This window comes from Rhodanobacter sp. MP7CTX1 (assembly GCF_014205795.1).
Taxonomy (GTDB): Bacteria; Pseudomonadota; Gammaproteobacteria; order Xanthomonadales; family Rhodanobacteraceae; genus Rhodanobacter.
Genome location: NZ_JACHCN010000004.1, coordinates 1 through 57,286, shown reverse-complemented (window position 1 = coordinate 57,286; position 57,286 = coordinate 1). Strand labels below are relative to the sequence as shown.

The window sequence follows — 57,286 nt, the reverse complement described above, 5'->3', positions numbered from 1 at the left end:
GGCAATACCGCGCTTGAGTCCGCGTGATTTAAGGGCATGCAACAGGGTCACCACGAGGCGCGCACCGCTGGCACCAATGGGATGACCCAAGGCGCAGGCGCCGCCATTGACGTTGAGCTTCTCGTGCGCAATACCCAGTTCGCGCATCGGTGCCATGGCCACCACGGCGAACGCTTCGTTGACTTCGAACAGGTCGACGTCGGCCACTTTCCAGCCCGCCTTGTCCAGCACTTTCTGGATCGCTCCGATCGGTGCCGTGGTGAACCACTCCGGCGTTTGCGAGTGGGTGGCATGCGCCACGATGCGTGCAAGCGGCTTGAGGCCACGCACCTTTGCATCGTCCGCGGAAAGCAGTACTACGGCTGCCGCACCGTCGGAAATACTCGATGAGCTGGCAGCAGTGATCGTGCCGTTTTCCTTGCGGAACGCCGGACGCAACGTCGGCACCTTGGCGATGTCGGAGCGGCCGGGCTGCTCGTCGGTATCGACCTGCACGTCACCCTTGCGACCCGCCACCGTGACCGGCACGATTTCGCCTGCAAATGCGCCGTTCTGCTGCGCAGCCTGGGCTCGCCTGACTGACTCGATGGCAAACGCATCCTGCTCTTCGCGCGTGAAGTGGTACTTGTCCGCACACAGCTCGCCGAAGACACCCATCGACTGGCCATCGTAGGGATTGGTCAGACCGTCCCACGCCATGTGGTCGACCAGCTTGCCGTCGCCGTAGCGGATGCCCGTGCGGGCATTGACCATGTGCGGCGCGTTGGTCATCGACTCCATGCCGCCGGCCACCACGATGGTTGCCGAGCCGGCCTTGATCAGGTCGTTGCCCAGCATGATCGCCTTCATGCCCGAACCGCAGACCTTGTTGATCGTGGTGCAGCCCGTGCTGGCCGGAAGGTCGGCCTCCAGCGATGCCTGACGCGCCGGCGCCTGGCCGAGGTTGGCCGGCAGCACGCAACCCATGATCACTTCAGTGACATCGGCGGGGGCAACACCGGATTGGTCCAGCGCGGCACGTATCGCCGTGGCGCCGAGCTTCGGCGTGGGGACGCCAGTGAACTGGCCGAGGAAGGAACCGATCGCAGTGCGCTTGGCACCCACGATGACAACGCTGACATCCGACATGAGCATCTCCGCAAGGAACTGAACGGGCAAAATGCCCGACTTGACCCGCTGATTATCGCAGCCGACAGCAAAGCGCGGCAAACGCGTGGCGGGCACATGAGGTCGCAGGCTACACCGCAATTTATTGCGGCGCCGTTGTGCGAGACTGTGCCGTGGCAGTTGCTGGTGGGCCAGGTCTAGTGATTCCGGTGCGTCCGGCGCGGCCTGGGGGGAACCATACAAACACGCTGTGGGGGCGAGTTTATGCACACCCGGATGCTGGGATTCAAACGTCGTGACGTAGCGATGGTGATTTGTCTGGCGCTAGGCCTGAGTGCCTGCGGCGGGGGCGGCGGCAACGTCAAGCCAACGCCGGCCACGCCAACACCCCCGGTCGCACCGACGCCGCCGGTTGCTCCGCCGGTGACTCAGCCGGCGATCGATGCCCAGCTGACCTTGACCAATACCAATGCCGCGCATGCGCAGGGCTATACCGGTGCGGGCGTGATCATCGGTGTCGTCGATACCGGCGTCAATGCGAACCATCCGGCGCTGGCCGGGCGGGTGCTGCAGGAGTTGATCTACGTCGACCCGAGCACCAACAACACCAGCGTCGACGACGTGAACGGGCATGGCACCCAGGTCGCAGAAATTGCCGCCGGCACGCCATTCGACCAGTTTGCGGGCGGTATCGCACCGGGCGCCAACCTGGTCTCGGCACGCATCATCGATGACACCTCCCCTGACGACAACGGTTCGACGGCGCCCAGCACGGTAACCTCATCCGATCCGCTGGGCACGGTCAACGCCGCGCTGATCAGTGCAGGCGTCAAAGTGATGAACAATTCGTGGGGTGGATTGACCTGGGCGGCGAGTGCCACCTCGACAACCCAGAGTTTCGACAGCGCCTACAGTCCCTTCATCAACCAATGGGGCGGACTGGTGGTGTTCGCCGCGGGCAATGATTCACAGGCCAATCCCAGCACGATCGCCGCGCTGCCCAGTCTTGCGCCGGATCTGGAAAAGGGCTGGCTTACCGTGGTCGCACTCAACAGCACCAGCCCAACCCAGCTGGACAGCTACTCCAACAAGTGCGGCATCGCGATGAACTACTGCCTGGCCGCGCCTGGCGACGTGATCGTCAGCGGCGCGAACGACACGCCGACCAGTGCCAGCTACTTCATTTTGGAAGGCACCTCGATATCTGCGCCGCAGGTATCGGGTGCGGCGGCGCTGGTGTGGCAGGCCTACCCGTATTTCAGCAATGACCTGGTGCGGCAGACGCTGCTGGGCACCGCCGATCCGCTCGGCGGCTCGCAGCCGAACGCGACGTTCGGCTACGGCGAACTGGATGTCGGCAAGGCAGTCAACGGACCGGAGCAGTTCAACTGGGGCGATGTCACGGTCGGCTTCACCGGCAGCTCCAGCTGGAACAATCCGATTTCCGGTGCGGGCGGACTGATCCTGCAGGGTCCCGGCACACTCAACCTGACGCAACCGTCGAGCTATACCGGCCTGACCCAGGTGCAGGGCGGCACGCTGATCGCCAAGTCGCTGGCGTCCAGCGTCAGCATCAGCGCGTCCGGTACGGTGAGCGGCACCCAGACCATCGGCGGCAGCGTGACGAATGGCGGCGCGCTCGGTGTCAGCGGCAGCAATGTCACCGTGGGCGGCAATTATGTTCAGCAGGCCACCGGCAAGCTGGCGTTGTCGCTGGGCTCGGCGCTGATGGTCAGCGGAACGGCCAACCTGGCCGGCGGCCTGTTGGTCACCGGCACGAATTCGGGCTATATGGCCAACTCGCATACCGATGTGCTGACTGCTACGGGCGGCCTCACCGGCACGTTTTCCTCATTCAGCACGGCATCCAACGTGATGCTGACTTCCACGCTCAACTACGATGCCAACGATGCGTGGCTCAATGTGCAGCAGGTGAACGTCACCGCGCTGCAGGGTGCCAGTTTCACCGCCGCTTCGATGGGTGCGGCGCAGCGTGTGCAAAGCGCATTTGTGCAACTGAATACCCAGCTCACGCAGGGCACGTTGACGGCGACCTCGACACCGGTAGCCACCGGCTTTTTCGCCGGTGCCGCAAGCCTGCAACAGTCGGCCACGCTGACCGTCGCGCAGAATTCGCTGAGCACTCTATCGGGCCAGCTGCACGCGGCCAGCGCAGCGATGACCTTCGAGGCGATCGACGCCGGTACCCAGGCGTTGTCCAATCGCTTCGACCAATTGCTCGATGCGCCGAAGCTGGGTAGCTGGACGCAGAGTCTGGGCTCCCAGGGCAGCATGTCGCGCAGCGGCTACAGCGACGTCGGCTTCGACCTGAGCGGCACGATGATCGGGCAGGACACCCGCTTCGGCACGAATGGCGTGATGGGCTACGCGGTGAGTCAGACTCAGGGTCTGGGTCGGCTGTCCGAAAGCGCCGATCAGGGCTATAGCCATGCACTCGAAGGCATGCTCTACGGTGGTGTCGTCGAGGGCAACTGGTACACGATGGGTCGTTTCGGCATCGGCAGCTATCGCGAGAACATGCAGCGCCAACTCGAACTCGGCAGCGAATTTGCCGGTGTCGGCAGCCAGACCAACGGCCGCTACGGCCTGGCCTACGGCGAAAGTGGCTACCGCGTCATGCTCGGCGGCACGCAACTGACCCCCTATGTGAATGTGCAATACGCGCAGATCCAGGGCAACGGCTTCAACGAGAACGGCGCGGACGGTTTCGGCCTGATGTCGGGTGATCAGAATATCGAGCGTTGGCAGGCCGGCCTGGGCCTGCGTGCCACGCATCACTGGACGCTCGATGGCGGCACCAGTCTGACCTTCCAGACGCGCTTGCTATGGCAGCAGGCCTTCGCCATGCACGGCGAAATTCCTGATGCAAGCTTCACCGGGCTGGCGCAGTGGTCGCCGGTAGGCGGCATCGGCCTGTCCCGCTACGGTGGGGTGATGGGCAGCTCGCTCAACTGGACTTTCTCACCGACCTCCAGTCTGCAACTGGATGCCGAAAGGGATGTCGACCAGTACCAGCGAGGGGACATGGCCATGGTCAGTTATCGAATGGCGTTCTGAGTGTAGGCGACGTTGTGACTTGGCTACGACGGCAACGGTTGGACCGTGCCGTCATCCTGACTTCCTGAGCGTCACACCAGCACGACCTGCACTCCTGCGGCACGCAGGGTTTCAACGGTCTCGATGGCGGCGTTGCTATCGGTGATGACCATGTGCAGGTTCTGCACCGGCGTAATCACCGACAGACTGCGCTGCCCCAACTTGCTGGCATCGAGCACGGCGATCGTCTGGCGTGAGACACGGATCATCAATGCGTTCAATGCCGCCTCCAGTGGATCCGGAGTAGTCACGCCCACCTCCGGATCGAGTCCGTCGACGCCGAGAAACAGCCGGTCGGCGGAGAGTTTCGCCAGTGCCTGCTCGGCATCCGGGCCGACCAGCGAATACGAGGTCTGTCGCAGCAGGCCGCCCAGCATCATGACGCGGATCTGCGGCAGACCCGATAGCTCCAGTGCGATATTCAGCGCGTTGGTGATCACGGTCAGCGATTCGAACTTCATCTGACGGATCTGTCGGGCGATCTCCACCGTGGTCGAGCCGGAATCCAGGATGATCGTTTCGCCGTCCTGGATCATCTTTGCCGCGGCCTGGCCGATGCGCAGCTTCTGCGCGTGGCAGCGGGTTTCCTTGATATTGAGCGGCGTATCGTGGGTTGCCGGCGTGACTGCCGTAACCGGCAACGCACCACCGTGCGAGCGGGCAATCGCCGAACTGCGTGCGAGTACTTCCAGATCAGTGCGGATCGTGACGGCGGATGTGCCGAACCGGGTCGCCAGTTCCTCGACGGTGGCTCGCCCCTGTTGTTCAACCAGGTCGACAATCAGACGGCGGCGCTCTTCAACCAGTAGTCGGCGCGAGGCGATGGGGGTTTGATTCATGGGTCGATATGCAGAAGTCGGGCGGCGTTGTCATGGTATACCTTGCGTAGCACCTGTTCGGTCAAGCCCAGTCCGTAGATCGACCAACGGCCCTGCGGCGGCGTGGGTGACGGTGCATAGTCGAAGTACTCGTCTTCGGTCTCCAGGAAGCGGTAATAGATTTCGTAGAGTTCGTCGCCGAACAGTTGCTGCGGCACGTCGTCGCCGTACGGCGAGGGCACCGCATCGGTGCCGAACATGATCCGATCCTGGTAGCGGTCGAAGAGACGCTGTGCCGCGCGCGGCTGACGACCCAGTTCGCCAATGCGTGCGCTGATGTCGATCACCGTATTTGGAAAACGCTCCAGACAGGTGGCGATGGCCGCGAGATTCTCGGCGTTGTTGCCCACATGCAGCAGCGCGAACGTAGTCTTGGGATGGCGCGCGATCATGCGGTCGCGTGCTGCGAGTAGCTCCGCGTTGCTGGGAAACTCCGGGCCGTAAAACGACCAGTCCGGATGCTTGCTCAGTTCCTCGTAGCGCTCGTTGCTCGCATCGGTCGGCAGGAAGAACGCCTCCGGGTCGGATACGTGCAGGAACACCGGCATGTCGTAGGCGGCACAGGCCTCCCACATGGGATCAAAGCGGCGATCGTCCACCGCCACCAGCGGGCCTTCGTCGATCCGTTCGCGCAGGTACAAGCCCAAAGTCTTGAGCAGCTTGAGGCCGCGCGCGCCGACACGTTTGGCATGTGCGATCGCATCGCCCTGCAACTGCGCGTAGTTCGGTTCGGGGAAGTATTCGTACGACGGTTCGGTGAGGGTAAGAAAGCGTCCCGGCGCGGCGTGGTCGAAGCTGCGGATGCTCTGCTCCAGACCCGCGCCGATGCCGCCGGTGAGATTCACCAGCGTGCGAACGCCCTTGCGGTCCATCACCGGCAACAGCTCTTCGGGACGGGCGAACAGGGTGACTTCCTCGCCCACCGAGATGCCGTTGCGGACGTTGCTCGACCAGGTCAGGTGGGTATGCACGTCGATCACCGGAAAGCGCGGGCGTTCGACTCGCGTCTTCGGTAGATGCAGCATGCTGCGCGGCTGGAAGTCGGCGAGCCGCAGTCCGTCCTTGCTGTTGTCCGGCTGGGTCTTCAGTGGATTCTTGCCGCCGACACCCTTGACGGTTCCGGCGCCGCTCGGCGGCGCGCAGCACAGGCAGCCCGCCTGCATGATGCTGCAGTGCTGCCTTGCTTCGGGCGTGCGTCGATGCGATTTGCGGTGGGTAGGGATCATCGGACGGCCTGTGTCGGATAGGGCAATCAGCGAGGATATTTGGCCATGATGGTATGCACGGCACGGGTAAGTGCCAGAGCCTGTTCATACGGACGCAGCCACATGTTGCGGCCGAACATCACGCCGCTGGCACCGGATTGCATATAGAACTCGACCTGACGCAGCACAGCGTCGTCGTCGTCATCCTTCACGCCACCTGAAAACAGCACCATGGTGCGACCGGCCGAGCGCACCACGCGTGCGCAGCGGGCAGCGGCATCTTCCTGCAGTTGGTTGTACGGCGCCGGTACGTTGGTCGTGCTGTCATTGGGTTCGTGCAACTTGACGATGTCGGCGCCCAGCTCCAACGCGACTCGCGCGGCATAATCCTGCGCATACAGGGTATTGGTACCGCCCTTGGCGTTGACAGCGCTGCCACGCGGATACGACCAGAGTACCAATGGCATGCCGTAGCGTTCGCAATCCTGGCGTACTCTCTCGAACTGGCGGAACTCATCGTGCTGGCGTGGCGAGCCCACATACATGGTGTAACCCACCGCATCGGCACCGAGGCGCACCGCATCCTCGACCGAGGCGAACAGCGGCGAGGTGGCGTCGGCATCGCTGGGGATGTTGGTCTTGCCGTTGAGCTTGAGGATCAGCGGTATGCGCCCGCAGTATTCACCCATGTATTTTTCAGCGAGGCCGATGCCTAGCGCGATCGCCGAAAAATTGCCTTCGACGGCAAGGCGGAACTGATACTCCGGATCGACTGCCGGCGGATTCGGAAAGAAATCCGTCGGCCCATGCTCCAGCCCCTGATCGAGTGGCAACACCAGCAGGCTGCCGTTGCGCGGACCATGGCCGTAAATCAGCCGCCACAGGCGGGTGCGCTTGCCATGGGACAGGGTTAGCCGCGAAAGTGGGCTGCCGCTGTTCGAAACCTCTTGTAAGTTTTGTTTCATTTCGAATACTCTCGGTTCATGAGTTAAGCGCTTTCACATTCGATTGTATCTGGCAAAATGTCAACAATAAACAAGAAAACGAAAGATTCGATCGGGCTCCGGGAGCTGCTTGCGTTTCCGCCGGCGCAGCAGCAAGAGCGCGGCTATGCCGACACCTTGCGCGAGATTCTGCAACAACCGGTGACCTGGGCCGGCACCGCCGATCTTCTGCGCGACCCGCAGGTGCAGCAGCAGCTGCAGGCCGCGCTGACTCCGCTGCCTGACCATATCGTGCTGACCGGCTCCGGGAGCTCGATGTACATCGGCGAATGCCTTGCGCCCGGTCTGCAGCTCGGGCTGGGTGTGCCGACGCAAGCCATCGCCGCCGGCACCTTGCTCACGCATTGGCGCAGTGTGCTACCAGCGGGTGCAGGTTTGCTGATTTCGCTGGCGCGTTCGGGCGACAGCCCGGAAAGCTGTGGCGTGGTGAGCCGGCTGCTGGCCGACGCCCCCGACTATCGCCATCTCGTCATTACCTGCAATGCCAACGGCAAACTCGCCACCAGCTATCGCGACGATCCGCGCGTGACTGTGCTGGTGCTCGACGAGCGGACCAATGACCGCAGCCTGGTCATGACCAGCAGCTTCACCAATCTGCTGCTGGCTGGTGCGGGGCTGGTCCAGCGCGAGGGTGACGACATCACGTCGGCCGTGAGTCAGCTGGCGCGGAATGTCCAGCGCGTCTTCGACGAACAGGCCGACGCACTCGCGACAATCGCCCGCAGCGACTTTTCCGCCGTGGTCTATCTGGGCAGCGGCGGTGCGCTTGGCGCAGCTCACGAGTCAGCGCTGAAAATGTTGGAGATGACCGGTGGCGCCGTGGTCACGATGGCCGAAACCTATCTCGGTCTGCGCCATGGGCCGATGTCCAGCCTCGATGACAAGACCCTGGTGGTCGGTTTCCTGTCGCCGGATCCGGCGGTGCGCGCCTACGAATACGACCTGTTGCGCGAACTGTCGCGCAAGCAGCTGGGCATGACCCGCGTGCTGGTGGGCGAGGGCATCGCGAGCGAGGTGCTGGGTCCTCACGATGTTCCGGTCGAGCTGCCGGGTCTGGGCGCAATCGACGATGCGCTGCCGCTGCTGGCCGATGTGGCCGTGGGACAACTGCTCGCGTTTTTCCGTTGCCTGGAACTTGGCGGCAAACCGGACACGCCTTCGCAGGGAGTGCTCACGCGCGTGGTCGAGCATTTTCCGATGCATCAGGAGGGGGCGTGAGGCGCATTCTGGTCGTCGGCGAAATCAACGTCGATCTGGTCTTCAAGAATTGCCAGGCACTGCCAACACCCGGCCGCGAGGTGCTCGCCGAGGACTTCATCATGACGGCCGGCAGTTCGTCGATGATCTGTGCGATGGGGCTGGCGCGGCTGGATAACCCAGTCTCTTTCCACGGCAAGCTCGGCGCCGACGAATGGGGCAGCTACTGTCTCGAAGTATTGCGCAATGCCGGGATCGACATGACCTCGGTGCACCCTGATGCCGAGCTGCGCACCGGCGTCACTGTTTCACTTTCGACACCGCAGGACCGTGCGCTGGTGACTTTCGCCGGCGCGATCGCTGCGCTGCGTGCGGACGAGGTGGACGACGCGCTGCTGGCCAGAGCCGATCACCTGCATATTTCCTCCTATTACCTGCAGCGGGCGCTGCGTGCGGACTGCGGCAAGTTGTTCGCGCGTGCGCGTGCCGCCGGCCTGAGTACTTCGCTCGACCCCGGCTTCGATCCTGAGCAGGCGTGGGCTCCCGATCTGCTCGATGTGCTCGGCGAGGTCGATCTGTTTCTTCCCAACCAGCTCGAGCTGGCCGCCATCACCGGGCGCGAAGGATTGCTTGATGGTCTTCGTGCGCTGGAGAACGGCCATACGCAAACGGTAGTGAAACGGGGGCAATCAGGTTGCGCCAGCCTGGACGATGGACGCCTGCTCGAGATGCCTGCCTTTGCGGTCGACCTGAAGGACAGCACGGGTGCCGGCGACTCATTCGATGCCGGTTTTCTGCATGCGTGGTTGCGCCGCTCATCGCTGCGCGATTGCCTGCGCTGGGGAAGTGCCTGCGGCAGCCTGTCCACGCGCGGTATCGGTGGTACCACGGGGCAGCCTCACGCTGCAGAAGTGCAGGCTTTGCTGGCGGGCACTCCGTGATCAGCGTCGTCGGCTTCAACACCGCGATCGATCGTTTCATCCGGCTGGACACGCTGGGTCTTGGCAAAGTCAGTCGCTCACTCGACGAACAGGTATGCCCCGGAGGCAAAGGACTGCACGTCGCGCAAACCATCGCCGCGCTGGGCGAGCGTGTGCAGTTGGTTGGCCTGGTCGATTCGGCCCATCGCAACCTGATTGGTCGGCGACTGAGCGAACGCGGTGTGCTGTTCCATGGCATCGAGATCGCCGACAGCCTGCGCACCTGCATCGCGCTGCGTGATGCGACGGGACAGGTCACTGAAGTCCTGGGACAGGGGCCGCTGCTGAACGAGGAACAGCGCGAAGCTCTGCTGCGGGCCTTTCGCCGCAGTGTCGATGACAGTGAATTGGTGATTCTCTCCGGCAGCCTGCCGCGCGGATTTCCGCCTACTACATATGCCGAGATGGCGACCTATGTGCGTGATGCGGGCAAGCGCTGTCTGGTCGATGCCAGCGGTGAGCTGCTGCGACAAGCGCTGCAGGCCCAGCCCTTTATGGTCAAGCCCAATCGCGACGAGGTCGCCGAGCTGCTCGGGCGTCCGATCGACGACCTCGCAGCGGCCGCCAGTGCCGCGCGCGAATTGGCCGTCCGTGGCGTAGAGATGCCGGTAGTAACGATGGGTGCGATGGGGGCAGTTGCTGCCGATGCGAGAGGTGTCTGGCACGCCGCCATCGAGCTTGCGCCGATCCGCAATGCGGTGGGTTCGGGTGACTGCCTGCTGGCCGGCATGGCGGTAGGCATGGTGCGAGGCATGACATTGGAGGAGACCTTGCGATTGGGCGCGGCATGCGGTGCGGCCAATGCGCAGGGTGAGGAAACCGGTTTCGCCGAACGGCCGGCGGTTGCGGCGTTGCTCTCTCAGGTTCGAGTGCACCGCCTGGCTTGAGGTGCGGATGGGCAACGGGCTGCGGATGGCAAATCACAACATAGGTGTAGAGATGTCTTGCACATACTTCAACAAGCCGGGCGTGGCTCATCGTTCCGGTGATCGCGCCCCGCACAGTGCCGTGCTTGCTGCGCGTCTTGCCGCTGGCGTGCTGTGCGCGCTGTTTGCGTGCGGTGGTGTGGCCCACGCGGACGACGCAGGCATCGCCAGGCCCGGCGCGCCGACATTCGTGGATCGGGCGGGCCAGGCAAGCTTCGGAAATGCTGCGATCGGCGCCCACTGGAAAGTGACGGGCGATCACCTGGATGGCATGACGATCGCCACTCCCGACGGCAGCCAGTCGCTGACGATCAGGACATTATTCATGCTGAGCCTGGCAGACGGCCACACGATCGGTGCGGGCGACATGACTTTGCTCGCATCTCCGCGTCAGCAGGCGCTACCGGTCAATGCGGGGGCGTCACGCCTGGCCGAACGCCTTCCAGGGCAGGACATCGATGCAAGTTTCGTTGATGCGGAGGGTCGTTTCCGTATCGAGTGGCGGCTGGTACAACGCGAGGGCTCAACCTATCTGCGTGAAGTGGTGACGATCACCGCGCTCAAGCAGGACGAGCGCATCACCAGCGTCTCTCTGCTGCCGGCCGAAGCAGCGAGCGCTGCTGTGGATGGCACTGTGAAAGGCTCGCCGGTCGTTGCCGGGCAGATGTACATGGGCTTCGAGGATCCGCTGTCCGACAGCGAAGTGCGTGGCAAGCATGTGGCACTGACCATGGCCCGCAGCCTGCCGCTGCGCAAAGACCAGTCGATCACCTATTCGGCGGTGATTGGCGTCGTGCGCGAAGGTCAGCTGCGTCGCGATTTCGCCAGCTATGTCGAGCGCGAGCGGGCGCATCCGTATCGACCGTTCCTGCACTACAACTCGTGGTACGACATCGGCTACTTCACACCGTACGATGAAGCGCAGGCACTCGATCGCATCAACACCTTCGGTGAGGAGCTCAGCGTCAAGCGTGGCGTGAAGCTGGATTCGTTCCTGTTTGATGACGGCTGGGACGATCGCAGCGGTAGCTGGCATTTCAGCAAGGATTTTCCGCGAGGCTTCGTGCCACTGGACAAGGCGGCGGCGAAGTATGGCGCCGCTCCCGGCATGTGGTTGTCACCGTGGGGCGGCTACAGTTCGCCCAAGCAAGAGCGCGTGACCGGCGGCAAGGCCAGCGGTTACGAGATCATCGATAACGGTCTGGCGCTGTCCGGTCCGAAGTACTACCAACGTTTCCATGACGCAGTGATGGACCTGGTGAACAAGAATGGCGTCAACCAGTTCAAGTTCGATGGCACCGGCAACGCCGATAGCGTGTTTCCAGGCAGCGCTTTCGACAGCGACTTTGCGGCGGCGATCCAACTGATCAACGACATCCGCGAGGCCAAGCCGGACATCTTCATCAACCTGACCACGGGCACCTGGGCGTCGCCGTTCTGGTTGCGCTATGCCGATTCGATCTGGCGCGGCGGCGAAGACGATTGGCATGCCGGGGTGGGTGCCGAGCGCGAGCAGTGGATCACGTATCGTGATCAGCAGACCTACGAGAACATCGTGATCCAGGGGCCGCTGTTCCCGATCAATTCGCTGATGCTCCACGGCATCATCTATGCGCAGAAGAACACGCGCCTGAACACCGACCCGGGGCACGATTTTGCCAACGAAGTGCATTCGTACTTTGCCACCGGAACGCAGTTGCAGGAGATGTACATCACGCCGTCCCTGTTGAGTACGCAGGACTGGGACACATTGGCTGAAGCAGCTCGCTGGTCGCGTGCGAACGCCGATGTCTTGCGCGATACGCACTGGATCGGCGGTGATCCGGGTCGCCTGGATGTCTATGGCTGGAGTGCATGGTCCGCACCGAAGTCCATCATCACGTTGCGCAATCCGGATGCGCGCGCGCAGACCATGGTGTTCGACCTGCAGCGCCAGTTGGAATTGCCGAGAGATGCCGCTCGCCGCTTTCGTGTGCGTGATGTCTGGAAGACCGGTGGGAGCGACGTACCTCAGCAGCTGGACGCGGATCATCCGGGCAGCATCGTGCTGGCGCCATTCGAAGTGTTGACGTTGGAATTGAGTCCGATCAAGGGGTATTGATCCGGCCCTCGAAGAGCTACCCAATCTCCTTCGACTCCGCTGCCCTACGCTCAGAGCCTGCCCCGGACTCGATCCGGGGCGGAACGGCGTTGACGCACCGACACGGGATCAAGCTTTGCCGTGGAACAACTCGCGGCCAATCAGCATGCGGCGGATTTCGTTGGTGCCGGCGCCGATTTCGTAAAGCTTCGCATCGCGCAGCAGGCGGCCGGCCGGAAACTCGTTGATGTAGCCGTTGCCACCGAGTGCCTGGATCGCTTCCAGTGCCACCTTCACTGCGTTCACCGAGGCATTCAGCAGGCACGCGGCCGGGTCGATGCGCGACTTCACGTTGTTGTCGAATTGCTGCGCCACCATGTAGGCGAAGCCGCGCGAGCTCTGCAGTGCGGTGTACATGTCGGCGATCTTCGCCTGCATCACGCCGAACGTGCCGATCGGTGCGTTGAATTGTTTGCGCTCGCGCACGTAGGGCAGGGCGAGATCGAGTGCTGCCTGCATCAGGCCGAGCGGCCCGCCGGACAGCACCAGCCGCTCGGTGTCGAGCCCGCTCATCAGTACGCGCACGCCTTCGTTGACTTCGCCCACGATGTTCTCGGCCGGGATCTCGCAATCCGTGAACACCAGTTCGCAGGTATTCGAGCCGCGCATGCCGAGCTTGTCGAGTTTCTGCGCGGTGGTGAAACCCTTCATGCCTTTCTCGACGATGAAGGCAGTCATGCAGCGGCTGCCGGCCACGCGCGGCGCGGTGCGCATATAGACCAGCAGCACGTCGGCATCGGGACCGTTGGTGATCCACATCTTGCTGCCGTTGGCGACCCAGACGTCGCCCTTCTTTTCGGCCTTGCAGCTCATCGATCCGACCACGTCGGAGCCGGCGCCCGGCTCGCTCATCGCCAGCGCGCCGACGTATTCGCCCGAGCACATCTTCGGGATGTATTTGCGTCGCTGCGCCTCGTTGCCGTTGTGGAAGATATTTTGCAGTGCGAGGTTGGAATGTGCGCCGTAGGACAGGCCGACCGAGCCGGAGGCGCGCGAGATTTCCTCCATCGCCACCATGTGCGCGAGGAAGCCCATGCCGGTGCCGCCGTACTCCGTGGGGACCGTCATGCCGAGCAATCCCATCTCACCAAACTTGAGCCACAGATCGGCCGGAAACAGGTTCTCCCGGTCGATCAGGTCGGCGCGCGGCGCGATCTCCTTCTCCGCAAACGCGTGCACGGTCTCGCGCAACAGGTCGATATCTTCTCCAAGCGGAAACGGGCGCATCACGAACTCCTGTAGTGGGACTCTGCCCCGCTGAAAGGGGTCTAGCCCCCGGGGAAAGGGGTCTCACCCCAGTGAACGGGGTTTGGGGCATCAATCGTAGCGCAGATGCGAAGTTCGCTTCGACGTGGTGCATTGGCACGGCTGTGGGACGAGCCGTGCCAGCCCCTGTGAACTCAAGGCTGCAGCTTGGCCAGCTTGGCTTTCAGCACCACACCGGACATCAGGAAGCCGACATGACATTCGTACTTCTCGTTGTCCCGGTACTCGTTGTCATAGTCGCTGACGATGTCGACGACGGCATCGGCGCCCGCCTCCTTCGCGTCATCCTGCAGGCTGATCAACGCAGATTGCAGCGCCCAGTCGCAGGAAACCTGATCCTGCTTGCCGAACGCGTTGGTCTTCTTCTCGATGGTGATGGTTTTGAGCACAGTGGCCTGGCCGGCCGGCTTGATATCGGCCAGATAGAACTTGACGCTGCCATCCAGCTTGCCGCTCTGGGTGGCGGCGACCACGGCATTGTTGAAGGCGAAGTGCACTATCTTGTCGGTGGCGAGGCTGATACCCGGCATGCTGGCGAGTAGCAGGATGGCCAGACCGGAAAGTTTCTTTTTCATGCAGTCGATCTCCGTGGGTTGTATGGGACCAGCACAGACATCCTCCGTTCGCCCTGAGAGTAGCGGCGTGGAAGGGCACCTCTCCTCTCCTCTCCTCTCCTCTCCTCTCCCTATCCGTTCGCTCCCTCTTCCTCTACCTTACCGTTCGCCCTGAGCGTAGCGCAGCGAAGTCGAAGGGGCACTCGAGGCGCACCCTTCGACTTCGGCCCTGCGGGCCTACGCTCAGGGCAAACGGTGAGGGTGAACATCATGGCGCTCTCAACTCCCTCTCGCTTACTCCGCTCCACTCCCTCTCAGTTATTCCTCCTGCTCCCTCTCCGCTTGGCCCTCTCCCTATCCCTCTCCCACTCCGTTCGCCCTGAGCGTAGCGCAGCGAAGTCGAAGGGCACTCGAGGCGCACCCTTCGACTTCGGCCCTGCGGGCCTACGCTCAGGGCGAACGGTGGGGGTGAACATCATGGCGCTCTCAACTCCCTCTCGCTTACTCCGCTCCACTCCCTCTCAATTATTCCTCCTGCTCCCTCTCCGTTTGGCCCTCTCCCTCTCCCTCTCCCTCTCCCTTACCGTTCGCCCTGAGCGTAGCGCAGCGAAGTCGAAGGGGCACTCGAGGCGCACCCTTCGACTTCGGCCCTGCGGGCCTACGCTCAGGGCGAACGGAGAGGGGGTGGGGCGGGGGCTGAGAGGGGGGGCGGAGCGACCGGGAGAGCGAGTGGAGAGCGCAGAGGGCAACGCATTCAGCATAGCCCGCCATTCACCGCCAGCACCTGTCGCGTGATGTAGCTGGCATCCGCGCCAAGCAGAAACTCAACGGCGGCGGCAACCTCGTCGGGCGTGCCCGCGCGCTCCGCAGGTATCATCTTCAGAATTTCCGCGACCGGCACATCGGCATCGAGCATGTCGGTATCGATCAGCCCCGGTGCCACGCAATTGACCGTAATCCTGCGTTTGGCCAGCTCGGTCGCCAGTGCCTTGGCGGCACCAATCACGCCGGCCTTCGACGCGCTGTAGTTGACCTGGCCGCGATTGCCGATCATCCCCGAGACCGAGGTGATGCAGACGATGCGGCCCGGCGCGCGACGACGGATCATCGGCATGATCAAAGGATGCAGCACGTTGTAGAAGCCATCCAGATTGGTACGCAGCACGTTGTCCCAGTCCTCACCGGTGAGCGCCGGAAATGCCCCGTCGCGGGTGAGCCCCGCATTGCACACCACACCGTAGTACGCGCCGTGGGCGGCCACGTCGGCTTCCAGTGCAGCAGCGCAACTGGCACGGTCGGCGATGTCGAACTGCAGGATGCGCGCGCTGCGGCCCAGTGCCTGCACGGCCGTGCTCACGGCTTCGGCTTCATCGCGGCGTGCACGACAGTGCAGCACCAGGTCGTAACCGGCCCGCGCCAGTCGCAGCGCGATGGCGCGACCAATCCCGCGGCTGGATCCAGTGACCAGGATCGTCTCAGACATCGGTGTGGCCCTGTGTGGATGTAGTGGGAAAAGTATCAGCATTCAGCGGGCTGAACACCGTGAGGCGCGCTTCGGCATGCATCCCCGGCGCATCGATACGGCAGGCGAAGACAGCCATGCCATGCTCGTCGTGGAAGTTGCGTACCGCTTCGATGAGCAGCTCGCTACCAGCCGGAAAGGCTTCCACATCGCACCGGTAGTGGCGCGTACCCAGCAGGAAACCCAGGCGCACCGGCCGCTGCTCCCGCTTCGCCTGGCAGCCCGCCCACGCGGCGATGCTTTGTGCCATCAGTTCGACGCCGACCCAGGCCGGGAGACTGCCGTCGACGGCGTTGAACAACCCACCTGCGCTTACGCGGCGGCGGCATACAATGCGCTCAGCTTCAGCCTCGAGCACCGCATCGAGCAGGATCATTTCGCCGGCGTGTGGCAGCAGTTCCTCGATGGGCCAATGACTCACACCGGGTCTCCCAGAATCAGACAGGCGTTGTTGCCGCCGAACGCGAACGAGCTGCTCATCAGACGCCGTGGGCCTCCGGCTGGCAAGTGATCGCCGACACGGGTGAACGGCAACGGCGGCAGTTCCGGGTCGGCGGCACCATCCCACACCTGCGGTGGAAGCCGGCGCATGCTGCGGTCGTCGGTAAGACTCAGCCAGCAGAATGCCGCTTCCAGTGCGCCCGCTGCGGCCAGTGTGTGGCCGGTCAGCGACTTGGTCGATGAGCAGGGCGTGCCGTGTGGGAAGACAGCGGCGACGGCGCGGCTTTCCATGCGGTCGTTGTGTTCGGTCGCGGTGCCATGGAGGTTGAGATAGTCGATCTGGGTGGCGTCCAGCCCCGCCTGGGTCAATGCAGCCTGCATGGCCTGTTGTGCACCCAGCCCTGCAGGGTCGGGCGACGACATGTGGTACGCATCCGAGCTGGCGCCACTACCCAGCAACTGCACCGGGCCAACCTCACGGGTCATCAGGAACAGCACGGCCGCCTCGCCGATATTGATGCCGCGGCGGTGCTGGGAGAACGGTTCGCAACGTGCGTCGTCCATCGCCTCCAGTGCATGGAAACCGTGGATCGGCAGGCGAGCCAGCGTATCCACGCCGCCGCACAGCACCGCGTCGCAAACACCAAGTTGCAGCATGCGTCTGGCGCTTATCAAGGCGCGTGCGCTGGAAGTGCAAGCGGTGGAGATGGCGTAGCAGGGGCCGGCAAGATCCAGCCATTCGGCGAGGAATTCAGCCGGCGCGCCCAGCTCCTGGTGTGCGTAGCGGTAGTCAGCGGGCCACGAGCCTTCGCGCTGGTAGTGGCCGATGCCATGCGTGGCTTCCTCGATGCCGGTAGTGCTGGTGCCGAGCACGACGCCGATGCGCTCGCGGCCGTAACGGAGGATGGCCGTCTGGATGTCTGTTTCGATTTCCTGGGCGGCAGCCAGCAGCAGGCGGTTGTTGCGGTTGTCGCGCGTTGCGGTCAGCGCGGGCGGAGTCGGCGGCAATGGAGTGCGCACGCTGCCCAGCGGTAGCGTGCGTTCGGGTGCCCAGCCGGATTCGGGCTGCAAGCCGGCATCGTCACCGGCGAACAACGCCTCGGCGACAGCATGCTTGCCGGCCCCGAGTGCGCAGATCACGCCGAGCGCGTTGAGGTGGAAGCTCATGGAATCCGCGCTCACGCGATACCGGGCGGCTTGCGTGCGGCTACGTTGACCAGCGTCTCTTCGCGCTGGCCAGGCGGTGGTGGCCGGCGCAGGCCCCATCGTTCGAGCAGACCAAAGTCGCTTGAACGACTCCACCACAGATACGGCAGCGACACGTTGCGAGCATCGAATGCAAAACCCTGCGTTCGCAGCATGTCCAGATAGCCCTCGGCGCTTTTCTGTACGTGCATCGGATGGCGAAAGAACCAGCGGATCACCCAGCTGTCGATGTACGCCTTGGTCGATTCGGCAAACAGCAGCAGGCCACCCGGTTTCAGTACACGCCAGAACTCGGCCAGCGCGGATTCCTGTTCCACCAGGTGATGGAAAGTCTGGTGGCAGAACACGATGTCCACGCTGGCATCGGGCAACCTGATTTGCGCACAGTCGCTGGCGATCAGCTCCGCGGCAATGTCTTCGCGTGCCGCCTCGGCACGTGACAGCTCCAGGCTGTGCGGGTCGGCGTCCAGACCGATCAACCGGTCCGGTCGAAACGCTTCATTCAACAAGCGAAACGATTTGCCCTGGCCACAACCCACATCGAGCAGTACGCCACCCTGCGGTGCCGGTTCACCCGCCAGTCGCCTGAGATCGTTGATCGCCACGCGCAGCACATGGTGCTGCCAGGTGTGGCTGCGCAGGAAATGGAAACCGATCCTGGTTTCCTCGACGTAGGTAGGGCTGGCGTAATTCATGCGACACCGGTCGGGTGGATGTTGCAGGGCGGTGGAATGAGGGGGCTGCCATTCATTGCAGATGGTGCTCAACGGCGTTGACGAAGACCGTTGGCGAGACCATCTGCATGGCGCCGTCGGCGATATTGACCGCCACTTGTACGGAGCTGGCGCGGGTCATCCGTTCACCACTCTCGGCGTCACTGACCAGGTAATGGATCTTCAGCCGATTCTTCCATTCCGCCAGATCGGCACGTACCCGCAGGCGCTGCCCGAAACGGGCAGCACGAACGTAGCGCAACTGCAGGTCGATCACCGGCCACACGTAGCCGGCAGCCTTCATCTGCGCGTAGTTGTGACCGAGCCGGTCCAGCAAGGCGCAGCGGGCGATCTCAAGATATTTCACGTAGTGACCGTGCCAGACCACGTCCATCGAATCGATGTCGAAGAACGGCACGACCACTTCGGTATCAACGTGCAGCGCGCCGCGGGTGCGCATCGGATTCTCCTGAGGTTGGGTGGGCTGGCGACGGTGAGGTCGGCGCCTGCCAATAGGGATAGAAGTTGAACCACTGCAGCGGTGCCAGCAGACATAACTGCGCGAGCCGTTCGGCGTAGCGTTGCGCCCAGCGTGCGATCGTTGCTTCACGCTGGCCACGCTCCCAGGCGGGCGCCTCGATGAACGGTTCGAGTCGAATCTGGTAACGGCCGTCGATCTTCAGGCAGCACAGCAGGTTCACCGGGCAGCGCAACAGGCCCGCCAGCAGCCATGGGCCCTGCGGAAAGGCGGCGGGGTGGCCGAGGAAATCCACCATCACGCGGCGGCCGTCATGCAGTGGCACGCGATCGCCGGCGATCGCCAGCCACTCGCCGCGGTCGAGCCGTTGCGACAGGTCCAGCATCAGCGCCGCGTCCATTTCGCTGACCTGCAGCAGGCGCAGGCTACGGTCGCCGGCTTCGCCCTGCAGTCGATGAAAATGCGCGACATGATGGGTGTGTACGAGCACATTCAGCGGTACCTGTTCGCCCAGTTCGGCCAAGGCACGGCAGACATCCAGATTGCCCAGGTGAGTGCCGACCAGGATCTGTCCACGGCCACCGTGCTGACTGAGCAGCAGTCGTTCGCGCAGGCCAGCGGGATCGTGCAGCTGCACCTGCTCCAGTCGCAGCTTGCCGCTCCACACGTCGAGTCGGTCCAGCAGACTATCGGCGAAAGCCATGAACTGGCCGAACACGCTACGCAGTCGTGGTCGCAGTTCGGGGCGGTTGCTCCAGCGGGATAGATAGTCCTGATACTGCCGTACGTTGCGCCGCGCCTGTCGACCGAATACGAAGAAATACAGCACGATCAGATACAGCACTGGCGTCACAGGGCGACGTCCGAGACGACGCACGGCGAGCGCGGTGAGCTTCATCAGCACGAAGCTGCCGCGCTCCTTCTGGGTGGCCCAGTGCTGGGTGCGCGCGCCGCCATCAGCCATGTGCCTGCTCCACACATAGACGTCCGGATGACGCATGCGCTCCGGCCAGGTGATAAGCGAAATGCAGCTTGCCGCGTGCCGCGTCCAGGCGCAGGGTGAGTTCGACTTCGTCGCAGGGGCGCAGCAGTTGCTGGAACTTCAGCGATTCCATCTCGCGGCAGTGCATCGATGTCCCCAGTCGCGGTGCGGCCAGAGCCAGCGCCCAGCCGACCTGGAGCACACCGGGCAGTACCGGGGCTTGCGGAAAGTGTCCGTCGAAATGGATCAGGTCGGGTGGCAGTTGCAGCACGAGCGTCCAGATGCCGTCCTGCTCGTGCTCAGTCAAGGGCGCCGCGTGGTCGGGACGTGGCGATTGCAACAACGCATCCAGCGCGTGCGGTGAAAGATCGTCGGGCGCCGCGTCAAGCACTCGCCAGATTGGCGGCGACGCGACGCCATAGGCGGCGACGTGGGCCTGCACGTGATCCAGCAGTGCCTGCCGTCCGTGCTGGCGCAACGCGTCGATGCCATCGGCGTTGAGCACCAGCAGCACACCGCTGACTGTGTCGCCCGCATGCGCACCGGCCAGCCACGGATGGCCGTCCAGACATGTCGTCAGCGCATGCGGCTCGCTGCTCACGCGTACATCCTGCGCATGCGTTTGCGCAGCAACCACTCGCCAGCGAACAGCGCGCCCATGATGAAGTAGGCGATGAGGCCGTTGTACAACGTCCACCACGACATCGGCGCCCACAGCGTCAGCATGGCTGACATGCTGCCGTTGAACACGAAGAAAGCCACCCAGACCCAGGTGACCTTGCGCGTGTAGATCACGGCGCTGGGTGGGAAGTCCGGTTCGCGCAGGCGCGCGATCCGCTCGATAAACGAGGGCCCGTAGATAAGGCTCAGTCCGAACGCGATCAGCAGCAAGGCGCTGATCAGGGTGGGGTACCAGCGCAGCAGGCTGGCCTCGCCGCTCAGCGCCAGCAACGCGCAATAGGCCAGCGCAGCGCCGACCATCCAGCGGCCGCCGGGCTCACGCAGCAGCTTGGGCGCACGGATCAGCCAGATCGCGCCGAGTACCAGCGCGAACATCGGTGGCGATACTTTTTCCATGCCGAAGTACACGACAAACGGATACAGCAGGCCAGCCAGCGGAAGCAGGATGTTGGTCAGCTGGCGCATGCGGTTCGTTGTACTTCGACGTAGGCGGCCAGACTGGCGATCGTGGCGAAGTGCTGGCTCGCATGCTTCGCGTTCGACTCGATGCGGATCCCGTAGCGTTTTTGCAGGGCCAGTGCCAGCTCCAGTGCATCCACCGAGTCCAGTCCCAGCCCTTCGCCGAACAGTGGCTGATCGACCGGAATGTCGGTTGCTGCCAGATCCTCCAGATTCAGCGTGTCGATGATCAACTGAGCGATCTCTTGCTCGAGTGCGGGCTGCTCCAGCGCAGCTGGTTCCATGGTATTCACGATGCGACGAGCTCCCTGAGAAAAAGTTGGTGCAGATGTTCGTTGAGACGACGCGATGCGATCGGCATCGGTGCATCGGCGTTGAACGGTGCGGGGTCGATGTCGGCGCCCACGCGCAGGCATACCTCGAATCGACGGTCGGGAATGCGGTACCACGGCTCGGCCTTGGTCAGCGTGGAGGGCGTAACCGTGATGAACACGGGCGTGATGACGCGCGCGCCGCGCAACGCGATGGCCGCCGCGCCGCGATGGAATAACGGCGGCTGCCCCGGCGTGGTGCGTGTGCCTTCGGGAAACATGACCAGGCACTGTCCCTCGCGCAGCACGTCGGCTGCGCTTTCCAGCATCTCCGGACTGCCGTTGTTGCTGATGTATTGCGCTGCACGCAGTGGTCCACTGGTACACGGGTTGCGCCACAACTTTGCCTTGACCACGCAGTTCGCGTCGCGGATCTGCGCGATCAAAAACACCACGTCAATCAGCGAAGGATGGTTGGCCACGACGATCTGGCCCGGTTGGCCCAGCCGCTCCACGCCTTCGACGCGAAAGTCGAGTACCCGCGTGCGGTGCATGAACATGGCATGCAGTCGGAGCGCATGGCTGATCGCCGCACGCGCACGCCGACGCCGCGTCAGCGGATCGCCTGGAATGCAAGCCAGCAGCGGAAAAACCAGCACGCGCAACAACACGCCACCCAGGCCGAACAGCACGAAGCTGGCACCGGTGGCGAACAGTCGCCACAGCCACCCGTCGCCGCGGCGACTCAGCGGGTACGTTGCCAGTTCCATCGGCGTGTCTTCCATACGTGCTCCAGTGAAGCATGTTCCAGTGCAGCATGTTCCAGTGAGGGTTCCTGCGTGTGCAACGCGCGCAGGAAATTCAGTGCATGCGGCCAAGTGCCGGGAGTGCCGTCACCGCCGTGTGGCCCGAGCTCCAGCCGCCAGCTTGTATCTGCCGGTGACTCAATGGATGGATCGATTTTCCCCAATCGCAAAGCCAGAGCATACGAGAACGGCACATCATCGATCCAGCCTGCGTAGGCCGCCGCTGGCTGTTCCTCCGCGATGACCACCACTACCGCTGGCGCGCCTTCGGCCAGCAGCATCGCGCCTTCCAGCATCGCGTGTTCAAACGTATCGGCCTCGCCGGCAATCGCCACCGACTCACCGCGCTGGCCGCGCAGGATCGACCATTGTCCGGCAATTGCGTTGTGTACCGACAGGCCGAACTTGGTCGGCGACAAAGGCTGCTCCTGCGCCACATCGGCAAGCAGGGCAAACGTGCACGGTGTCTCGCCGTGGCGCGACGCGAACACGAACGGCAACTGCTCGTCCTCACCGCACAACGGCCACGCGACTTCCATCGTGATCCGCGCCAGCCGGCTGAGCCGTCGGCGCTGCATCGCAGGCAGGAACGCGCACGTGGGTTGCTCCAGGTTGTCAGGCACGATGTGCGGCGCCTGCGCCCATGCCTGCCACGCTTGCGTGCTGTCGAGGCCCGGTGCCCAGGCGCGCCATTGCTCGATGCGAAAATCCATCATGCGCCATCCTGCACATGACGGCGAAACAGCAGCGACGCGCAACTGCCACCGAAGCCGAAGCTGTTAGACATCACGCTGTCGATGCGCTGCGCGCGGTTCGCCGCAAGCAAGGGTGCATCGGCGAATGCCGGGTCGGGTGTGCCGACGGGTGTGCCCGCGGCAAGAAAGTCGTGTTCCATCATCAGCAGTCCGGCGATGGCGTCCAGCGCGCCCGCCGCACCCGGCGCGTGCCCGCTCTGCCCCTTGATCGAGGACATTGGCGGCACCGGAACTTCGTGTTCGGCGAACACCGCAGCTATCGCCTGCCACTCTGCAAGATCACCTTGTGGGGTGGAGCAGGCGTGGGTGTTGATGTAATCGGGCAGGGCACCATCGGCCTGTTTCAGCGCTTGCCGCATCGCATGCGCGATGCCGTCGGCGCCCGGGCCAACCATGCTGGCGCCATCGGTGCAGGCGCCGTAACCCACCAGTTCGGCCAGGACACGCGCACCACGCGCAATGGCGTGCTCCAGCGACTCCAGCACCAGCACACCGGCGCCGGCGGCGAGCACGAAGCCGTCGCGGTCACGATCGTAAGGGCGTGAGGCAAGTTGCGGTTGCGGGTTGCTGGACAGCGCGCCCATCACGTCGAAAAACATCGCCGAGCTGTCGTGCAGTTCGTCGGCACCGCCGGTAATCACGATCTGCTGCTTGCCCAGCTGGATCAGCTCCATCGCATGGCCGATCGCATGCGTCGCGCTGGTGCAGGCCGAACTCACCGTATAGCTCACCCCACCGATGCCGAACGTGTGCGCCAGGCTGGCCGACAAGCTGCTGCTCATGGCGCGAGGCACGATGAAGGGTGACAGCTTGCCGATGCCCCTGGCGCGAAAACTGTCCAACGCCTGCTCGTGTTCGCTCATGGCGGCACCGCCGCCGAGTACCAGTCCGCAATCCTGCGCATGCAACGCGTCCGCCGACAGGCCGGCCTGTGCGGTTGCTTCCTTCAACGCGTGCCACGTATACAGGCCCGGGTTGGTCAGGAAGCGGCGCAGCTTTCGCGGCGGCTCGGGCAGCGCCGCAAGATCCACCGGGCCGCCCACGTGGCAATGCATGCCGAGACGGACGAAACCGTCCATCGTGCGCAGGCCGCTGCGTCCGCTGCGCAACGCATCGAGCATCGCCGCATTGTCGTTGCCAAGACAGGAGACCGAACCCATGCCGGTCACCACCACCCGTGGCAGTCCGCGCGCATCGTGCAAGTGCGACTGCATCAATCGATCGCCTTGAAAATCAGCGAGGTGTTGATGCCGCCGAACGCAAAGTTGTTGCTCATCACGCAGTTGGTATGGATGTGCCGGCCGCTGCCCATGATGTGGTCGAGTTCGGCACACTCCGGGTCGATATCAACCAGGTTGATGGTCGGCGCAAACCAGCCCTCACGCATCATGCGGATCGCCCACCATGCCTCCAGCGCGCCGCAGGCACCGAGCGTGTGGCCGACATAACTTTTCATCGAGCTGACTGGCACGCGCGAGCCGAGCACAGCCGCCGTGGCATGGCTTTCGGCGACGTCGCCACGATCGGTGGCGGTGCCATGCGCGCTGACATAGCCGATCGCCGAGGCCGGCAGCTGCGCGTCGGTCAGCGCCATCTGCATCGCCACGGCCATCGTCTCGCTGGTTGGCTGGGTGATATGACTGCCATCGGAATTGCAGCCGAAGCCGATCACCTCAGCGTAAATCGTCGCGCCGCGTGCCTTCGCATGTTCGTACTCCTCCAGCACCAGCGTTGTGGCACCTTCGCCGACCACCAGGCCATCACGGCCGCGATCGAACGGGCGTGGCGTGAGTGCGGGTTCGTCGTTGCGCGTGCTGGTGGCGAACAGTGTGTCGAACACGGCCGCGCCAGGGCCGGACAATTCCTCGGCGCCACCACACAGCATCAACTTCAGCTTGCCTTGCTGGATCGCCTCGTAGCCGTAACCGATCGCCTGGCTGCCCGACGTGCAAGCGCTGGAGGTAGGGATGATGCGGCCCTTGAGGCCGAAGAAAACGCCGATGTTCACCGCCGTGGTGTGCGCCATCATCTGGATATAGCTGGTCGCGGTAACACCTTGCATGGAGCCGGTGTCGAGCATGCGTCCAATCACGCGTACCGGTTCGATGCTGCCGCCGGACGAACCGTACGCCACACCCATGCGGCCATCGCGGATGCTCGCATCGTCGCGTAGGCCAGCATCACGCAATGCATGCTCGCTGGCAGCCACGGCAAGCTGCGCTACGCGGCCCATCGAGCGCACTTGCTTGCGCGGCCAATCGGGCAGTTGGAAGTCTTCCACCGGACAGCCGAGTCGACCGTTCAGCGCATCGAAATAATCCCATTCGGGCATGCGCCGCACCGCGTTGCGGTACTCGCGCAGGCGTGCCTGGATCTGCGTCCAGTCGTGACCGAGCGCGGTGATGCCGCCCATGCCGGTGATGACGACGCGCTTCATCGCGGCGATGTCCTTATCGAAAGAAGAATATTCATCATGTGTCGTGTTCGCGGGCAGGCATGCTCGCCGGCACCAGTAGTGCGGTGAAGCCGATACCCAGTAGCAAGGTGAGTCCGAATTCGCGCAGCGCCGGCATCGAGCTCAGTGCCAGCAAGCCGAACGAGAGCAGGGCAGTGATCGCCGACAGCAGCACGCTGGTGTAGACGGCACCCGGGCGATGCGCGACGTGCGGTTCGCCCTCATGCAGGAACAGCGCATAGTTCGCGCCCACACCCAGCACCAGCATCAGCGCCATCCAGTGGAACAATGTCAGCGGGTGCGCGAGATAGCCGAGCGCGGCCAGTGTGAGCCCGATGCCGCACAGCGGCGGCAGCAGCACGCGCGGCGCGCGGCCCCAGCCATAGCGCCAACCAAACACCGGCACGATCAACAACAGCGCCGCCAGCAGCCACACACTGGCATAGCGACGGTAAGTGCCGAACAGCGCCGAGACGCTGGCTGCCTTGTCCACCATCTGCACGCCTGGCAGTCCCGCCGCGGCCCGAGCCAGCAACGCTGCGTCATCCTGACCTTGCGGCAGCACCAGCGACGCGTAGCCTTGCGCGCTGTGCTGCAACCATAGATAGCGGAACGGAGTGGCAGCCGGCGAGGCCAGCCACGCTTGCAGATCGATCGACGTGCCGGGCCACGCGGCAAGATACGTCGCCATCGCCGGTGCCTTGAAACCAGCATCGACCAATAGCTTCTGCATGCGTTCGGGGTGCGTCATCAACGGCGCCAGCAGCGCCTGGCTCTCGTGTTGCCGCTGTAGTGAAGGCACCATGCCAGCCAGGCCGAGCCAGCTCTGCAACTGATTGTGGTCAACCATCGATTGCAGCCGCTGCTCCAGCGCTTCCTCACGTTGCAACGTCTGCTCGATGCTGTCGCCCTGCACCAGATAGAACTGGCTGTTGTTGCCGAGGCCGGTGATTTCGCGAATCTGCGCATCCTGCGCGGCGAGCGCGGTGGGCGGCGCGATCAACAGGTGGATATCGTCGTCATGACTCAACCGCCACCAGCCCGGTATCGCGATCAGCACCAGCAGTGCCAGCGCGAGCGCGCCGCGCATGCCCGAGCCGTAGTGGCGCACGCTGTTCTGCAACGCCAGTGCGTAACGCACCGGTTGCGCTGACAGCGGTTTCGCGGGCCGCTGCAACAAGGCCGGCAGCAGCCAGAACACGCTGAGGCAGGCAGCCAGCATGCCGCTCATTGCGAATACGGCCATCTGGCGCAAGGCGGGAAACGGTACCAGGCCGAGCAACGCATAACCCAACAGCGACGTTCCCAAGGCCAGCAGTAGCGCCGGACGTACCTGACGCAGACCATTCGCTGCCTGCCAGCGCTCACCGGCGTTCGCACGCGCGCTCAGGTACTGGATTGAATAGTCCACCGCCTCACCGAGCAGGGCGGCGCCGAAGACGAGCGTGAGCAGATAGATCTGGCCGAACACCAGCAGCGTGACCGTGGTCGCGGCGACGACGCCCACGGCGGTCGACAGGAACGCAAGCAACAGCGGCCCCGGCGAGCGGAACACGCCCAGCAACAGCAGCGCGATGCCCAGCGAAGAAATCCAGCCGACCATGTGCACATCGTGCTCGGCGCCAGCGCGTGCCGCGGCCGCATAGAACACTGCACCGGTGCGCAGCAGATGCGTGCCCGGGTAATCACGTTCAACCGCCTGCTCGGCGCGACCCAGCGCAGCGAGTGCCTGACGCTGCACGGTGTCGTCATACGACGAACCACGCAAGGTAGCGGTAACCATCACGTAGCTGCGGTCGTCGCGATGCGCAGTAAGCAGGTTATCCTCGGGCAGCAGTGGCGAGCGCGTCCACGGCTGCTGATCCTGCCAGTGCTGCAGCCAGCCGAACGGGTCGTCCTGCAGCGGTACGCCCACACTGGTGAGGAACGGTTCGTTGAGATGTCGCGCCAGCGCCTGCGCCGGGTCGTAGTCAGCGCGTGACAGTGCCTCGCGATCGGCGTCGGACAACAGCACGAAGCGATGCGCAAGATAGGGCGCGACGAACTGATGCAGATCGAACGGTGGCAGCTCGGCCAGCACCGATTCAAAGACATGATCCTTGGACAGGGCAGCGCCCAACGCGCGCGCCGCCGCCTTGGCGCGATCGTCATCGGTGTTTTCCACCAGCAGTACCATGCGGTCGCCGTTCGCGTGAGCGAGTTGCTGTGCCGCGACTTCAGCCAGCGGGTTGCGTTCGGTGTTTGGCAGCATCGCCAGCAGATCGGTCTGGATCGGCAGGCCGCCGCGGCCGAACAGCAGCCACGCGCCCAGCGTGGCGATCGCCAGTGTCGCAACAGCGAACAGTCCGGCGCGTATCCATAGGGCTCGCCGGTTGTTCATGGCGCGCCGAGCGCGTGCTGTTCCAGTGCGCTGAGCGTTCCGGCAGCGCGTGCGCCGGTGAAACGGATGCGCGTGCTGGTGCCGTCCTGCATGTCGATGCGGATGCCTTCGAGAAACGCATCGCCGTCCAGGTCGATGCTGCCCAGCACGCGCGCCATGCGCTCCTGTTTCGGCGTGAAATGCAACGTCCATTGCGCCGGCGTGCCGCTTGCCTGCAGATCGAACTGGCGCAGCACTTCATCCGGCTGTCCCGACAGCATCGACTGCAGCATCTGCGAAATCTGGCTGACCCCACGGTCATTGCGCATCGGCTGCAACTGTCCCTGCGCATCGACGCGCGCACTATGGCTGCCAGTGAGCGCCAGGGTTTCCTGGTAAGGCACCTGCACTTGCCACAACATGCCGTGGCCGAGCACAAACAACAGCTGTCCGGAACTGACCTGTGGCTGCGACAGCGCCGGATTTGAGCGGGTCTGGCTGAACTCGGCGCGCACGGCGGCGTGCTTGCCGAGTTCGGTGAGCACGCTCTTCAGCAGGGCAGGATCGGCGGTTGCGGCATGGGCCGCGAAGCCGACACAGCACAGCAGGAGTGTGATCAGGCGACGCATGCGCGTTCTCTCCGCAGACGTCGCCACAACAATCGTGGTGCACGCGGCAGCATGCCGAGCAACAGCCGCGTATGCATGGCCGAGATGCGCAGGTTGTCGTGCAGCATGCGGAAATGCGACAGCCCATTTTCGGGATAGATCACCCGGGTAGCCAGGTTGCGCATCGGCACGCCGCGCCAGGCCAGCCGCACGGCCATCTCGGTGTCGAAATCCATGCGCGCCGGCAACGGCGCACGAGCTATTTCCGCACACGTGGCAACCAGCGGATACAAGCGATAGCCGCACATCGAGTCGCTGATTTCGAACGACAGCGTTTCCATCCATACGAAGAAGTGGGTGACATAGCGACCGTAGAGTCGTGCGCGCGGCACGCTGTCGTCGTACACCGCGCGGCCGCAAATCAGAGCCTGCGGATGAGCGCGTGCCTCGGCGAGAAAGTGTGGAACGTCGGTCGTGTCGTGCTGGCCGTCGGCATCGATCTGCAGCGCGTGCGTGTAGCCGGCTTCATGCGCGGCGAGCAAGCCGGTGGTGAGCGCGCGGCCCTTGCCCTGGTTGTGCGGAAGGCGCAGAAGGTGAACACCGGATATTTCGCGAACGAGCGTATCCAGCACGTCGCGTGTAGCGGCATCGCTGCCGTCGTCCACGATCATCACCGGCAGCTCATACGCGCGCAGTGCCTGCACGGTGCGCGCGATGGTGTCCTTGTGGTTGTAGATCGGAATCAGCGCGCAAGGCGCGAAGACTCCTGCAACGGTTGCGCCTGCGTGCATGAAGACGGCGCCTGTCGGTGTCAGCGATCGAGCAGCGAGTGCACCGTGGCGATCAGGTCGCCCACCGTACGCACATTCTTGAAATCCTCAGGCTTGATGCGCATCCCGGTCATGTCCTGTACCTGGATCGCCAGGTCCACCGCATCGATGCTGTCCAGCTCCAGGTCGGTGAACAGATGGGCTGCCGGCGTGACGCGTGTCGGCTCGATCTCGAAGGTGTCATGCAACACCTTCCTGAGCCTGCTCAGGACGTCTTCATCGCTAATCCCTGCTGCCATCATCGTGCTCATAACTATTTGCCTGCTCTTGCCTTGATCGATTCCGTGTGCGCCGATGGCCAGCCGGAATGCTTTTCGTCGGGCGCAGTCAAGCGCCTGGGACGACGGCATCCCGATCCTGGTACCGGCTTTGTGATAATCGGCCTTGACCGATTTGCCCGCGAAGCGGGCCCCCTGAAACAAGCTTTGCCTTTGTAGGCAAAGCCTTACATATCGTCACAATGGCCGCATAGTAACAGAATCGTGTGCCGCATACTCCGGCCGCCCGCTGTGCAGTGGCATGGCCGGAGCAGCGCGCCGACACAAAAAAGCCGCCGGCGGACCGGCGGCTCTGATGCAGGTACCCGACGCTTACTGACCGCGCATGCGGCCCTGGAAGCGGGTGCTGTTATTGCCCATGTGCGGCAGCTTGATCTTGCCGATCGCGTTGATGCGCTCCTCGGCCAGACGGTCGGCCGCCAGGTAGGTCGGCACGTTCTGCGTCTTGGAGATCTCGAAAATGCGGCCCAGGTTGTAATAGATCGTGCGCATCATGCGCATCGCGCGCTCGCGGTTGTAGCCGTCGATTTCCAGCGACACGTTCATCACGCCACCGGCGTTGACCGCGTAGTCCGGCGCGTACAGCACGCCGCGACGGGCCAGCTCGTCGCCGATCTCGTCGGTAGCCAGCTGGTTGTTCGCGGCGCCGCAGATGATCTTCGCCTTGATGCGGTCGATCGTCTGCGCGTTGACGGTGCCGCCCAGCGCGCACGGCGAATACACGTCGGCGTCGACGTCGTAGATCTCGTCCAGGCCCACGGCTTCGCAACCCAGCTCGTCGACGCAGCGCTGCACCGCATCCTTGTTGATGTCGGTGACGAACACTTTCGCGCCCTGCTCGCGCAGCAGCTTGATGAACTCGCTGCCAACGTGGCCGCAACCCTGCACGGCGTAGCTGTACTTGCCCACGTCTTCGTTGCCGTGCTTGAACTGCAGCGCGGCCATCAGGCCCTGCAGCGTGCCATACGCGGTGAACGGCGACGGATCGCCCGAGCCGCCGTGCACCTGGTGCACGCCGGTCACGTATTCGGTTTCACGGAACACGTATTCCATGTCGTTGACGTCGATGCCGACGTCCTCGGCGGTGATGTAGCGGCCGTTCAACGAGTTGACGAAGCGACCGAACGCGCGGAACAGCGCCTCGGACTTGTCCTTGCTCGGATCGCCGATGATCACCGCCTTGCCGCCGCCCAGGTTCAGGCCGGCCACGGCGTTCTTGAAGGTCATGCCGCGCGACAGGCGCAGCACGTCGTTGACGGCCTCCTGCTCGGTCTTGTACGGCCACATGCGCAGACCGCCGAGCGCAGGGCCCAGCACCGTATTGTGGATCGCGATGATGGCCTTCAGGCCGGCGTCCTTGTTGTGGCAAAAGACGACTTCTTCGTGACCGGTTTTGGCGATGGTTTCAAAGATCATTGGAACGGTTGACTCCATGATTCGAGCTGCCTGACGGCATCTCCAGAGGGTGGCGGGGGAGGTAAGCAACAGCCCCCGTCGGAGGGGAAGGAAAGCTAAGGAAACTTGTCGCCTCGATCGGAGCAGGGGCGGAGAATCAAAGGGACAAGTTTAATACGTCGCCCCGTGCGATTGTGACGCGGCGCAACAAATCGCAGGCGTATGGAGCCGCCAGCCGCTCTGCTCCCTCCCCTGCCTGCAGGGGAGGGTTGGGGTGTGGTGGCTCTTGAAAGCTACCGCTCCAAAACCCCAGAACTCAGATGCTGAGCCACCTTCCGGGGCGGAAGTGCCAGCCATCCCGATGCTGTTCCCAGCTCGCATCAACGTATCGATAGCCGGGCTTTTCCGGAATCCACTGGCCGGGAACCGGCACATAGTCGTGCCCGTCCCAGCGCGAGTAGCTGTGCGCCCACACATAGCCGTAGCGTGGCTTGACCGTCTCGACGACAAACGGCGGCGGTGGCCGAGGTGCCACCACGTCGTTCGCGTAATAGGACGCGAGCAGCGGCTGGTGTACCGCGCCTGGCTCTGAGCAGCCACTGCCCAGGGCGGCGACTGCAGCGGCTAGCGAGACGATGGCAACGAGGCGAATGGACATGGTCGCGGCTTTCCTGTCGAGAGTTGGGAAGGTGCTGCGACGTTATACCGCCCGCTGGGCATTTGCCCAACTGTCGAGGTAGACCACTGGTTCGTACCTCTTGCGAGCAGACGCGTCTGACGGCTTCGGGTAGTTCTACTGGACAGGCTTCAGTGCATTTACACATGCGACGTTTATCGAAGCTGTAGAGAGTGGCGCGGTCGACTGGAGATCGTGACGCAACGGGCAAAAATAATTTCACGATCACCACCGATACGTTTCCGCTCAGATGGGCAGGCGGCGATTCAACGTTCCGACTGCGTCAGGGCCACTTCATCACTGAAGAATGTCTGTCGAGAATCCCCGATTGTCGACCGCAGCAGGCTGCGCCTGTCATCCACTTTCATTAGAGATCACTATGCAAAATCTTAGTCGTTGGTCGATCAGCCTGCTGGCTCTCGCGCTGATCTTCCCGATGGTCAGTCGGGCATCGAACGCGACCGACCGTGCCGATGTGCTTCAACAATCGCAGCAGACACTGGCCCATCTATACGCCGCAGAACCGCACACTCGCGCTGCTGTAGAGGGGGCGGCGGGCTATGCCACCTTCCGCAATTTTGGCTTGAAGATCCTGGTCGCCGGTGGCGGCAAGGGCTCCGGCCTGGCTGTCGACAACGCCAGTAAAAAGGAGACCTTCATGAAAATGCTGGAGGTCCAGGCTGGCCTGGGCTTCGGCATCAAGCAATTCGAAGTGGTCTTCGTGTTCGAAACGCGCGCCGCCATGGAGCAGTTCGTGAATCAAGGATGGGAGTTTGGCGGGCAGGCCACGCTGGCCGCGAAGGATGGCCACGTCGGGCGTGCCATGCAGGGCGCCGTTTCCGTCTCACCCGGCATATGGATGTACCAGATCACCGAGAACGGCCTGGCCGCCGAGATCACCGCCAAAGGCACGCGCTACTACAAAGACGACAACCTCAACTAGCGCCAATGCAACGAAGGTGAGCGCGGCCACGTAGGTTGGGGTGAGCGCAGCGATGCCCAACATGCACTCCAGCACCCAGAAAAACGTTGGGCATCGCTACGCTCCCCCCAACCTACGCTCCGCAGGCGCAACCGCGGGCTCTTGTGGGAGCGACTTCAGTCGCGATAGCTCTGAACGGCTACGAGCATCGCGACTGAAGTCGCTCCCACAAGAGCATTCGCGCACAAGGTGCACTCCTACAAAATCTCGCGCTCGCGCGAATCAACGAATCCCTTCCAGATCCAGTTGCAGAACCCAGAACAAAAAAACGCCCCGCATGCGGGGCGTTCTCCATCGCTACGCTCACCCCAACCTGCGTTCCCCATGCGCAACCGCGGGCTCTTGTGGGAGCGACTTCAGTCGCGATAGCTCTGAACGGCTACGAGCATCGCGACTGAAGTCGCTCCCACAGGAGCATTCACGCACGAGGTGCGCTCCTACAAAATCTCGCGCTCGCGCGAATCAACGAATCCCTTCCAGATCCAGTTGCAGAACCCAAAACAAAAAAACGCCCCGCATGCGGGGCGTCTTCCATCAGGCCAGGATCAAATCAAATCAGGCCAGATCAAATCAGGCCAGGATCAAATCAAACCAGCCTCAACCGACCCATACACCAGCACGCCAGTGCCAACCATCGCGGCCCTGTTCCCAGTGCGGGTGCACGTAGTGATAACCCGGGCGAGCCGGTTCCCAGTGGCCGCGGGCCGCCACGTAGCGGTGGCCATCCCAGCGCCAGTACCCGTTGGCCCAGATATAGCCCGCTCGCGGCTGTACCTGTTCCACGAACATCGGCGGCGGCGGCTGCGGTGCCACTACTTCCACATATCCGGGGGCGGGGGCATAGGCAGGGGCGTAGGCAGGACCGCGCTCGACCACAGCCGGGCGTGCGGGTTCGACCACGCAGCCGGCGGCCAGTGCGGTCACGGCGACAAGGGAGGCCAAGGCAACAAGGCGAATAGTCATGGTCAGCTGCTTTCCTGTGGTGAGAGTTGAGGATGAGTCGCGGCGTTGCGTTACGTAAAATTACGTAGGTAGTGTCGTCTGACGGAAGCTTTCGCGACAGTCGTCCGCGTTTCGCAAGTTGTTGCGCGTTCAGCGGGTCCGCTACAGCGAGTCCCGCTGCACGCAGTCAACCTCAACGACCCCAGTACCCATTGCGGAAACGCCAGCCGTCACGGCCGTGCACCCAATAGGCCGGGCGATAGCTATAACCGGGGCGCGCGCGCACCCAGTAACCGCCCGCCCAGACATGGCGGCGTGCGTACCCGTCCCAGCGCCAGTAACCCGGTGCCCATACATAACCCGCGCGCGGCGGTGGTACGCGTTCGAAACGTGGCGCCGGCGGCGCCACGCCAATGCTCACGCCAACTGCAACCTGTGCCGCGGCGGGCGGTGCGTACATCGCACCAGCGCAGGCCAGGCCGAGTCCGGCAAGCAGGGCAAGCTTGAGGGGCATGCTTTTCATCGTGGGTCTCCCTTGGGCCGCACCATGCGGCTGTGGGAACAATAACGGGGGGAAGCGGGAGGTGTTGACCACCCGCCGATGGCTCGTTCAGGTTTCGGCCGGACCTCGCGGCGTCTCAGTGAGTGGCTCCACAGGGTGCCTTCAGCGCGTTAATTCCGCTTGCGCACGCGGCGCCAACGGCATTCAAAACACGTCGTTCGCGTCGCATGAAATGTACGAACGATCGTGCTATTCTGTTCAGCATGACCACCGCAACCCTCCCCAGCAAGCGCGCTTCCACCCGTGATCTGATCCTCGATCACGCCTATGAGCTGGCCCGCAACGACGGTCTGGAAGGGCTGTCGATCGGCACCCTGGCGATCGACGTAGGCATGTCCAAGAGCGGCCTGTTTGCCCATTTCGGTTCGCGTGAAGACCTGCAGCTGGCCGTGCTCGACACCGGCACCCGCCGCTTCACGGCGAAGGTGTTGCTGCCGGCGCTGAAGCGTCCACGGGGTCTTCCGCGGCTGCGCAGCATTGTGGCGAACTGGCTCGAATGGGGCCGCGAGTACCAGAGCGGCTGCGTTCTGCTCTCCGCGACCAGCGAATACGATGGACGAAATGGTGCGCTGCACGATAAGGTGGTGCAACAGCAGGCTGGCTGGCGCGGCGAACTGCAAAAGGCGATCGCACAGGCGGCAGCGGAAGGGCATCTGCGCAGCGACACCGACACCGCCCAGCTCGCGTTCGAAATCTATGCCCTGATGCTCGGCGTGCACCATGACGCCGGGTTGTTCGGGTTCGACGAGGCCGGCCAACGCGCCGCGCAGGCCTTCGAACGTCTCTGGCGCAGCTGGCAAACCTGAGGAATCGCGCATGTCCTCCAAACGCACCGCCGCGAAAACCCCCAACCCGAACGCTCATCCTGGGCTCGCCGCTCGTTTCAAGCTGGGTACCGTGCGCGCCGGCTTCGCGCTGGGCAGCCGGCTGGCACCGAAGCACACGGTGAACCGCGCCGCACGCCTGTTCGCCACGCCGTTCGCCAGCAGCCGCAGTCGGGCAGACGCGGCGCAGCCGGATAGCGACATGCAGCGCGGCCAACTCGAGGTCAACGGCGAGACCATCGCCACCTATGTGTGGGGCGACCCCGTGCTGCAGCCCTACGCGCTGCTGGTGCATGGCTGGTCCAGTTTCGGCCTGCGCTACCTGCCGTGGGTGGCCAAGCTGCGCGCGCTGGGCTACGCCGTGGTGACGTTCGATCAGCCCGGCCACGGCCACAGCACCGGCAAGTTGTGCACTCTGCCGGAATTCACCGACACCGTGCACGCCATCGGCCAGTACTACGGTGAGGCCGCGCTGGCGATCGGCCACTCGCTCGGCGGCGCTGCCGTGGTGCTCGCACAGGACCAGGACTGGCACGCGCGCAAGTTGATCCTGGTCGCGCCCGCCGCCGACATGAAAGCGGCCACCGGCCGCTTCTTCCGTTTCGTGCGCCTCGGCGAACACCTGCGCGATCCCTTCCACGCCTGGCTCCAGCGCCGCACCGGCGTCAGCGTGGACGACCTGCAAATCCACCACCACCTGCCCGCACTCGGCCAGCCCGGCCTGATCGTGCACGACCTCGATGACGACGACGTGCCATGGGGCGAAGGCGAGCGCTACGCCCAGTACTGGCCCGGCGCCCGCCTGTTCACCACCCAGGGCCTCGGCCATCGCCGCGTACTCGACGCACCCGAAGTCATCGACGCCTCGCTAGCCTTCCTCCGCGGCGAAGAAGTCGGCACCCGCGTCATCGGTAGCCTCAACCTCCCACTCTGCATGTAACCCAGCTTCCCTTCTCCCCTCGGGAGAAGGTGCCCAAAGGGCGGGTGAGGGTCCGGCCGAAGCGAGGCCGTAAGATCCCTTCTCCCTGTGGGAGAAGGTGCCCGAAGGGCGGATGAGGGTCCGGCCAGAGCGAACTGTTGAACTAGCGCAGTACTCAGCTCTCCAGGCTCACCCCAACCACACTCTCCCAAAAGCGCAGCCCTCCGCTCGCACCACAAACCACCCAAAAACTCCCCCCTCGACCCCGATCCACTAGAATCGCGAAGTTCAAGCACACGATGTTCGGAGTCCCCATGAGTTCCCCCGCCAAGCACGTCCCCGCCAGCGAATCGCAGCACGAGACCACCCCACTGCGTTTCGTCACCGCAGCCAGCCTGTTCGATGGTCACGACGCGGCGATCAACATCATGCGCCGCATCATCCAGTCGCAAGGCGCGGAGGTGATCCACCTCGGCCACAACCGCTCGGTGGAAGACGTCGTGCGCGCCGCCTTGCAGGAAGACGCCGACGCGATCGCGCTGTCGTCCTACCAGGGCGGCCACGTCGAGTACTTCAAGTACATGGTGGACATGCTGAAGGAACGCGGTGCCGGCCACATCCGCGTGTTCGGCGGCGGCGGCGGCACCATCACCCCCGAAGAAATCAAGGAGCTGCAGAGCTACGGTGTCGAGCGCATCTATCATCCTAACGACGGCATGAAGCTCGGCCTCACCGAGATGATCGAAGACGTGATGCATCGCGCCGGCACAGCCGCGACGAAGCGCGCGGAAGGCGAAACCGACGCCGTACCGAAAGTCGACATCGACGACGAAATCTCCATCGGCCACATGCTCTCCGCCATCGAGGAAGGCAAGCTCGGCGACACCGACCTCGCACGCCTGCGCAAGGAATGGAAACTCGCCGGCAAGCACACCCCCGTGCTCGGCCTCACCGGCACCGGCGGCGCCGGCAAATCATCCGTAGTGGACGAACTGCTGCTGCGCTTCCTGCACGCGTTCCCGCACATGCGCATCGCCGTGCTCGCCGTCGATCCCACGCGCCGTCGTTCCGGTGGCGCGCTGCTCGGCGATCGCATCCGCATGAACTCGCTGCGCAGCCATCGCGTCTACATGCGCTCCATGGCCACGCGCCGCCAGCACGCCGCCACCAGCATCGTGCTGCACGACTGCATCGATTTCCTGAAGAGCCAACCCTACGACCTGGTGATCGTCGAGACCGCCGGCATCGGCCAGAGCGATTCGGAGATCGTCGACCTGGTCGACTTCCCGGTCTACGTCATGACCAGCGAATACGGCGCCGCCAGCCAGCTCGAAAAGATCGACATGATCGACTTCGCCGAGCTCATCGTGCTCAACAAATTCGACAAGCGCGGCGCCGAAGACGCCCTACGCGACGTGCGCAAACAGTGGAAGCGCAACCGCACCGCCTTCACCCTCAAAGACGAAGACGTCCCGGTCTATCCCACCATCGCCAGCCAGTTCAACGACCCCGGCGTCACCTGGATGTTCTCCAACCTGTGCCGCCTGATGCGCGAAAAGCTGCATCTCGGAACGACGGCGGCGCTCGAATCCGCAGGGCAGGGCGGGGCCAAGCTCGACTGGAAACCCCAACTCGACACCACCCTGAAAGAACCCCGCGCCACCGTCCTGATCCCCGGCAACCGCGTCCGCTACCTCGCCGAAATCGCCGAGCAAGGCCGCAGCATCAACTCCGGCATCGAACGCCAGGCCGAATACGCCAGCAAAGCCCAGCACTACTACGAAGCCCTGAAAGAGCTAGGCGACGACAAACTGCCACGGGCACTCGACCTGTACCACACCGTCGACCTGCACCAGCCCGTCGCCCTGCACGGCTCCTTCGACTCCGGTGCTGCGCACCTACGCTCAGGACGAACGGATGATAAAACCGTTCATGGTGAGCCAACCCCCCACACCACAACCGTTCGCGCTGAGCGTAGCCCGCATCCCTCAACCGTTCACGCTGAGCGTAGCCCGCAGGGCGAAGTCGAAGCGTCCCTCACCCCCTCAATCGGCACCACCCCCTCAACCAGCACGCACCCCTCAACCGTTCCCGCTGAGCGTAGCCCGCAGGGCGAAGTCGAAGCGCCGCCGCACCCCCAAGTCGACCGCAGCATCCTTCTCCTCCGCCAACGCTACAACTCAGCCCTCAAAGAACTAAGCCACGAAGCCATCCACCAGCTCCGCGAATGGCCGACCCTCTACAAATCCGTCACCGCCGAATTCAACGAATACAAAGTCCGCGACAAAGTCATCCGCGTCGAGAACTACCGCGACTCCCTGAGCCACCAGAAAATCCCAAAAGTCTCCCCACCCAAATCCAAAGTCTGGGGCGAACTCGTCAGCTTCCTCGGCCGCGAAAACCTGCCAGGTCACTACCCGTACACCGGCGGCGTCTACCCCTATCGCCGCAGCGGTGAAGACCCCACCCGCATGTTCGCCGGTGAAGGCACGCCCGAGCGCACCAACCGCCGCTTCCATTACCTGAGCCAGGGCGGCGCCGCCACGCGCCTGTCCACCGCGTTCGACTCCGTCACCCTATACGGCGAAGACCCCGCGCCACGCCCGGACATCTACGGCAAGATCGGCAACTCCGGCGTCAACATCGCCACGCTCGACGACATGAAGAAGCTGTACTCCGGCTTCGACCTCAGCGCGCCCAGCACATCCGTCTCGATGACCATCAACGGCCCCGCGCCGATGATCCTCGCGATGTTCATGAACACCGCGATCGACCAGAACGTCGAAAAGTACCTGCGCGAAGACGATGCCCGCTGGGCCGCCGCCGAAAAGAAGATCGCCGCGGTCTACAAAAACGTGAAGCGCCCGCAATACCACGGCGACCTGCCCAAGGGTAACGAAGGCCTGGGCCTGGGCCTGCTCGGCGTCTCCGGCGACGAATTGGTAGATGCGGAAACCTACGCGCGCATCAAGCAGTTCACCCTGCAGAACGTCCGCGGCACCGTGCAAGCCGACATCCTCAAAGAAGACCAGGCGCAGAACACCTGCATCTTCAGCACCGAATTCGCGCTGCGCATGATGGGCGACATCCAGCAGTACTTCGTCGACCACAAGGTGCGCAACTTCTACTCGGTGTCGATCAGCGGTTATCACATCGCCGAAGCGGGCGCGAATCCGATCAGCCAGCTCGCCTTCACCCTGAGCAACGGCTTCACCATCGTCGAGTACTACCTCGCGCGCGGCATGAAGGTAGACGACTTCGCGCCCAACCTCAGCTTCTTCTTCTCCAACGGCATGGACCCGGAGTACACCGTCATCGGCCGCGTCGCCCGCCGCATCTGGGCACGCGCCATGCGCGAGCGCTACGGCGCAAGCAGCAGAAGCCAGATGATGAAGTACCACATTCAAACGAGCGGTCGCTCGCTGCACGCGCAAGAGATCCAGTTCAACGACATCCGCACCACGCTGCAGGCGATGTACGCACTGTTCGACAACTGCAACAGCCTGCACACCAATGCCTACGACGAAGCCATTACCACGCCCACCGAAGAAAGCGTGCGCCGCGCCGTCGCGATTCAGATGATCATCAACAAGGAACTCGGCCTCAACTTCAACGAGAACCCCTGGCAGGGCAGCTACGTCGTCGATGCACTCACCGACCTGGTGGAAGAAGCCGTATACAAAGAGTTCGAAGCGATCAGCGAGCGCGGCGGCGTGCTCGGCGCAATGGACACCATGTACCAGCGCGGCAAGATCCAGGAAGAGTCGATGTACTACGAGCACAAGAAGCACGACGGCTCGCTGCCACTGATCGGCGTCAACACCTTCCTGCCAAAGGACCATGGCGGCGAGATCGCCACCGAGATTGAGCTGATCCGCTCCACCGAAGAAGAGAAGGGCCAGCAGATCCAGAACGTGAAGCTCTATGGGGAGGCGCGCAACGCGCTCGCTTCAGATAGCCTCAAGGTGCTGCAGGCGACGGCGCGGGATCGGCGGAATGTGTTCGAGCAGTTGGTTGAGGCGGTGAAGTACAACTCGCTGGGGCAGATCTCGCATGCGCTGTATGACGTGGGTGGGGAATACCGCCGCAACATGTAAGCGACCCGCTTGAACCCTCTCCACTCCAGGGAGAGGGCAGGGTGAGGGGCGGGTGCTCGCGGTAGGCTTCATTAGCACCCATTCGCAAGGACGCGAACCCATGCCCATCATTTCCAGCTTCTTCGGTATTTACGTGCGCATGTACTTTGCCGATCACGCACCACCGCATATCCATGTGGAATATCAGGGGCACGAGGCAGTGATCGCCATTGCGGACGGAATGCTTGTGCAGGGCGATTTACCCAACCGAGCTTTGGTGCTGGTTCGACAGTGGTGTCTCGACCATCGGTCCGAGCTGGAGCAGAATTGGGCTCGTGCGCAAGCCTTGCAGCCGCTGAGCCGAATTCCCGGAGCCGACAATGATTAAGCTGAAATCGATCGAGTCGAAAGGTGGCTACCGATTGCTCCTGCGTTTTTCTGACAAAACCTCGGGGGTGTACGACTTCACGCCTTTCGTCGAGGCTTCCACCGAGATGACTGCTCCACTGAGTGACCCGCAATTCTTCTCGCGCTACTTTATCGAGTTGGGCGCACTTGCTTGGCCCAATGGATTCGACCTGAGTGCAGAATCACTGCACCGACGTTTGCAGGACACCGGTGGCTTGCGCAACAACGCCGAAGCAGCTTGAGCAAAGTGCATAAGATTCAGAGCAAACTCGCGCTGCCGAATCCGCACCCTGGCGAGGTGCTGCTTGAGGAGTTTCTGAGGCCTATGGGTATCAGCCAGAACGCCTTGGCGCGGGCCGCTGGGCTACCAAGGCGCAGCGTCAACAAGATCGTGCTTGGCAAACGCAGTGTGACGGCGGATACCGCGGTGCGTCTGGCCGTGGCTTTGGGGACCAGTGCGCGTTTCTGGTTGGGGCTCCAGATAGACTACGACCTGGAGGAAGCTCTCCATGCGCTCGCGGAGTCTGCCGACCAGATTGCAGGGATCGCAGCATGAAGGTTCAGACAATCAGCGAGCGCGGCGGCGTACTCGGCGCGATGGACACCATGTACCAGCGCGGCAAGATCCAGGAAGAGTCGATGTACTACGAGCACAAGAAGCACGACGGCTTGCTACCACTGATCGGCGACAACACCTTCCCGCCCAAGGACCACGGCGGCGAGATCGCCACCCAGATCGAGCTGTTCCACTCGACCGAAGAAGAGAAGGGCCAGCAGATCCAGAACGTGAAGCTCTATGGGGAGGCGCGCAATGCGCTGGCTTCAGATAGCCCCAAGGTGTTGCAGACGGCGGCGCGGGATCGACAGAATGTGTTCGAGCAGTTGGTTGAGGCGGTGAAGTACAACTCATTGGGGCAGATCAGTCATGCGTTGTCTGACGTGGGTGGGGAGTGTCGGCGGAATATGTAGTGAGTATCGCGTCTAGTCGAACAGATGGAGCAAGCTGACGCTGAATTTGCAAGCCATCCTGGCTACGACAATCGGGGACGAAGACGCATCGCGGATGCAGTGGGTCGCGCACAGAGGTAAAAGGAGATCAGTTTGACTCCTTAAATCAGGGGCAAGGAACACAGGGGAAGCTAATGGAATGGATTGTTTCGATTGCTCGCGCTGTTGAGCAGGGGCACCTGCCTGACAAAATTCTGGCCAAATTGTCAGAAATAGATTTCTGCGCCACCGAGTCATTCTGTCTCGATTTTAAGAGAGATGGCTATGCGGATGATGCTGAATCAATGGCGGAAGCAGTCAAAGATATTGCGTCTTTCTACAACACATATGGCGGGTTCATAGTATTTGGCGTTGGGGAGGTCGAAAAGGACGTTCGGTACCATGTCTCAGGAATTACAGCCACTCCTTTTAACATGCAGTTGCTTCGTGGGAAAATCGAGTCTTGGCTAACCGAGGAGATATTCTTTACTTACGAAGAGCACCAATTGTCTAGCTCCATAAAGATCGGCGTTATTTGCATACCTAGAAGAAAAGTCAGTACTCCGAATAGATTTAAAAAAAGAGGCCCTGAGGTAAGTAAGGGTAAGTATGCCTTCGATGCAGGAGACGTGGCTGTTAGGCGAGGCGATAGGAGTACGCTGGCGACTGATATGGTCGATTGGCAGCTGGTACTTAGCGATGGGACGCTTGATAAGGTCGCTGGAGAACTCGGGCGCCTTGTGCTCGAAAAGCGTTCAGGTGCTGCGCTAGACCATAATCTACCGAGTAGAGACGTCATTTGTACAAGGTTCGTAGGTCGCACGGACGTGCTGACAGAGCTATGGGCGTGGCTCAACGACCAATTTCAATATGCGAAAGTTATTGCGGGCGAGGGCGGAAAGGGAAAGACATCCGTCGCATATGAATTTGCCACGCAGGTCGCTTATATGGCCCCGCTCGGGATTGAGAGAATCGTTTGGTTGACTGCAAAGAAGCGTCAATTCTCGGGCTTTGAAAATCTCTGGAAAACAATGCCAGAGACACATTTCAAGTGTTTTCGAACTATGCTGGTGGCCATAGGCAGAAACCTTGGATATGTCGACGCGGAGTTAAGTGACGCCTCAGATGCCGAGCTGAGTCAAATGGTTCGTATCGAAATCGCCAATTATGCCACCTTATTTGTATTGGACGATATTGACTCGCTCGAGCCGAATGACCAAAGGCGGACGTTGGAGTTTGCGCAACAGGCAGGTTCGGAGCGGGCGAGGTTTCTTCTGACGACACGTTCAAACGCTTCGTATTCTTCAAATGCGGCAATCACCCTGAAGGGTTTGGAGGGCGAAGAGTACGTTGATTTGCTCGCTATCTTAACTGCTAGATACAGTGTGACGCTCCCAAGAAACGGGGCGCAACTGCTGGCAGAGGCAACGAAAGGCTCCCCTTTGCTCACGGATTCGATCCTTAGGGTGGTTCGGCGCGGAAACAATCTCCGTCGGGCTATTGATGATTGGAAGAATCACTCAGGTGAGGATGCACGTAACGCTGTTTTGGGGCGGGAAATCGAGCATCTTTCTCGTCCGGCGATGCGGGTCCTTTTGTGCTTGGCGTTCTTAGGTGAGTGCTCTAAGGCAGAGCTTATGAGTGCAAGTGGGCTTTTGGAGATTGGATTAGAAGATGCGTTAGATGAATTGCAGTCACTATTCATTGTGAACGCGCCAAAAATTATTCAATCCGAGCCGCGTTTTGATATCGGCATGTCCGCTGCGCTCTTGGTTGTTTCCAAGCGTAGTGAGTTGGCGGGCGATCATGTCGCGTTGGAGAGAAAGATTCGTGAGGCGAGATCGAAGGTCAAGGCGCGGACCTCGCAAGATCACAATAAGGATGTGGCGATCGCCATTTCACAGGCGCTGGCGCTACGAAATCGTGATCTTTCTGCTGCGCGCCGGACAATTGATGCCGCTATCAAGACGCAGAAAAATCATCCCGACTTATTATTATTTAAGGCGCGAATGATTTGCGAAACGGAACCGGGCGGTGTTGGTGAGGCTAGAAAGTTGCTTGCACAAGCCTATCAGAAAGGGGCTCGCAAACACGTTCTTTTTGATCTTTGGTACCGGTGTGAAAGAGATGCTTCTTTTGGACCCGGTGTTATAGAGGTTGCGATCAATGCCTTGAAGGAGTTTCCTGGCGAGGAAGTTTTGTGGGGCGAAAGGAAGGCTGAGGGTTATGTCATTAACGGCATAAATCGATCAAGGAATAGAGAGTTTGATCAGGCCTATGATGAACTGTCTGCGGCGGCCAAAGAACTTTTTCTTGCAAAAAGCAAGGCTTCTGACTCGAAAGAGTCGGAGTTAGCGGACCTGCTTAATGGTCTGCATGACTTGCTTCTTTCGACGCTGCCAAATACCACTGCCGCTTATCGCGCGGACGTGGTCTCCCTGGTACGCGAACTTAGCGATCGCGGAGACTATCGATTTGAGGTCCTTTCCGTGCTAACAAGTGCGTTACTTCAGCGTGCGCATGAAATCGAAAGAAAAATCATAAACGGAGAATCTCAAAAAGCCCGATTTGAGAATAATAGGAATTACGTTTTGGATATCCTACGCGGTGCGGGTGCACGCGCCGCCGATTTGCTTCGCCAGGTGGCAGATATTCCGAGACAAGCAAGCTAATTAAGCTGGCCGGCTCAAAGTCCTTCCACAGATACAGAGAAGGTGTCGTGGGCAATTTAAACGCGGCAATAAAGCTAATGGGGTCAGGGTTACTCTGACCCTGAGGTATCCCCACGAATTCATGTCGGCACCTGCATGTGAGTGAGTGCCGTCGGAGGAAGCGATCTCAGTCGATCCAACCATCGCGATAGATGTTCCGTCGGCCATGATCTGTCCAAAGCTTCACGGCCAAGACGCAAGACCGAATATAGCCTTCGCACGGATCGTCGTGGTGAGAGCCAATGCGCGATGCCGACTGCTTCGCAGGCTAGGCCGGCAAGCCAACTGGTAAAGGCGGCCAGTGCGTTCACCAGCAACAGGATTTCGATGCGTTTTCCGCTGCGCGTCAGGCTATCTTCGAAGCCTTGACCGTAACGATGTGATTTCAAATCGCGGAACGAAGATTCAATTTGCATGCGCCGCCCGTACAGCACGATCAACTGGCGAGCACTCAGATCGGCCAATGCCGGTGGCGCCACAATCAGCCACGGCTCGCGCTCACGTGCGGCGCATTGCAGACTGACCTTGCTGCGCGCGATGTGCCCAAAGTGGTTGCGATGCTTTCGGCCTCGACGTGGCTTGCGGTGGATCACCACGCGGCAGACCCAAGGGGTGTTACGGACGGTATCCATCAAGCCCATGTCGCGGGGCGTCGAACGCGCCAGCGCATACAAGGCGCGGCATGGCACCCACTGGGCGTCCTCATCGCTAACGTCGACGGGTTTGACCAGCGTCCGGTCGCGCAGTCGACCCACCCAGTTCCAGCCCATCGCCGAAACCGCCTGAAACCAAGGGCGGCGGAACCCCGCATCGGTCACCAGGATCGGCCGTGTCGAGGACGGGATCAGCGTGCGCAGATGTTCGAGGAAAATCTTTTCAGCTTTGGGAGAGCCCTGCTGTTGGCCGGGAAAGACCATATCCAGCACCGGCAGCGTGCGCCCACCAACCGGCGCCGCCGCGCGCAGCAGGCACCATGCCTTGTCCGCCTTGAGATCCGACCAATCGATCACGATGACCGGTCGTTCGCTACGCAACAACCAGTGTGCCATGTCGCCGTAAATGGGTTCGCGTTCTTGGCGCAGATGCGGGTTGCTCAAAAGGCGATCGAACGCTTTCAGCGGCGCACGCACCCGTTCGGCACCGGGCCACGCACGGGCGATATCCATCAAGGTCAATCGCCGCCCCGTCAACAACGCCTCGACCGAGCGAAGAAGTACGCGCGAGCGCGCCTCGTGCATGGGTCGCAGTGAACGCTCAAGACACTTCTGCAATACTTGGCTGGCGCGCATGGTCTGCGGTCCTCGTATGGTTTCGTCGCCTTGAAGACTGCGCCATGCGCGCACTTCTAGCCACCCGACAACGCCATAAGTTGCTGATCTGGCGCAGGGAGAAGTGGGGATACCTCAGACTCTGACCCCATTTTGTTTGGGGGTGGTTAAACCGCCTGGGTCAGCAGTAGAAGCCCAGGCGAGCCAGCCTCGACGCAAGCAAATGGTCGAAGGCTAAGCCTGCGTTCGCCCTAACGACCTCCGTCCCCTTTGGCCGATCTTTTTGCGGTGGCATCAGGTGCTGATGTTAGTGGCTTAACTACCCCCCGTCTCGGTTTCGGCTACTAACACCAGAGCTAACAATCCGATTGTGGTCTATGCCTCGCTCATGAGCGGTGGCGAATGTTTAGATTGTTTCAGAATGGCCAGGTCTTCCATCGGATTACCTTGCTGGAAGGACTGAATAGCGATACATCACGTAGTCATCAAAATCTTGATATGCGTGGTGGTTGCGGACGCTTCGAACCATTACATTGATATCGCAAAACTTGCCGATATCTTGCTCGGTGAAGCGTATGACACCTATGTTTTTTGAGGTCCAAACTTTTGGGCCAATGCGCGCGATGCTATAGGACAGTTCGCCGCCCAAAGGATCTATGGAGTCAATGCGAATCTCGACTTCATCGCCAACCCGCAAGGTGGGTTTACAGATGATTTGTTGAGCATAGTTGGTGTTCGATGCCTGATTACCTAAGTTGTCTGTAACGGCTTCTATTTTAGGAAAATAAGTGTCTGGGTCGTCGCCGCGGCCACGGTGTTTCATAATTAATATCCTTATCTGCCCGGAAATGCCTAAAACAAGGTGCTTCTGATACGTGTGCATCTCGCGTCGATGAGCATTTGGATCGCGCAGCCTCTCCATTTCTTCGAGGTGCACCTCCAGCCTTCGTTTTTCGCCAAAGACTTCCGAAAAGCCATCACTCCAATGTTTAGCGATCAATGATCGTAAGTCATGGAAATTTGAATAGTACAGAAGGCGCGAATCGAGCGTTTCTCCTGCGAGGCGCTTTCTTTCAACTTCACGTCGCACTTTCCAATTGGCCACTGTCTCCGGAGTCACTTTTAGAGACTTCTCCCACTCTGCGCCGTATTTTAAGCGCAGCACATGCTCGATAAGGCTTCGGAGAGAGTTCTCTAGGGCTTTGAGTTCAGTTTCGACGTCCATATGTATCTTAAAGCTCCAATAAAATAAGGTTTTTGGTAGGAAAGTGGGCAGAGTCATTCATTCCGCTCACGCCGCTCTCGCACCCCGGCAAGCTGGATACTTTGCGCAACCCCAGAAGTGGTCTTTAGTTTGACGGTTTGAGCGCTGAACCATATCGCTGCCGCACTTTGGACAGATGGGATTGGCTGAAGGCGTCGAGTCTGGGTGTGTCGTGCCGGCGGCTATGGTCTCTGTCGTCGCTCCTTTGGCGGGCGGGGGCGTCTGACCTTCGCGCACCATCGCAAGCAACGCCTCACCGTGAATCAGCTCAATCGTTTTTCCCTGCGCAAAGCGCTGCGCGTCCCGGGTGTAGTCACCCACCGCGACAATCTTCACCGCAGCCGCGCCGTGACGGGCGAAGGGGTCACCATTTCGCCGTCCGGGTCAACAGGCACGCATAAGCCCGACTCCGGTGTGGCCGAAGTGCATAATGTCCCGTCGTGCAGATGATCGCCAGCCGTTGCGTTTCATGCGGCGCGAAGATCGCGCCAGTCACCATTCTGGTTGGAGCCGCATCGCGGCCCCGCTGTTACCAAACACTCATCGGTCATCGCGGCGTCCGTCCAGGTGCGCGTCGTGCGTCGCACAGAGTCACGGGCTCGAAGGCCCACCCTTGCGTGGCTCGGTCCACGTGCGGTCCTGCTGCAACACGGGTGCCGACGATCGCGACCTTTCAGGTACGTGGCTCGGAGCCATACCCCTTGGTCGGCCTGCGATCGTCGGCCTAATCAACCGAAGGCGCGCGTGGGATCGAACGACGTGCCCTCGTGCAACATGTGATAGCAAGCTCGCGCCAGTTTATGCGCCACCGCCTTGATGGCGACCACGCGATGCTTACGCGCTCGCTTGCGCTCGTACCAGCGGCGGATCGATGGATGGAAACGCACGGCGTAGGTAGCCGCTTCCATGAACGCCCAGCACAGATAGCGGTTGCCACACTTGCGATTGCCATGTCCCTTCTTCTTGCCGTTGGACAACCGCACGCTCTCCACCATGCGGCAATACGAGGCGTAGTCCCCGACCGAAGCAAAGCGCCCGATAGCACCGCTTTCCAGCAGGATCGTCATGCCCAGGATCGGGCCGATGCCCGGCACGCTCTGTAGCCGCATCAACAAGTCTGGCCGCGCCAGATCCCTGCGCACCCAGCGCTCCAGCGCCGTGATTTGATCCTGCACCGTCAGCCACAACTGGAACTGGATGAGCACACCGTAGCGCGTGGACAAATCGGGAAACAGTGATTCCAACTGCACCGCGGTTAGCTGGCGCAGCGCGTTGCCCGACAGCTGTTTGCCGGTGCTGCGACTGAAGCTTGACTGGATCGAGAGCATCAGCCTTACCGCCTGCCGAACCAAGGCAAAGCGACGGCGCAACAGGTCGCGCGTGGCGCGTTGATCGCGGGGGTAGATGTAGCCTTCCGGCAACAGACCTAACCGCATTAGTTGGGCCAGATGCAGCGCATCAGAGTGATCGTCGCCGTGCTTGAGACCGTCGTACTGCGGAATCGCGGTGGTGTTGACCAGATGCACGGCGTAGCCGTGATCCATCAGGCCATCGACCAACCAGTACCAGTTGTAGGTCGACTCCACGGCAATCCCGACCAGATCCGACTGATACGGCGCCAGATCGGCCAGCAGCCGCGGTAGATTATTGGGTCGCCGACACTGCAGCAGCGCCTTGCCATCGCCATCCATGACGGCCAACACGCTGTTACTGGAATGCAGATCAATGGCTGCGTAAAGTGACATGGCTGCCTCCTGTCGCTGGGCGACGTCGAAACCGTGGTAGTTCCAACGTACCGCCAAGCGCGGGAGGCGGCGACATGAGTCTTCAGGTTCATTTGTCTGAGGCGTCGACAAGGGGAGCTATGGCTATCCATTGCGGTCACACCACCCTAGTACCCCGGCAAGCCGGATACTTTGCACAACCCCAAAATTGATCTTTCGTTCGACGGTTGAAGCGCTGAATCATATCGGTGCCGCACTTTGGGCAGACGGGATTGGTTGAAGATGCCAGATCAGGATGTGTCCTGACGCCGGCTATGGTCTCTGTCGTCGGTATTTTTGCGGGCGGCAGTGTCTGACCTTCGCGCACCATCGCAAGCAACGCCTCACCATGAATCAGCTCAATCGGCTTGCCCTGCGCGAAGCGCTGCGCATCCGCCGTGTAATCACCCACTGCAACGATCTTCACCGCCGCCGCACCGTGATGCGCCAGCAGGCCAAACATCTCCCGAACAACTTTGACATCGACGCGCTGCGTCTTCCATTGCTTGCACTGCACGAGCGTGGTCTTACCGTCCTTACGCAGGATCAGGTCGATGCCGCCATCCGCGCCGCCAAGCCCAGTTTCCTGGATGGCGTAACCGCGGCGGCGAAATGCTTCGCCCACGAGCATTTCGAACTCACGCCAGCTCATGGCGCGCAGGCTGTCGAGCCCGGTCTGCGTATCCAGCAAGCGTCTGCGGCTACGTTGACGAAAGAAGGAAATGAGAGCGCCAGCCCAGCAGATGCCCAATGCCATCCACTCGAGGGGCGCATAGATACCGGCAGCGGCCTGCTTGCCCACACCCACCAGCACGGGACTACTGCTTGAGCTGAGGTACCAGCCGATGCCGTAGCGAATGCTGATGTACGCGAGCGGGCCAAGCACGATGCAAACCGGCCATGGCAGCGAGATCAAGACCTCGAGGCCGCTTTCCTTGCGTCTTGCCATGACTCCCCCTGAGTGATGTGCCGCCCGGCAACGATAGCGCGAATGCGTTGCTGTCGCTACGCAGCTATGCGGTATCTGCTTTTCAGATATTTCCAATCAACGGATAGTGTTGTCAGGCGGACGGCTGCGTTCGCGAGATCGCCGGAGTAGGGATGCCATGACACATGATCGCCTCGTTTTCGGAGTCACCATTGACCAAATCGATGAGCTCAACAGTCTGCTACGTACGATCACTGCCAATGGGGACGTGGTCAAGATCTGCAGCGCAGATGCCTTGCATCCCCAAAGCGTGTCGACGCTGGGGGAGGCCATCTTCAACGCGGCCCTTGCTGTGCGGGAAGTCTTCGGTCAGGTCGAAGGACAGAGGCTCCAAAACCGCGACGGAGGAAGTTAAAAGGGCTAACCGGTCAGAGCCAGGTCAGAGCCCAGTGCTCCGAACTCAGTAACGGGGACGGGGCATTAAACCCTCGGTATGGGTCCATGCAGAACGCCTGCACAAGCCGCCGCCGAGGTTGGCCCGGACGCTAAGGAAAAGCGTTCGTGTGCCTGAATCTGCGCGCGCCGAATAGCCGGGGCCGGGTTGCGTATGTATGCTAGTTGGGCTTACAGGAGACCCGAATGAGCGTCCTTATTGAGCACTTACAGACTTGGTTGGTCCTCGCGGTCGTGGCCCTCCTTTCTGTATTTTCGGACAAGCTCATTGGAAGAATTCGATTTGCGCTAAATCGCGCCGATCTTCGTTCAAAGTACTATGAGGAACTTGCACTCGATCTGAGTACGTTCCTGTTCTATGTCGATCTCTATCACCTTCGACTGGTGCGCGGCGAGACTAGTTCCACTGACATGCCCGACATCGGCGGCGAAGTGAACGGGTCGTATGTGACGCTAAAGACCAAAGAATACGTCTATCGCTCGTGGGTTCGTCGCTACTGGAGTGAAGCAGGGATACGACGGTTTGAAGCTGTGATGAATTCTGCTTTAGCTGCTTATGAAGCGATCATTGAATTCAACGAGTCGGGTAATGAATCTGCAAAGACCCAAGTCCTCGGCGACTGTCTTGATATGCTTCGGACCAATACCGAAGCCTGGCTTTCTGAACTCGATACTTAACCGCCCTGTCAAAACCTCAGGGTCAGAGTGCACTTTCTCCAGGTGTATGGTGCTCGGACGTGTCGTGCTTGCGCGGGCGGCCGATCTTGGCGGGACCGGCGCGGCGGGATAGTTGGGCTTCCACAAAACGAAGGGTCAGATTCATTTCTTTGAGGCGTCGGCAAAAGGCTCCGAATTTGTTGGACAAGGAACCGATAGGCACGACGCTCTCACGCTGCGCGCGGGCAGATGCGCTCCAACGCGTTGCCAATCTCGTGTCGTGCGCATTCCAGCTCGAAGTCCTTCTGTAGGTTCATCCAGAATTCCGGTGAGCTGCCAAAATAACGCGCCAAACGCAGCGCGGTGTCGGCTGTGACGCCCCGCTTTTCTCTGACGATCTCGTTCACCCGTGCAGCTGTGATCCCTAGGGCGTTTGCAAGCGCATTGCTTGATAGATCCATGGGCACCAAGAACTCTTCGCGAAGAATTTCGCCGGGGTGGATGGGTGGCAGCTTTTTGGTCATGTTGGCGAGGATACGACATCCAGTGCTAGCGCACGATGCAGATAGCGCACCCCGGTTCTCGGACCCAGGTTTTCGCTGTGGCGACGTATCGGGCTGTAGAAGCCTTCGATGCTTTCGGTCACGTCCAACGACTGGTACTACTTTGAGATTTTTCTCATAGATCGGCTTTTCGACTAGTGCCAACAATGGAGAGTCTCCAGCTGGCAATCGACACGGAATGATCTTGTGGCGTCGCTGGCGAACGCTACAGAAGCGAAGTTACATAAGGACCTATGCATGCCGATCCCTCTACATCTATGGCTCAAAGACAGCAACGGTGGCGACATTCGCGGCTCCAGCCTGGTCGTAGGCCGTGAAGGAAGCATTGAAGTGCTTGGCTTCAAACACGGCATGCACGCCCCAGCCGACGGGGTGACCGGAAAGTTGCTTGGTAGTCGAATGCATATGCCCGTGTTGATCGAGAAAGAGATAGATCGCTCTTCGCCAATGCTCTACCTGGCACTGGCACGCGGACAGACTTTGAAGTCCGCCGAGATCAGGTGGTACCGCGTCGACGACTCCGGCCGCGAAGTCGAGTACTTCAACATGATGCTGGGCAACGTCAAAGTCGTCTCAGTGATGCCTAAAGTGTCCAACATCAAAGAAGACGCGGCGCTTGCCTACAACCACGTCGAGCAAGTGAAGTTGCGCTATGAGGAAATCACGTGGAGCTACCTTGATGGCAACTTGCAATACCGCGACGCGTGGAGTGACGGCTAGATGTGCCACGACTTCTCCGATCTTCATTGCCCCAGGAGAACCGCGTGCCATATATCGCCGACATGAAAAAGGCGGCTGCCTTCAAAGACGCTGGGCAGCTGGTGGGCAACGGTCAATGCGTGACCTTTGTACACGCCGTCGTCTACATCCCCCAGACATCGCATTGGGAACGCGGGGGTTCTGTTATGGATGACCACAGCATTCAGCCGGGAACCGTGATCGCCACATTTGATGACGACGGAACCTACGGCAACCACACCAATCACACCAGCCATGCAGCGATTTACCTGTACCAAACAACCGATGGGATCGTAGTGATGGATCAGTGGAAAGGTAGTAGAGGGAACAGAGACCACCCGCCACAGCAAAGGACCATACATTTCCAAGAAGGTCACACCGGGTTCAAGGTCGATGACGGGACGCAATATCATGTTGTGGACTAAGTGCTCTATTGCGCTCTTGACGTTTTGTGTGTGCTGGACGTGCCCTGCGGCAACACACCATCGTTATGAATGCCCCTCACCGCTCCTCGATGGAAAATTCAAACGCTCGCTCTGGCGTGTCAACGTTTACGATGGACCGCCCGAAAACATGGCGTCTCTCATCGGGTGGGAGTCGCTGAATCACGTTGATGTCTACCTGGTGTGCACGTACAAGGGGACGGATAAAACCGCTGCCGTTCATGCCGTAGGGGCCAGCTCATGCGATACGACCGACAAGCCGCCGACCGCATTTTGCGACTGACGCGATCTTAGGACACTAACCAGGTCATAACCCATTGCCGGTTAGCCAAAAGCCATGCTCCGCAACCATGAACTATCCAACTTCATGACGGACATTCGAGGCGAAAAGTTGATGATGGAACTCAGTACCATGTCGTTGAGTAGAACGCTCTCGACAATTTTTGCGTTATCCCTATCGGCGTCATCATGGGCGGCCGTGCAGCATCGCTACGTGTGCCCTGCGTTCGTTTCTGACGGGAAGGCTCGGAGGGCGCTCGAAAATGTGACCGTCTACGATGGTGCGCCGGAAGAGCGAGCATCGTTGATTCCAATGACAACGAACAACGTTGATACGTGGGATATGCATGAAACGGATGCCTATCTTTCTTGCGAATACAAGGGCACGGACAAGGTCGTCACGATTCACGCTTTGGGTGCTAGCTATTGCAGAGCGGCTGGATATCCTCTGGTCGCTTCCTGCAACTAGCTTCGTCGAGCTGGCACGTTTGACATGGCAGCAACCGCATACTCATCGGGCGCTACAACCTCCGTCGGAGCTGGGGGCCCGGTTAAGCTGGCCCCTGACTCGCGGTGGCGAAGAACCGTTGCATTCCATCGCCATCTCCAAAGAAAGACATTCTCGCGTAGTGACGGGATCAGCCCACCCGTACCCCTTATTTTCGGCTATGGGAAACAGCGCGTCGGAACGGGCCGCAAGAACTCAACCATCAACTACTCATGGATACACGAAGACCTCCCTACCGTGCGGTATTTTGCCCGGCAGATACCATAAGGCGAAAGACAGTGCGCTTACCTATTTTGTCGTGTGCAGCGATGCTGGTATCAATGCCTGCATCTGCCAACGATTGCGCTCTTACGCGCTTGATCTTTGCAAGCAATTCAGCTGTCAGCGGAAGTGTTACGGTCACATTGGACGATGAGGCGAGTGACCTGCCAACTAGGGCTGACAACCCGCAAGCATGGACAGGGCCGGTGAAGATATCCCTGCGTGGGCAGCATGTATGTAAGGCCAGCGAGTCTGTTTCCATTGTGCAAAATCCCGTGCTGCTAGGGCGAGATGTCCTGTATGTGTCGACCTACTCAGGTAGCGACAGAATCATGTACGGATTGGATACTAGGACATGCCGTATCGTCTGGAAGAGCCCTGTCTTTGATGGCGTTCCCAGCTACACGCATGGCGTGCTATTACTCGGAAAGCGCCGTGTGCTGCTGAACAACGAGTGTCGCCCCATGGTTGTAGCGGCGCATCCGGCATGGGAATAAGACCAAAACCGGGACGGAGGAAGTTAGAAAGGCTAACTGGTGAGAGCCAGCTAACTGGATCAGCACCCCTTACAGGTGCTGTTCGGGGCGGCTGCCCATGAGGTGCCGCGTTGGCTAGGCATACCTTGATTTTGGTCTTTACGCTTCAGAGAAGCCCTCTCTAAGCAGCCATGCCGTACTCATAAATCGGCCGCTCGCGATCGTCGATAATCGTATACGCCGCGGCCAGATTGCCGGGATCCAGGGGCGATTTCAGCCGGTCAACGCAACGCACTGCGAAGGCAGCAGGAGTTTTGCATTGACCGGCTGAAATCGCCGTCGCAAGCGGACGTTGCTTTGAAAGCGCGCAGCTCAAGGCCTTCCTAGTCCGGCAGACTAACCACCGACTTGAAGCCGCCAAAGATCATGCGCTTGCCATCGAAAGGACAGTCACCGGCGGCTTCCATGCGCGGATCTTGCATGAATTTCGCCATGCCGGCATCGCGAGTGGCCTTGTCGGGCCATTCCACCCAGGAGAACACCACGGATTCCTCTTGCTTCGCCTGCACGGCGCGGCGGAAATCGGTGAGCTTGCCGTCGGGCACGTCGTCGCCCCAGCACTCCACCACCCGGGTGGCGCCGAACTCCAGAAAAATGGCGTCGAAGGTACGGGCGTGCGTGATGAACTGTTCGCGATTGGCGTTGGGTACGGCGATCACGAAGCCATCGATGTAGGACATGATGGTCTCCTTGGCGTGGAGGGTGGCCGGTATGGTCACCTTCATGCTTGCGACGAATGAGCGCCTGCGGGATCGACACGGGGCCTCTGGAGAAGCTGTCCGCTATGAGACGCAAGCAGATCTCTCGAGATTGCCGACGGGCCGTTCGCTGCGCAAGGGCTTTTCGCGGCCAAAATCGGACCTTCCCGAAAGGCGCTTGCTGCAAGCTGGAATGCGTACACAAATTGTCTGCGGCGGTAGGAAAGGGAATCAGGACGTGATCGTTAAATTCGATGCGCTATTGCCTCCTGGATTAGTAAGAATCCGAATAATTTGGTCACAGTCCGACGTACGAAAAAACATGGACGCTCCCGGGCCAGCGTACGGATGGCCGTCTGAGGCCACCGCCTTCGGGTCGGTGGTGAATGAGCCGTGTATTATCGCCCAGCACGCCACGCGCTCGTCGAATGTCACGCCGCAACGGAGATCTCGTATGTACAGCCAATCCAAGCAATCCGAGTTGATCCGGTTCGCCCGCGTCGATGTCGGCTCCACCGTCATTGACGTTTATCCAGGCGACGGCTACTGGACGCGCCTCTTCTCCGACGTCGTGGGGTCCAAAGGACACGTCTACAGCTTCGTGCCGACCGAAATCGCCAACCTTAGGGAAGATCAAGTCAGTCGCATGCAAACGCTCGCGAAAGAGCCGGGCCGAGAAAACGTCAAAATCGTCTCAGCGGACTTCGTCGACGTGCCGGAGATCACGCAACCAGCGGATGTCTTGTGGTTGCACCTTTTCTACCACGATCTCCACACCGCGCTGATGCAGGGTAAGGGCGCGACGGCGGCCGACTTCAATCGAGCCGTCTACGAATGGATCAAGCCCGGTGGGTTCTACGTCATTGTCGACCACGCCGCGACCGCAGGGTCGGGGACGAGCGACACGCAGTCGCTGCATCGGATCGATCCTGCATCCGTCCGCGAGGAGGTGGAGGCGGCCGGCTTCGTGCTGGACGCGGAAAGCACCATGCTCGCAAACAAAGCCGATCCGCACTCGATCAGGGTATTCGACCCCTCGATCAAGAACGAGACCGATCGCTTCGCTTATCGGTTCGTAAGGCCCTGATAGGTGGCGTTAGCGACACATGCGACCTGGCCAACGGGAAGGCAAGCCTTATCGAATGTTCGCGAAGTTGGACCGCCAATGACGGGCGCCACGCCATCTAGGCTGCTAGGTCCATTTGCACTTCGAAGATTGCTCTTTAGTAAGGTTAGCTTTGGGTCGCAAGCAGATATCTCGCGATTGCCGATTGGCCGTCCGCCGCGCAAGGGCCGTTCGCGGCCAGGACCTTCAATGCGATACCGCAGGGTCAGAGCCCCTCGCCCCGGCACCTTTTATTCACCATTCAAATCTGCCAACCCCGCCTCGCTCTGAACATAGCGCGTCGACCTCACCGCGTCATCCCCGCGAAGATTGTGTGTAAGGGGCCCTGGCCCGGTTACCACGAGACTCTCGCCGGCTCTAACGCCTTATCGGTCGCCGTGCCGGCGAGACCCGCCCATGCGAGGGCCGCGCCAGCGGCTCAATCGACGCGGAAGCGTTCGCCGCACAGGCGGCTGTCGATGTAATGGCCAAGACTATCCACCGTTTTGTCATGCTGATGACGCTCCGTGCATGCGGCAGGCGGTAGAGTATCCGTGGCGACTGGAGTGTCGGTGCCGGGACGTTGGAGGGCCGCGTCGGAATGGGCCAATGTCGACGTCGGCGTCGATGTCTTCGGGAAAGAAAAACCAAACAGCAGCATGACTGCATTCCTCGAACTGCACCCGGGCTTCGGGCAGTTCTGAAGGTAGGTCAACGGGAGCCCCGCAAAAAGCGACATTTTTGCAATCCAGTGTTGAGGTAAGTTCACATGGGCCGACCGCCACTCACCGCGCTGCAGGGCTTCGTACTTGCTGCCCGCATGGGCAATCTGTCGTTGGCGGCCCGCTACATGCATCTCACCACCAGCGCACTCAGCCACCAGATTCGCGGATTGGAAGACCGACTGGGTCAGCGTGTGTTCGTTCGTGGACCGCGGGGCGTCGACCTTACTCCCGAGGGTGCGCGCCTGCTGGAGTTGGTGGGGCCCCAGTTCGAGTCGATCGAACGGGCACTGCAGGAATTCAGTGCGCCGCCCGCTGACCAGCTCACCATCAGCGTCATGCCGTCGGTGGCATCGAGCTGGTTGGTGCCGCGACTCCACCGCTTCGTTGCCGCGCATCAACACCTGCAGCTCAACGTGCAGTCGTGCGTGGATCTGGTGAATTTCGAGCGCGAGTCCGTCGATGCTGCCCTGCGCTTCGGCCCCGGCGAATGGCCCGGTGTCTGCGCCGAGCATCTGTTTGACGATTGGCTCACGCCCATCGCGAGTCCCGAACTCATCAAGCGACTTGGCCGCCCCACGCAGAAGCAATTGGCCGACTGGCCGCTGCTAAGGGACCCGGAAAACGTCTGGGCCAAGTGGTTCGACACGTTTGGCGGCACACCGCCAAAACGCTACCTCGCACACTTCGACAACACCGAGACCCTGCACCACGCCGCCGTCGAAGGCATGGGTATCGCGCTCGGTCGCGTCACCATGGCTCAACCGTTGGTGAAGTCGGGCCAACTCGTGCTGCTCAGCCGGCGCCGACTACGCTCTGACTACGCGCACTATCTCGTCTACCCGCCACGATCCGCGCAGCATCCAGCCCTGCTCGCATTTCGCGCCTGGCTACTGGACGAGGCTCAGCACTATGCACAGGAGCCGGTGCGCATGCCTCGGCCCGTCGACGCGCGCCGACACCATTGAGCATGCGTGCTTGTGTAGGAAGCAGCTCACCCACGAAGACAACAACAAGGGGCATTTTCCTTGCGGCAAATCTCTTTCCCCCTTCTGTCTAGGCTGCTGGCCTACGTGAGCGCCTTTCTGAGCAATGTTTCGTACAGCTGAAGTCGCAGTCTGACGCTGATCTGCGTCACGCTCTGCCAGTAGCCGAAAGCCGATACGAAGATCAAAAAGATCTCCACCCAGCTGGGATGTGGCGGCCAGTGCATGTCCTTGAACTGCAAGAAGAGCGCGATGACGATGGGCAGGGCACCGAGCTTTTTGGACTTGCCCGGCTCCGGCAGACACTTCGGCCCTATGATTTGAGCATAGGAGGAAGTGCAATGAGCAACCAGAGATTTACTCCGGAATTTAAA

At 61.5% G+C, this 57,286-nt stretch carries 54 protein-coding genes and 2 pseudogenes (1 of these 56 cut by a window edge); 21 read left to right on the top strand and 35 right to left on the bottom strand.

Features of this window, described 5'->3' with window-relative positions:
• Positions 1-1,128: the 5' portion of an acetyl-CoA C-acyltransferase gene (locus HDE77_RS06810; RefSeq protein ID WP_184416412.1), read on the bottom strand. The gene continues 57 nt to the left of window position 1, outside the view; the window shows 1,128 of its 1,185 coding nt (coding positions 1-1,128); it begins with the start codon at positions 1,126-1,128; the stop codon falls past the left edge of the window.
• A gap of 243 nt (positions 1,129-1,371) precedes the next feature.
• Here HDE77_RS06810 and HDE77_RS06805 point away from each other — a divergent pair, with 243 nt between their 5' ends.
• On the top strand, positions 1,372-4,185 hold the full coding sequence (locus tag HDE77_RS06805) for a S8 family serine peptidase (protein ID WP_184416411.1): 2,814 nt from the start codon (positions 1,372-1,374) through the stop codon (positions 4,183-4,185).
• A 71-nt stretch (positions 4,186-4,256) separates the two neighbouring features.
• Here HDE77_RS06805 and agaR read toward each other — a convergent pair whose 3' ends face one another.
• From agaR to HDE77_RS06790, 3 genes are read right to left on the bottom strand one after another with little or no spacing between them, the layout of a single operon-like run.
• A complete protein-coding gene (agaR, locus tag HDE77_RS06800) occupies positions 4,257-5,063 on the bottom strand; it encodes a transcriptional repressor AgaR (protein ID WP_184416410.1) in 807 nt (268 codons plus the stop codon).
• Entirely contained in the window at positions 5,060-6,328 is a 1,269-nt protein-coding gene (locus HDE77_RS06795; RefSeq protein ID WP_255482575.1) for an amidohydrolase family protein, read from the bottom strand. Before HDE77_RS06795 ends, agaR begins: the two co-directional genes overlap by 4 nt.
• A 26-nt stretch (positions 6,329-6,354) precedes the next feature.
• Positions 6,355-7,272 (bottom strand): fructose-bisphosphate aldolase, encoded by a 918-nt coding sequence (locus HDE77_RS06790; protein ID WP_184416409.1) that lies wholly within the window; start codon positions 7,270-7,272, stop codon positions 6,355-6,357.
• Between the two features lie 57 nt (positions 7,273-7,329).
• On the opposite strand from HDE77_RS06790, the gene HDE77_RS06785 reads away from it, so the two are divergent.
• From HDE77_RS06785 to HDE77_RS06770, 4 genes are read left to right on the top strand one after another with little or no spacing between them, the layout of a single operon-like run.
• Positions 7,330-8,529 (top strand): tagatose-6-phosphate ketose isomerase, encoded by a 1,200-nt coding sequence (locus HDE77_RS06785; protein WP_255482574.1) that lies wholly within the window; start codon positions 7,330-7,332, stop codon positions 8,527-8,529.
• Positions 8,526-9,449 carry a carbohydrate kinase family protein gene (locus HDE77_RS06780; RefSeq protein ID WP_184416408.1) on the top strand — a complete coding sequence of 308 codons (924 nt, stop codon included), beginning with the start codon at positions 8,526-8,528 and terminating at the stop codon, positions 9,447-9,449. The genes HDE77_RS06785 and HDE77_RS06780 overlap by 4 nt, the downstream gene beginning before the upstream one ends.
• On the top strand, positions 9,446-10,375 hold the full coding sequence (locus HDE77_RS06775) for a 1-phosphofructokinase family hexose kinase (protein WP_184416407.1): 930 nt from the start codon (positions 9,446-9,448) through the stop codon (positions 10,373-10,375). Before HDE77_RS06780 ends, HDE77_RS06775 begins: the two co-directional genes overlap by 4 nt.
• A gap of 52 nt (positions 10,376-10,427) precedes the next feature.
• Positions 10,428-12,515 (top strand): enterotoxin, encoded by a 2,088-nt coding sequence (locus HDE77_RS06770; protein WP_255482573.1) that lies wholly within the window; start codon positions 10,428-10,430, stop codon positions 12,513-12,515.
• A 108-nt stretch (positions 12,516-12,623) separates the two neighbouring features.
• Here HDE77_RS06770 and HDE77_RS06765 read toward each other — a convergent pair whose 3' ends face one another.
• From HDE77_RS06765 to HDE77_RS06665, 21 genes are all read right to left on the bottom strand, one after another.
• Positions 12,624-13,781, bottom strand: a complete 1,158-nt coding sequence (locus tag HDE77_RS06765; RefSeq protein WP_184416406.1) for an isovaleryl-CoA dehydrogenase — start codon at positions 13,779-13,781, stop codon at positions 12,624-12,626.
• A gap of 173 nt (positions 13,782-13,954) precedes the next feature.
• On the bottom strand, positions 13,955-14,395 hold the full coding sequence (locus tag HDE77_RS06760; protein WP_184416405.1) for an excinuclease: 441 nt from the start codon (positions 14,393-14,395) through the stop codon (positions 13,955-13,957).
• A 733-nt stretch (positions 14,396-15,128) separates the two neighbouring features.
• Positions 15,129-15,857 (bottom strand): 3-oxoacyl-ACP reductase FabG, encoded by a 729-nt coding sequence (fabG, locus tag HDE77_RS06755; protein WP_184416404.1) that lies wholly within the window; start codon positions 15,855-15,857, stop codon positions 15,129-15,131.
• Positions 15,850-16,317 carry a hotdog family protein gene (locus tag HDE77_RS06750; RefSeq protein WP_184416403.1) on the bottom strand — a complete coding sequence of 156 codons (468 nt, stop codon included), beginning with the start codon at positions 16,315-16,317 and terminating at the stop codon, positions 15,850-15,852. The genes fabG and HDE77_RS06750 overlap by 8 nt, the downstream gene beginning before the upstream one ends.
• Entirely contained in the window at positions 16,314-17,504 is a 1,191-nt protein-coding gene (locus HDE77_RS06745) for a beta-ketoacyl-[acyl-carrier-protein] synthase family protein (protein ID WP_184416402.1), read from the bottom strand. Before HDE77_RS06745 ends, HDE77_RS06750 begins: the two co-directional genes overlap by 4 nt.
• A gap of 11 nt (positions 17,505-17,515) precedes the next feature.
• Entirely contained in the window at positions 17,516-18,238 is a 723-nt protein-coding gene (locus HDE77_RS06740) for a class I SAM-dependent methyltransferase (RefSeq protein WP_184416401.1), read from the bottom strand.
• A 52-nt stretch (positions 18,239-18,290) separates the two neighbouring features.
• Positions 18,291-18,716 carry an acyl-CoA thioesterase gene (locus HDE77_RS06735; protein ID WP_184416400.1) on the bottom strand — a complete coding sequence of 142 codons (426 nt, stop codon included), beginning with the start codon at positions 18,714-18,716 and terminating at the stop codon, positions 18,291-18,293.
• Positions 18,688-19,698, bottom strand: a complete 1,011-nt coding sequence (locus HDE77_RS06730) for a glycosyl transferase (protein ID WP_184416399.1) — start codon at positions 19,696-19,698, stop codon at positions 18,688-18,690. The genes HDE77_RS06735 and HDE77_RS06730 overlap by 29 nt, the downstream gene beginning before the upstream one ends.
• A complete protein-coding gene (locus tag HDE77_RS20705; RefSeq protein WP_343206067.1) occupies positions 19,691-20,317 on the bottom strand; it encodes a hypothetical protein in 627 nt (208 codons plus the stop codon). Before HDE77_RS20705 ends, HDE77_RS06730 begins: the two co-directional genes overlap by 8 nt.
• Positions 20,314-20,862: a hypothetical protein gene (locus tag HDE77_RS06720; protein WP_184416398.1), complete on the bottom strand. Its 549-nt coding sequence runs from the start codon at positions 20,860-20,862 to the stop codon at positions 20,314-20,316. Before HDE77_RS06720 ends, HDE77_RS20705 begins: the two co-directional genes overlap by 4 nt.
• Entirely contained in the window at positions 20,850-21,140 is a 291-nt protein-coding gene (locus HDE77_RS06715; RefSeq protein WP_184416661.1) for a phosphopantetheine-binding protein, read from the bottom strand. Before HDE77_RS06715 ends, HDE77_RS06720 begins: the two co-directional genes overlap by 13 nt.
• 5 nt (positions 21,141-21,145) lie before the next feature.
• The gene (locus tag HDE77_RS06710; protein ID WP_184416397.1) at positions 21,146-21,937 is read right to left on the bottom strand and encodes a lysophospholipid acyltransferase family protein; all 792 of its coding nucleotides are present in this window, start codon (positions 21,935-21,937) and stop codon (positions 21,146-21,148) included.
• On the bottom strand, positions 21,913-22,689 hold the full coding sequence (locus HDE77_RS06705; protein WP_184416396.1) for a beta-ketoacyl synthase chain length factor: 777 nt from the start codon (positions 22,687-22,689) through the stop codon (positions 21,913-21,915). Before HDE77_RS06705 ends, HDE77_RS06710 begins: the two co-directional genes overlap by 25 nt.
• Positions 22,686-23,942: a beta-ketoacyl synthase N-terminal-like domain-containing protein gene (locus HDE77_RS06700; protein WP_184416395.1), complete on the bottom strand. Its 1,257-nt coding sequence runs from the start codon at positions 23,940-23,942 to the stop codon at positions 22,686-22,688. The genes HDE77_RS06705 and HDE77_RS06700 overlap by 4 nt, the downstream gene beginning before the upstream one ends.
• Positions 23,942-25,165 carry a beta-ketoacyl-ACP synthase gene (locus HDE77_RS06695; protein WP_184416394.1) on the bottom strand — a complete coding sequence of 408 codons (1,224 nt, stop codon included), beginning with the start codon at positions 25,163-25,165 and terminating at the stop codon, positions 23,942-23,944. The genes HDE77_RS06700 and HDE77_RS06695 overlap by 1 nt, the downstream gene beginning before the upstream one ends.
• A gap of 34 nt (positions 25,166-25,199) precedes the next feature.
• Positions 25,200-27,563 (bottom strand): MMPL family transporter, encoded by a 2,364-nt coding sequence (locus HDE77_RS06690; RefSeq protein WP_184416393.1) that lies wholly within the window; start codon positions 27,561-27,563, stop codon positions 25,200-25,202.
• A complete protein-coding gene (locus HDE77_RS06685) occupies positions 27,560-28,171 on the bottom strand; it encodes an outer membrane lipoprotein carrier protein LolA (RefSeq protein WP_184416392.1) in 612 nt (203 codons plus the stop codon). The genes HDE77_RS06690 and HDE77_RS06685 overlap by 4 nt, the downstream gene beginning before the upstream one ends.
• The gene (locus HDE77_RS06680) at positions 28,159-28,941 is read right to left on the bottom strand and encodes a glycosyltransferase family 2 protein (RefSeq protein WP_184416391.1); all 783 of its coding nucleotides are present in this window, start codon (positions 28,939-28,941) and stop codon (positions 28,159-28,161) included. Before HDE77_RS06680 ends, HDE77_RS06685 begins: the two co-directional genes overlap by 13 nt.
• Positions 28,942-28,961: 20 nt before the next feature.
• On the bottom strand, positions 28,962-29,231 hold the full coding sequence (locus tag HDE77_RS06675; RefSeq protein WP_221444162.1) for an acyl carrier protein: 270 nt from the start codon (positions 29,229-29,231) through the stop codon (positions 28,962-28,964).
• A 339-nt stretch (positions 29,232-29,570) separates the two neighbouring features.
• A complete protein-coding gene (locus tag HDE77_RS06670; RefSeq protein WP_184416390.1) occupies positions 29,571-30,674 on the bottom strand; it encodes a Glu/Leu/Phe/Val dehydrogenase in 1,104 nt (367 codons plus the stop codon).
• 295 nt (positions 30,675-30,969) lie between these two features.
• Positions 30,970-31,311 (bottom strand): YXWGXW repeat-containing protein, encoded by a 342-nt coding sequence (locus HDE77_RS06665; RefSeq protein ID WP_184416389.1) that lies wholly within the window; start codon positions 31,309-31,311, stop codon positions 30,970-30,972.
• 346 nt (positions 31,312-31,657) lie between these two features.
• Between HDE77_RS06665 and HDE77_RS06660 the strand changes: the two genes are divergently transcribed.
• Entirely contained in the window at positions 31,658-32,272 is a 615-nt protein-coding gene (locus HDE77_RS06660; RefSeq protein ID WP_221444161.1) for a YSC84-related protein, read from the top strand.
• Between the two features lie 636 nt (positions 32,273-32,908).
• Here HDE77_RS06660 and HDE77_RS06655 read toward each other — a convergent pair.
• Positions 32,909-33,274, bottom strand: coding sequence for a YXWGXW repeat-containing protein (locus tag HDE77_RS06655; protein ID WP_184416388.1), 366 nt, complete (start codon positions 33,272-33,274; stop codon positions 32,909-32,911).
• A 172-nt stretch (positions 33,275-33,446) separates the two neighbouring features.
• The gene (locus HDE77_RS06650) at positions 33,447-33,776 is read right to left on the bottom strand and encodes a YXWGXW repeat-containing protein (protein WP_184416387.1); all 330 of its coding nucleotides are present in this window, start codon (positions 33,774-33,776) and stop codon (positions 33,447-33,449) included.
• A 242-nt stretch (positions 33,777-34,018) separates the two neighbouring features.
• On the opposite strand from HDE77_RS06650, the gene HDE77_RS06645 reads away from it, so the two are divergent.
• From HDE77_RS06645 to HDE77_RS06610, 8 genes and pseudogenes are all read left to right on the top strand, one after another.
• The gene (locus HDE77_RS06645; RefSeq protein ID WP_184416386.1) at positions 34,019-34,621 is read left to right on the top strand and encodes a TetR/AcrR family transcriptional regulator; all 603 of its coding nucleotides are present in this window, start codon (positions 34,019-34,021) and stop codon (positions 34,619-34,621) included.
• Between the two features lie 10 nt (positions 34,622-34,631).
• A complete protein-coding gene (locus tag HDE77_RS06640) occupies positions 34,632-35,579 on the top strand; it encodes an alpha/beta fold hydrolase (protein WP_184416385.1) in 948 nt (315 codons plus the stop codon).
• A gap of 293 nt (positions 35,580-35,872) precedes the next feature.
• Positions 35,873-39,655: a methylmalonyl-CoA mutase family protein gene (locus HDE77_RS06635; RefSeq protein ID WP_184416384.1), complete on the top strand. Its 3,783-nt coding sequence runs from the start codon at positions 35,873-35,875 to the stop codon at positions 39,653-39,655.
• A 100-nt stretch (positions 39,656-39,755) separates the two neighbouring features.
• Entirely contained in the window at positions 39,756-40,022 is a 267-nt protein-coding gene (locus tag HDE77_RS06630) for a DUF4160 domain-containing protein (RefSeq protein ID WP_184416383.1), read from the top strand.
• Positions 40,015-40,284: a DUF2442 domain-containing protein gene (locus HDE77_RS06625; protein WP_184416382.1), complete on the top strand. Its 270-nt coding sequence runs from the start codon at positions 40,015-40,017 to the stop codon at positions 40,282-40,284. The genes HDE77_RS06630 and HDE77_RS06625 overlap by 8 nt, the downstream gene beginning before the upstream one ends.
• A 5-nt stretch (positions 40,285-40,289) precedes the next feature.
• A complete protein-coding gene (locus HDE77_RS06620) occupies positions 40,290-40,598 on the top strand; it encodes a HigA family addiction module antitoxin (RefSeq protein ID WP_343206077.1) in 309 nt (102 codons plus the stop codon).
• Positions 40,586-41,011 (top strand): annotated as a pseudogene (locus HDE77_RS06615) (methylmalonyl-CoA mutase family protein); the annotation flags it as partial. The gene HDE77_RS06620 and the pseudogene HDE77_RS06615, both read left to right, overlap by 13 nt.
• A 173-nt stretch (positions 41,012-41,184) precedes the next feature.
• On the top strand, positions 41,185-43,701 hold the full coding sequence (locus HDE77_RS06610) for an ATP-binding protein (protein ID WP_184416381.1): 2,517 nt from the start codon (positions 41,185-41,187) through the stop codon (positions 43,699-43,701).
• Between the two features lie 119 nt (positions 43,702-43,820).
• Here HDE77_RS06610 and HDE77_RS06605 read toward each other — a convergent pair whose 3' ends face one another.
• The 4 genes from HDE77_RS06605 to HDE77_RS06585 all read right to left on the bottom strand — a co-directional run bounded on the left by HDE77_RS06605 (position 43,821) and on the right by HDE77_RS06585 (position 48,894).
• Positions 43,821-45,029 carry an IS4 family transposase gene (locus HDE77_RS06605; RefSeq protein WP_184416380.1) on the bottom strand — a complete coding sequence of 403 codons (1,209 nt, stop codon included), beginning with the start codon at positions 45,027-45,029 and terminating at the stop codon, positions 43,821-43,823.
• A gap of 421 nt (positions 45,030-45,450) precedes the next feature.
• A complete protein-coding gene (locus HDE77_RS06600; RefSeq protein WP_184416379.1) occupies positions 45,451-46,233 on the bottom strand; it encodes a Swt1 family HEPN domain-containing protein in 783 nt (260 codons plus the stop codon).
• A gap of 767 nt (positions 46,234-47,000) precedes the next feature.
• Positions 47,001-48,017 carry an IS110 family transposase gene (locus HDE77_RS06590; protein WP_184416377.1) on the bottom strand — a complete coding sequence of 339 codons (1,017 nt, stop codon included), beginning with the start codon at positions 48,015-48,017 and terminating at the stop codon, positions 47,001-47,003.
• Between the two features lie 136 nt (positions 48,018-48,153).
• A complete protein-coding gene (locus tag HDE77_RS06585) occupies positions 48,154-48,894 on the bottom strand; it encodes a restriction endonuclease (RefSeq protein ID WP_343206076.1) in 741 nt (246 codons plus the stop codon).
• Positions 48,895-49,141: 247 nt separating this feature from the next.
• On the opposite strand from HDE77_RS06585, the gene HDE77_RS06580 reads away from it, so the two are divergent.
• Both HDE77_RS06580 and HDE77_RS06575 read left to right on the top strand, forming a co-directional pair.
• On the top strand, positions 49,142-49,378 hold the full coding sequence (locus HDE77_RS06580) for a hypothetical protein (protein ID WP_184416375.1): 237 nt from the start codon (positions 49,142-49,144) through the stop codon (positions 49,376-49,378).
• 224 nt (positions 49,379-49,602) lie between these two features.
• Positions 49,603-50,094, top strand: a complete 492-nt coding sequence (locus tag HDE77_RS06575) for a hypothetical protein (RefSeq protein ID WP_184416374.1) — start codon at positions 49,603-49,605, stop codon at positions 50,092-50,094.
• A 209-nt stretch (positions 50,095-50,303) separates the two neighbouring features.
• On the opposite strand, the gene HDE77_RS06570 is transcribed toward HDE77_RS06575, so the two are convergent.
• A complete protein-coding gene (locus tag HDE77_RS06570) occupies positions 50,304-50,597 on the bottom strand; it encodes a HigA family addiction module antitoxin (protein WP_184416373.1) in 294 nt (97 codons plus the stop codon).
• Between the two features lie 276 nt (positions 50,598-50,873).
• Between HDE77_RS06570 and tssD the strand changes: the two genes are divergently transcribed.
• From tssD to HDE77_RS06555, 3 genes are all read left to right on the top strand, one after another.
• Entirely contained in the window at positions 50,874-51,356 is a 483-nt protein-coding gene (gene tssD / locus HDE77_RS06565; RefSeq protein ID WP_184416372.1) for a type VI secretion system tube protein TssD, read from the top strand.
• A 44-nt stretch (positions 51,357-51,400) separates the two neighbouring features.
• A complete protein-coding gene (locus tag HDE77_RS06560; RefSeq protein ID WP_184416371.1) occupies positions 51,401-51,799 on the top strand; it encodes a BPSL0067 family protein in 399 nt (132 codons plus the stop codon).
• A 355-nt stretch (positions 51,800-52,154) separates the two neighbouring features.
• Entirely contained in the window at positions 52,155-52,565 is a 411-nt protein-coding gene (locus HDE77_RS06555; protein ID WP_184416370.1) for an STY0301 family protein, read from the top strand.
• 1,159 nt (positions 52,566-53,724) lie between these two features.
• On the opposite strand, the gene HDE77_RS06550 is transcribed toward HDE77_RS06555, so the two are convergent.
• On the bottom strand, positions 53,725-54,081 hold the full coding sequence (locus HDE77_RS06550; protein WP_184416369.1) for a DUF1428 domain-containing protein: 357 nt from the start codon (positions 54,079-54,081) through the stop codon (positions 53,725-53,727).
• A 472-nt stretch (positions 54,082-54,553) separates the two neighbouring features.
• On the opposite strand from HDE77_RS06550, the gene HDE77_RS06545 reads away from it, so the two are divergent.
• A complete protein-coding gene (locus tag HDE77_RS06545; RefSeq protein ID WP_184416368.1) occupies positions 54,554-55,186 on the top strand; it encodes a class I SAM-dependent methyltransferase in 633 nt (210 codons plus the stop codon).
• A 457-nt stretch (positions 55,187-55,643) separates the two neighbouring features.
• Here the strand turns inward: HDE77_RS06545 and HDE77_RS06540 are convergent, their stop codons facing one another.
• Positions 55,644-55,865 (bottom strand): hypothetical protein, encoded by a 222-nt coding sequence (locus HDE77_RS06540; protein WP_184416367.1) that lies wholly within the window; start codon positions 55,863-55,865, stop codon positions 55,644-55,646.
• Positions 55,866-55,973: 108 nt separating this feature from the next.
• Here HDE77_RS06540 and HDE77_RS06535 point away from each other — a divergent pair, with 108 nt between their 5' ends.
• Entirely contained in the window at positions 55,974-56,894 is a 921-nt protein-coding gene (locus HDE77_RS06535) for a LysR substrate-binding domain-containing protein (protein WP_184416366.1), read from the top strand.
• Positions 56,895-56,995: 101 nt separating this feature from the next.
• On the opposite strand, the pseudogene HDE77_RS06530 reads toward HDE77_RS06535, so the two are convergent.
• Positions 56,996-57,286, bottom strand: a pseudogene (locus HDE77_RS06530) (hypothetical protein); the annotation flags it as partial.

Coding starts and splice junctions, on each gene's coding strand:
- HDE77_RS06805 (WP_184416411.1), top strand. CDS start 1,372: ATGCACACCCGGATGCTGGGATTCAAACGTCGTGACGTAGCGATGGTG.
- agaR (WP_184416410.1), bottom strand. CDS start 5,063: ATGAATCAAACCCCCATCGCCTCGCGCCGACTACTGGTTGAAGAGCGC.
- HDE77_RS06795 (WP_255482575.1), bottom strand. CDS start 6,328: ATGATCCCTACCCACCGCAAATCGCATCGACGCACGCCCGAAGCAAGG.
- HDE77_RS06790 (WP_184416409.1), bottom strand. CDS start 7,272: ATGAAACAAAACTTACAAGAGGTTTCGAACAGCGGCAGCCCACTTTCG.
- HDE77_RS06785 (WP_255482574.1), top strand. CDS start 7,330: ATGTCAACAATAAACAAGAAAACGAAAGATTCGATCGGGCTCCGGGAG.
- HDE77_RS06770 (WP_255482573.1), top strand. CDS start 10,428: ATGTCTTGCACATACTTCAACAAGCCGGGCGTGGCTCATCGTTCCGGT.
- HDE77_RS06765 (WP_184416406.1), bottom strand. CDS start 13,781: ATGCGCCCGTTTCCGCTTGGAGAAGATATCGACCTGTTGCGCGAGACC.
- HDE77_RS06760 (WP_184416405.1), bottom strand. CDS start 14,395: ATGAAAAAGAAACTTTCCGGTCTGGCCATCCTGCTACTCGCCAGCATG.
- fabG (WP_184416404.1), bottom strand. CDS start 15,857: ATGTCTGAGACGATCCTGGTCACTGGATCCAGCCGCGGGATTGGTCGC.
- HDE77_RS06745 (WP_184416402.1), bottom strand. CDS start 17,504: ATGAGCTTCCACCTCAACGCGCTCGGCGTGATCTGCGCACTCGGGGCC.
- HDE77_RS06740 (WP_184416401.1), bottom strand. CDS start 18,238: ATGAATTACGCCAGCCCTACCTACGTCGAGGAAACCAGGATCGGTTTC.
- HDE77_RS06735 (WP_184416400.1), bottom strand. CDS start 18,716: ATGCGCACCCGCGGCGCGCTGCACGTTGATACCGAAGTGGTCGTGCCG.
- HDE77_RS06730 (WP_184416399.1), bottom strand. CDS start 19,698: ATGGCTGATGGCGGCGCGCGCACCCAGCACTGGGCCACCCAGAAGGAG.
- HDE77_RS06720 (WP_184416398.1), bottom strand. CDS start 20,862: ATGCGCCAGCTGACCAACATCCTGCTTCCGCTGGCTGGCCTGCTGTAT.
- HDE77_RS06715 (WP_184416661.1), bottom strand. CDS start 21,140: ATGGAACCAGCTGCGCTGGAGCAGCCCGCACTCGAGCAAGAGATCGCT.
- HDE77_RS06710 (WP_184416397.1), bottom strand. CDS start 21,937: ATGGAACTGGCAACGTACCCGCTGAGTCGCCGCGGCGACGGGTGGCTG.
- HDE77_RS06705 (WP_184416396.1), bottom strand. CDS start 22,689: ATGATGGATTTTCGCATCGAGCAATGGCGCGCCTGGGCACCGGGCCTC.
- HDE77_RS06700 (WP_184416395.1), bottom strand. CDS start 23,942: ATGCAGTCGCACTTGCACGATGCGCGCGGACTGCCACGGGTGGTGGTG.
- HDE77_RS06695 (WP_184416394.1), bottom strand. CDS start 25,165: ATGAAGCGCGTCGTCATCACCGGCATGGGCGGCATCACCGCGCTCGGT.
- HDE77_RS06690 (WP_184416393.1), bottom strand. CDS start 27,563: ATGAACAACCGGCGAGCCCTATGGATACGCGCCGGACTGTTCGCTGTT.
- HDE77_RS06685 (WP_184416392.1), bottom strand. CDS start 28,171: ATGCGTCGCCTGATCACACTCCTGCTGTGCTGTGTCGGCTTCGCGGCC.
- HDE77_RS06680 (WP_184416391.1), bottom strand. CDS start 28,941: ATGCACGCAGGCGCAACCGTTGCAGGAGTCTTCGCGCCTTGCGCGCTG.
- HDE77_RS06675 (WP_221444162.1), bottom strand. CDS start 29,231: ATGAGCACGATGATGGCAGCAGGGATTAGCGATGAAGACGTCCTGAGC.
- HDE77_RS06670 (WP_184416390.1), bottom strand. CDS start 30,674: ATGATCTTTGAAACCATCGCCAAAACCGGTCACGAAGAAGTCGTCTTT.
- HDE77_RS06665 (WP_184416389.1), bottom strand. CDS start 31,311: ATGTCCATTCGCCTCGTTGCCATCGTCTCGCTAGCCGCTGCAGTCGCC.
- HDE77_RS06655 (WP_184416388.1), bottom strand. CDS start 33,274: ATGACTATTCGCCTTGTTGCCTTGGCCTCCCTTGTCGCCGTGACCGCA.
- HDE77_RS06650 (WP_184416387.1), bottom strand. CDS start 33,776: ATGAAAAGCATGCCCCTCAAGCTTGCCCTGCTTGCCGGACTCGGCCTG.
- HDE77_RS06645 (WP_184416386.1), top strand. CDS start 34,019: ATGACCACCGCAACCCTCCCCAGCAAGCGCGCTTCCACCCGTGATCTG.
- HDE77_RS06640 (WP_184416385.1), top strand. CDS start 34,632: ATGTCCTCCAAACGCACCGCCGCGAAAACCCCCAACCCGAACGCTCAT.
- HDE77_RS06635 (WP_184416384.1), top strand. CDS start 35,873: ATGAGTTCCCCCGCCAAGCACGTCCCCGCCAGCGAATCGCAGCACGAG.
- HDE77_RS06630 (WP_184416383.1), top strand. CDS start 39,756: ATGCCCATCATTTCCAGCTTCTTCGGTATTTACGTGCGCATGTACTTT.
- HDE77_RS06625 (WP_184416382.1), top strand. CDS start 40,015: ATGATTAAGCTGAAATCGATCGAGTCGAAAGGTGGCTACCGATTGCTC.
- HDE77_RS06610 (WP_184416381.1), top strand. CDS start 41,185: ATGGAATGGATTGTTTCGATTGCTCGCGCTGTTGAGCAGGGGCACCTG.
- HDE77_RS06605 (WP_184416380.1), bottom strand. CDS start 45,029: ATGCGCGCCAGCCAAGTATTGCAGAAGTGTCTTGAGCGTTCACTGCGA.
- HDE77_RS06600 (WP_184416379.1), bottom strand. CDS start 46,233: ATGGACGTCGAAACTGAACTCAAAGCCCTAGAGAACTCTCTCCGAAGC.
- HDE77_RS06590 (WP_184416377.1), bottom strand. CDS start 48,017: ATGTCACTTTACGCAGCCATTGATCTGCATTCCAGTAACAGCGTGTTG.
- HDE77_RS06580 (WP_184416375.1), top strand. CDS start 49,142: ATGACACATGATCGCCTCGTTTTCGGAGTCACCATTGACCAAATCGAT.
- HDE77_RS06575 (WP_184416374.1), top strand. CDS start 49,603: ATGAGCGTCCTTATTGAGCACTTACAGACTTGGTTGGTCCTCGCGGTC.
- HDE77_RS06570 (WP_184416373.1), bottom strand. CDS start 50,597: ATGACCAAAAAGCTGCCACCCATCCACCCCGGCGAAATTCTTCGCGAA.
- tssD (WP_184416372.1), top strand. CDS start 50,874: ATGCCGATCCCTCTACATCTATGGCTCAAAGACAGCAACGGTGGCGAC.
- HDE77_RS06555 (WP_184416370.1), top strand. CDS start 52,155: ATGCTCCGCAACCATGAACTATCCAACTTCATGACGGACATTCGAGGC.
- HDE77_RS06550 (WP_184416369.1), bottom strand. CDS start 54,081: ATGTCCTACATCGATGGCTTCGTGATCGCCGTACCCAACGCCAATCGC.
- HDE77_RS06545 (WP_184416368.1), top strand. CDS start 54,554: ATGTACAGCCAATCCAAGCAATCCGAGTTGATCCGGTTCGCCCGCGTC.
- HDE77_RS06540 (WP_184416367.1), bottom strand. CDS start 55,865: ATGCTGCTGTTTGGTTTTTCTTTCCCGAAGACATCGACGCCGACGTCG.
- HDE77_RS06535 (WP_184416366.1), top strand. CDS start 55,974: ATGGGCCGACCGCCACTCACCGCGCTGCAGGGCTTCGTACTTGCTGCC.